Here is a 57,671-nt window from a genome sequence, read left to right as displayed (position 1 = left end):
GATCCTCGTCGTGACGGAGGGCGGCCTCGCGGCCGTCACCGCCGACTGGGGCATCGACGACGTGCTCCTGGACACCGCGGGACCGGCGGAGGTCGAGGCGCGACTGCGGCTGGCCATGGGCCGCCAGCAGATCGTCAACGACGACTCCCCGATGGAGATCCGCAACGGCGACCTCTCGGTCGACGAGGCGACGTACAGCGCCAAGCTCAAGGGCCGGGTCCTCGACCTGACCTTCAAGGAGTTCGAGCTCCTCAAGTACCTCGCGCAGCACCCGGGCCGTGTCTTCACGCGCGCCCAGCTGCTCCAGGAGGTCTGGGGCTACGACTACTTCGGCGGTACGCGGACGGTCGACGTCCACGTACGACGGCTGCGCGCGAAGCTCGGACCCGAGCACGAGTCTCTGATCGGTACCGTCCGGAACGTCGGTTATCGATTCGTTACACCTGAGAAGGTGGACCGCGCGGCGGACGAGGCGAGGGCCAGGGCGGCCCAGCCAAAGCCGGAGGATGCGGACGAGACGGCGCACCTGGACGCCGTCGAGACGGTCGAGGCGGCGGCGGAGACGCAGTAGGCGACCCCGAGGGCGTGCCGGGCGACCACGGGGGCGCGGTCAGCCTCCGTACGCCCTGCCCACGGGCGGGTCCATCCGCGTAGACTCCGCGCGTGGCCAAGGTGACGAGGGACGATGTAGCGCGACTGGCGGGTACGTCCACCGCCGTTGTCAGCTATGTCATCAACAACGGACCGAGGCCGGTTGCCCCGGCCACGCGCGAGCGCGTTCTCGCCGCGATCAAGGAACTGGGGTACCGGCCCGACCGGGTCGCCCAGGCCATGGCGTCGCGGCGGACCGAGCTCATAGGCCTGATCGTGCCGGACGCGCGCCAGCCCTTCTTCGGGGAGATGGCGCACGCGGTCGAGCAGGCCGCCGCCGAGCGCGGGAAAATGGTGCTCGTCGGCAACTCCGACTACATCGCCGAGCGCGAGGTCCACTACCTGCGCGCCTTCCTCGGCATGCGGGTCTCCGGGCTGATCCTCGTCAGCCACGCGCTCAATGACAACGCTGCCGCGGAGATCGACGCGTGGGACGCCCGCGTGGTGCTGCTCCACGAGCGCCCCGAGGCCATCGACGACGTCGCCGTCGTCACGGACGACGTCGGCGGCGCCCAGCTCGCCACCCGCCACCTCCTCGAACACGGCTACGAATATGTGGCCTGTCTCGGCGGCATCGCGGAGACCCCGACCGTCGGCGACCCGGTCTCCGACCACGTCGAGGGCTGGCGGCGCGCGATGCAGGAGGCCGGGATCTCCACCGAGGGGCGCCTCTTCGAAGCGCCGTACAACCGCTACGACGCCTATCAGGTCGGCCTCCAGCTGCTCGGCGGTCCCGACCGTCCGCCCGCCATATTCTGCTCCACCGACGACCAGGCGATCGGCGTGCTGCGCGCCGCGCGTGAGCTGCGCATCGACGTTCCGGGGCAGCTGGCCGTGGCCGGCTTCGACGACGTCAAGGAAGCCGCGCTGACGGATCCGCCGATGACGACGATCGCCTCCGACCGGTCGGCGATGGCGCGGGCCGCGGTGGATCTCGTACTGGATGACGGGTTGCGGGTCGCGGGGTCGCGGCGCGAGCGGTTGAAGGTGTTTCCGTCGCGGTTGGTCGTCCGGCGTTCTTGTGGGTGCGAGTAGCTCCGCTGGTGGGGCGGGTTTTGCGGGTCGTTTTCAGAGTGCAGGTGAGTGGGGGCTGGTCGCGCAGTTCCCCGCGCCCCTAAAAACCTAAAAACAAGGGCGCGCCGGCCCCGCAGGTTGCGGGGCCGGCGCGCTTTTTGTGGTCGCTCAGAACAGCAGGTTGTACTGGTTGAAGCCGCTGCCCAGGCCGATCCGTGAGCCGAAGAGGCTGCTGGAGGCCTTGTTGGTGCCGGGGTACAGCCAGAGCTTGCCGGCGGAGTCGCGGGTGATGACGTCCGCGATGCCGTCGCCCGTGACGTCGCCGTTGGAGACGTACGAGGTGAAGGTGAAGCCCGTACGCGCCTGGATCCGCGCCGCGAACGGGGTCTTCTCGACCTGCGTGCCCCGGTAGAGGTACAGGACGCCGGAGCTGTTGCGGACCAGCAGGTCGGCCCTGCCGTCGCCGGACAGGTCGCCGTGGCCGAAGATCTTCACGTTCTTCCAGGCCTTGTCGACGACCTTGACCTTGCCGTAGAACTGGCCGTTGCCCTTGCCCGGGTAGAGGTAGACCGAGCCGTCGGCGTCCACCGCGACCAGGTCGGGGCGGGCGTCACCCGTCATGTCGCCGGGGATGGCGTACGACTTGTAGCCGCCCCACACCGTGCTGATCTGCATCCAGTCGTACTCGCCGGAGCTGTGGTTCAGGTAGCTGCGGTACAGCTTGCCGTCGCCCTTGTCGCGCATGATCAGGTCCTGGTAGAAGTCCCGGTCCAGGTCTGACTGCAGCACCCAGCTGGCGTTCTGCCAGCCGCTGCCCTGGTAGGCGCGGGTGGCGAGCGAGGTGCCCTTGCTGTCCTGCTGGAAGAGGCCACCGGACGGCGTGCGCTCCAGCAGGTCGGCCTTGCCGTCGAAGGTCATGTCCGCGTCGTCGATGCGCGGCTGGGCGGCCCAGGTGTACGAGGACACCTTGGTGAACACCGGGTAGGCGCCCTTCGCGGTGCAGCCCGCGACGCCCCACGAGACGATGCCGACGACCTTGCCGCCGACGATGACGGGACCGCCGGAGTCACCGTTGCAGGGGCTCTTGGTGCCCTCGTCGGTGCCGGTCGCCGGGGTGCCCGCGCAGAACATCGCGCCCTCGACGAAGTCGTCCTCGCCGAGGACCGACTGCATCGCGGAGTTGCAGGTGGAGTCGGCGACCAGCGGCAGGGTCACCTTGCGCAGGTTCGCCGACAGGTCGGCGCCGTCGGCGCCGGAGGTCAGGCCCCAGCCGTAGACGGTGGCGGAGTTGCCGGCCTTGTAGGAGGCACTGTCACCGGCGGCCACCAGCCGCTGCCACTGCTGGTCCAGCGGGCGGTCGAGCGTGAGGACCGCGATGTCGTTCTGGACGGTCGTGGAGTTGTAGTGCGGGTGGTTCCACTGGCGGTAGACGCCCGCGACCGTGCCGCTGGTGTCGTCCAGCAGTCCGGTGGCGCCGGCCAGCACCGCGCCGTTCTTCACCCAGTCCAGGCCCGCGACGCAGTGGGCCGCCGTCAGGACCTTGTTCGGGGCGACGAGGGTGCCGCCGCAGAAGTAGCCGACGCCGGCCGTGCTGTCGTAGTAGGAGAGCTGGACCATCCACGGCGCGGAGGAGATCGTCGTCTCGGTGCCGCCGATGATGAAGGGCGTCTTCTTGGGGGTCGTGTCCGGGGTCGCCCGGTCCTTGACGGCCGCGGCGACCCGGCCGCGCAGCTCCTTGTCGGAGACGGTCGGCTTCGCGGGCTGGGACTGGTTCACCTCCGGCAGCGAGGGTCCGTCCGCCGCGGTGGCGGGCTGCGCCGCGAAGGCGCCGGCGCAGGTCAGCGCCAGCGCGAGAGCGGCCGTCGGCAACGCCGTGGCGGGGCGTCTCCAGCGGTCGCGCAGGGCACGTATCACTCAGGGCTCCTGGTGTGGGTGCGTGTGGATTCCATGTAGGAGGCCCGAGAAGGGCGTACGACGCACCGGCCCGATCGACGGCAGCGGTCACTGGCCATGGCCGGCAACCGCCTGCATCGATTCAGGCACACCGCGGAGCCCCCCTCCGGCGCGGAGATCGTAGGCCTCATCCGCCCCAGAACACATGTACTACACAGCAGACAGACAAGTATTCGTCCGTCGCCTTCCGTGACATCACCCCCACGCAACCCGCTGTTTCCCGGATTTCAGCGGGCCCGGGCGCCTTTATATCGGGCATACGAGGTTCTGTCGGGCTTCTCAGCGGCCACTCAGGGAGCTCTCATGATCGGGGGACAAGCTTTTTCCATGACCGAGAGCTTCCGCCGCAGCGGCGAGTACCCCCAGGGCGACGACCACCAGGCGACCGACCCCATGCGGGCGGCGTACCCCCAGCAGCAGCCCGTCTCTTCCTCTCCCGTGAACCCCGAGTGGCCGCCGCCGCCGGCGTACGAGCCGGTCGCTCCGGTCGCCGTCGACCCGGGTACCACCGTGTGGCCGGGCTCCGGTCAGGGTGGCGACGGCGGTGCGGGCGGTCACGGCGCAGGCGGCGCCTACGCCGGTTACCCCGAGCCGGACGCCGTCTCCTCCACCGCGGTACTCCAGGCGCAGCCGGTCCCGGCCGCCCCGGCCTCCGCGCCGAAGAAGCGTGCGAAGGGCACGATCGGCCTGCTCGCCGCCGTGGCGATAGTCGCGGCCGCCATCGGAGGCGGCACCGCGTACGGCATACAGGAGCTGACCGGCAAGGACACCGCGTCGAGCAGCACCAGCACCACCGTGGTGCCCGCCGCCAAGAAGGGCACCGTCGCCGGTGTCGCCCAGGCGGTCAGCCCGAGTATCGTCGAGGTCAGCGCGACCTCGAACGCGGGTTCGTCCACCGGCTCGGGTGTGATCATCTCGTCCAGCGGCGAGATCGTCACCAACAACCACGTCATCTCGGGCGCCTCCGAGATCAAGGTGCAGCTGAGCAGCGGCAAGTCGTACACCGCCAAGGTGGTCGGCACCGACAGCAAGAAAGACCTCGCGCTCATCAAGCTCGAGAACGCGCCCTCCGGCCTGAAGGTCGCCACGCTCGGCAACTCCGACGGTGTCCAGGTCGGTGACGACGTCGTCGCGATCGGCTCCCCCGAAGGACTGACCGGCACCGTCACCAGCGGCATCGTCTCGGCGCTCAACCGTGACGTCACCGTCTCCACGGACGAGAGCCAGGGCCAGCAACAGCAGCAGGGCGGCGGCAGCGGCCAGTGGCCGTTCTCCTTCGGCGGCCAGCAGTTCAACGGCGACACCGGTTCCTCGACGACCACGTACAAGGCCATCCAGACCGACGCGTCCTTGAACCCCGGCAACTCCGGCGGCGCCCTCATCGACATGAACGGCAACATCGTCGGCATCAACTCCGCGATGTACTCGGCCGCCGACTCCTCGTCCAGCTCGTCGAGCGCGGGCAGCGTCGGCCTCGGTTTCGCCATCCCGATCAACACCGTCAAGTCGGACCTCGCCAGCCTGCGGGCCGGCGGTTCCGACAGCTGAGTCCTTCTCGGCCAAGTCCTTCTCGGAGGTTGAAATGATCACTCGCGTCTCCCACAGCATCGAAGGCACCGACCCCGCCGGCCTCGACCTGGCCCTCTCCGTCGCCCGTGAACTGCACCGGCCGGTGCCCCGGGCTCCAGAGGTGACGGTCCCGCAGCCGCAGATGATGGGCCTGCACCTCTCCGCCGATCACCCGCACCGCCGCAAGGTCCCGCTGAGCCGCCTGAGCCGCCTGAGCCAGCTGAGCGCGCTGGGGGTCTGAGCGACGAGCGCTCCGCGTTGCCGGAGCGGGCCGAGGAGGCTGAACGGGTCGAGAAGGCTGAACGGGTCGAACTGGCCGAACGGGCCGAACGGGCTGCAAGCCTGAGCCGACGAACCGATCCGGCCGATCCCGACCGATACCTGCTGATCCCCGCCGATCCTCGTCGATCCCCGCCGATCCCGACCCATCCCGACCGATCCCCGCCGATCTCCGCTGATCCTTTCTGCCCCGGCCGGAACGTGCGAGGCTGAAAGCGTCCGGCCCCGTCCCACCGCACCCCTAGGAACCCACGCCCATGAGCCCCGCCGAAGGCGACCGTGAAACCCAGCGCATCCTGATCGTCGACGACGAGCCGGCCGTGCGCGAAGCACTTCAGCGCAGCCTCGCCTTCGAGGGATACGACACCCAGGTCGCGGTCGACGGAGCGGACGCGCTGGAGAAGGCGACCGCGTACCAGCCCGACCTGGTCGTCCTGGACATCCAGATGCCCCGGATGGACGGCCTGACGGCCGCCCGCCGGATGCGCGGGGCGGGCACGACGACCCCCATCCTGATGCTGACGGCCCGCGACACCGTGGGCGACCGCGTGACCGGCCTCGACGCGGGCGCGGACGACTACCTGGTCAAGCCGTTCGAGCTGGACGAGCTGTTCGCCCGGGTCCGGGCACTGCTGCGACGCAGTTCCTACGCGACCGCGACGGTCGGCACCCCGGACGACGACGCGCTGACCTTCGGCGACCTGCGGATGGACCTCGCGACGCGCGAGGTCACGCGCGGGGGCCGGGCCGTCGAACTGACCCGCACCGAGTTCACCCTGCTGGAGATGTTCCTGGCCCACCCGCGCCAGGTCCTCACCCGCGAACAGATCCTCAAGGCGGTCTGGGGCTTCGACTTCGAGCCCTCCTCCAACTCCCTCGACGTCTACGTCATGTACCTGCGCCGCAAGACCGAGGCGGGCGGCGAGCCGCGCCTCGTGCACACGGTGCGGGGCGTGGGGTACGTCCTGCGGTCGGGCGGCGCCGAGTGATGAGGGTTCTGCGCCGGTTCCGGTCACTGCCGATCCGGGCGCGCCTGGCGCTTCTGGTGGCGGCGGCAGTGGCGTTCGCGGTGGCGGCGGTTTCGGTGACGTGCTGGTTCATCGTGGAGAGGAAACTGTACGAACAGGTCGACGACTCTCTCGGGTCTCAGCGAAAGTCCCTGCCGTACCCCGTGGTCGAGAGCGCCCTCAACAACTGCGGCCGGGCCCCGAAGGCCAGCAGCAATGACTACCGCGGACAGTCCGATTCGTACGCTCAGGTGGTCCAGGCAGACGGCACCATCTGCGCCTTCGAAGGCTCTCGGGGCATAGTGAAGGTTGCCGACAGCGACAAAGACCTGGCCAAGAACGCGAAGGTCGGCGCCGTCACGATCCGGAACGGCACCGACAGCGACGGCAACGACGTACGAGTGATGACGACGGCGCTCATCGTCAACGGTGTTCCCAACACAATGCCCAGCACCCGCGTGTTGTACGAGAAAGCCGCCTTTGTCGTCGCCGTACCTCTGAAGAGCACCGAGGCCACCCTCAACGACCTTTCTCTCGTCCTCCTCCTCGTCTCGGGCATCGGAGTCGTCGGCGCCGGAGCCGCCGGCCTGGCGGTCGCCCGCGCGGGCCTGCGTCCGGTCGACAAGCTCACCGAGGCCGTGGAGCACGTGGCGCGCACGGAGGACCTCTCCATCCGTATCCCCGTCGAGGACGACAGCGAGGACGAGGTCGCCCGTCTCTCCCGCTCGTTCAACTCGATGACGTCCGCACTGGCCAACTCCCGCGAGCTGCAACAGCAGCTGATCGCCGACGCGGGCCACGAGCTCCGTACGCCGCTCACGTCGCTGCGTACGAACATAGAACTCCTCACCCGCAGCGAGGAGACGGGCCGCCCGATCCCCCCGGCGGACCGCAAGGCACTGCTGTCGTCGGTGAAGGCGCAGATGACCGAGCTGGCGGCGCTGATCGGCGACCTGCAGACGCTGTCGCGTTCGGACGCGGGCCAGTCGGGCGACCGCATCCAGGTGGTCGACCTCCAGGAAACGGTCGAGGCGGCCCTCCATCGCGCCCGCCTGCGCGGCCCCGAGCTGACGATCACGGCGGACCTCCAGCCCTGGTTCGTACGGGCGGAGCCGTCCGCGCTGGAGCGGGCGATCGTGAACATCCTCGACAACGCGGTGAAGTTCAGCCCCGACGGCGAGGCCATCGACGTCATCCTCAAGGCCGGCGAACTGACCGTCCGCGACCACGGCCCCGGCATCCCCTCCGAGGAACTCCCGCACGTCTTCGACCGCTTCTGGCGCTCCCCGTCCGCCCGCGCACTGCCGGGCTCGGGCCTGGGCCTGTCGATCGTGGCCAGGACCGTGCAGCAGTCCGGCGGCGAGGTGTCCCTGCAACCGGCGCAGGGCGGCGGAACGGTGGCGACGCTACGACTGCCGGGCGCGCCCACGCCGCCCCCCGAGGCTCCATAGGGCCACCGCCTCCACAGGCTCCGTAGGCCCACCGACAGCGCCGGGCACGCGCGCCCCCGTCCCTCACCGGACAGGGGCGCGTTCGCGTTGCTTCACCGCGGCAACCTTTCCTCCCCGGGCGGCGACTGCCTCGTGACGGACCCCCTCCACAGCACTCGAACGGGACCACCACGTGACTGAGATCCGCAAGGCGCGCCACCGCAGACGCAGAACCGCCCTCGTCGTCGGTGTGCCGCTGGCCCTGGCCGCCGCCGGAGCGATGGCGTACGGCACGGTGTTCGGACTCTTCGGCGACGACGCCCAGCCGAAGGCGTCGGCCGCGACGAACAGCCCTGCCTGGGCCACCGAGGCCGCCGACGGTTTCGCCTCCGTCCACGCCATGGGGCAGAACGGGACCTACGGCGGGCGCGACGGCAAGACCGTCACCGTAAGAACCCTCGCCGACCTGGAGAAGTACGCGACCGCGGCCGACCCGTACGTCATCGTCGTCGCCTCGGCGATCACGATGGACCCGGTCGGCAAGGAGATCAAGGTCGCCAGCGACAAGACGATCATCGGCTCGGGTACCGCCGGGCAGATCGTCGGCGGTGGCTTCTTCCTCGGTCAGGGCGTGCACAACGTCATCATCCGGAACCTGACCATCCGCGACGCGTACCAGGGCATCTGGAACGACAAGGAGCACGACTTCGACGGCGTCCAGATGGACGGCGCCCACCATGTGTGGATCGACCACAACGACATCCGGCACATGGCCGACGGGCTCATCGACAGCCGCAAGGACACCACGTACCTGACGGTCTCGTACAACAGGCTGAGCAACGAGAACAAGGCCTTCGGCATCGGCTGGACCGCCGACACCACCGCGGACATCACGATCCACCACAACTGGATCCGCGAGACCGAGCAGCGCAACCCGTCCACGGACAACGTCGCCCACGCCCACCTCTACAACAACTACCTGGAGGACGACGCGGGCACCGCCATCACGTCCTCGTACGGCAACTACGCGCGCGGCAGGACCAACATGGTCCTGGAGAACAGCTACTTCCAGGGCATGAACAACCCGGTCATCCGGGACAGCACCGCGACCCTCGTGCAGCGCGGCAACGTCTTCTCCGGCACCACCGGCCGCAACGAGAGCGGCGGCAGCGGTACGCCGTTCGACCCGAAGACGTACTACAAGTACACGCTGGACAAGGCCACCGACGTACCGGCGCTCCTCAAGTCGCAGGCGGGGCCGCGGACTTCGCTCGGCACCACATCCACCACGTCCGCCACGCCGACCAGCACCCCGACCGTCACCGGCAAGGTCATCACCGTCGCCCAGGACGGCTCCGGGCAGTACAGGACCGTGCAGGCCGCCGTCGACGCCGTACCCGTGAACAACACCGCGCGCGTCACGATCTCCGTCAAGCCGGGCACGTACCGCGAGACGGTGAAGGTCCCCTCGAACAAACCGCACATCACCCTCCGGGGCTCGGGCGGCAGCCGCAGGGACACGGTGATCACCTTCGGCAACGCGGCCGGTACGAAGAAGGCCGACGGCTCCACGTACGGGACCACCGGCAGCGCCACCGTCGCCGTCGAGGGCGACGACTTCCAGGCCCGCAACCTCACCATCGCCAACGACTTCGACGAGGCGAAGAACCAGAGCGTGCTCGGGCACCAGGCCGTGGCCCTGCGCACCGGTGCCGACAAGGTCGTGCTCGACGGTGTCATCGTCAGCGGCGACCAGGACACCCTGGAGATGGAGACCCCCGGCGCGGACAAGCTCGGCCGGGTCTACATCACCAACTCCTACATCACCGGCAACGTCGACTTCGTCTTCGGCCGCGCCACCGCCGTGATCAACAAGTCGGTCATCAACCTGAAGAAGCGCTGGGACGGCTCGTCCGCCGGTTTCGTCACCGCGCCCAGCACGCAGGCGAACCGCAAGGGCTTCCTGATCACCCACTCCACGGTGACCGGCGATGTCGCCGCGGGCTCCTTCTCCCTCGGCCGCAACTGGCACGCGGGCGGCGACGCCACCCTCAGGCCGCAGACGACCGTCCGCGACTCCACGCTCAGCGCCGCGATCCGGTCGAACCCGTGGTCCGACATGGGCGGCTTCTCCTGGAAGAACGACCGCTTCGCCGAGTACAGGAACACCGGCGCCGGCGCGGGCGCCGCGAGCACCGAGCGACCGCAGCTGACGGACGCGCAGGCCGCGGGCCAGTCGATCGCCGACTGGCTCGGCGACTGGACGCCCACCGCCTCCTGACGTCCACCGCGACCTCGTGACGTCGATCGCCGCTTCTTGACGTCCATCGCTGCTTCATGACTCCCCGGGAGGCCGGGGGGCCTCCTGGGGAAGGCCGGGTCTTTCCGGCCGGGGAGGCTGGGCGCGGACACCGCCCAGCCTCCCCACACCCCTCTCCAAGCCCTCCCACAGCACCCCGTTACACGTTGGGGGGATGGCGCGGAAGATCCTGCTGGCCGATGACGACGAGGCCGTACGTGAGGGGCTCGACCGGCTGCTCAGGTTCGAGGGCTACGAGACCGTCCTCACCGGGGACGGCCGCGAGGCCCTCGAACTGGTGGCCGGGGTGGACGAGCGGCCCGACCTGGTGCTGATGGACGTCACCATGCCCGGCCTCGACGGGCTGGCCGCGACGCGCCGGATCAGAGCCTCCGGCTCCACCGTCCCCATCCTCATGATCACCGGCCGGGACGCGGTCGGCGACCGTATCGTCGCCCTCGACAACGGCGCCGACGACTACCTCATGAAGCCCTTCGCCACCGAGGAACTCCTCGCCCGGGTCAGGGCCCTGCTGCGCCGCAGCCCGCAGCCGAAACAGTGCGCCCCCCGTCTCGACGACCGGCTCGCCTTCGCGGACCTCGCCATGGACCGGCCCACCCGCACCGTCACCCGCTCCGACCGTCCCCTCGACCTGACCAGGACCGAGTACGCCCTGCTGGAGTATCTGCTCCGGCATCCCGCCAAGGTCCTCAGCCGCGCCCAGATCCTCAAGGAGGTCTGGGGCTTCGACTTCGAGCCGACGTCGAACACGCTGGACGTGTACGTGATGTACCTGCGCCGGAAACTGGAGAGCCGCGGCGAACCGCGGCTCATCCAGACCGTGCGGGGGCTCGGCTACACGCTCCGCGCCGCCAAGTAGTCGAGTTCCGGCGTCGCGAGCCGGGCGTACGCCCCGCCCCACGCCATCAGCTCGTCGTGCGTGCCCGCCTCCACCAGCCGACCGCCGTCCACCACCAGGATCCGGTCGGCGTCGGGGGCGAGGCTCAGATCGTGCGTGATCATGATGGTCGTACGGCCCGCCATCAGCCGCCGCAGCGGCTGCACCACCCGGCGTGCGGCGATCGAGTCGAGCCCGGCGGTCGGCTCGTCGAGGACCAGGACGGGCGCGGCGCGCAGCATCGCGCGGGCGATCGCGATCCGCTGGAGCTGGCCGCCGGACAGGGTGGCCGTGCCGGGCGCGATCTCGGTGTCGTACCCGTCGGGCAGCGCGCTGATGAAGTCGTGCGCGACCGCGTCCGTCGCCGCCCGCTCGATGTCCGCCTGGGACGCGCCCGGCCTGCCGCACTCGATGTTCTCGCGGATCGTGCCGTGCAGGATCAGCGTCTCCTGGGGCAGCAGCGCCACGTTCTCGCGCAGGAACTCCAGGGACATGTCGGGCAGCGGGACGCCGTCCAGGCAGACCACGCCGGCCGTGGGGTCGTAGAAGCGGGTGAGGAGTTTGGAGAGCGTCGACTTTCCGGCGCCGCTCGGGCCGGTGACGATGACGAGTTCGCCGGGTCCCGCGGTGAAGGTCACGTCGTGCAGGGACTCGCGGTCGGCGCCGGGGTAGCGGAACGACGCGCCGTGGAAGCTGACCCAGCCGTGCACGGGCCAGTCCCGGACGGGCTCGGCGGGTTCGGTGACGGCGGGTTCGGTGTCCAGGATCTCCTGGATGCGTTCCGCGCCGGCGGTGGCGGCGGTGAGGGTGAGACCGAGCTGCCCCAGATTGCGGATCGGCGGGTACAGGTACCCGAGGAACGCGGCGAAGGCGAGCAGCTGGCCCAGCGACATGCGCCCCTTCGAGATCTCCCAGGCGCCGAGGCCGATCACCGCGAGCACGCACAGCGTCTCGACGACCTCGACGAACTGCTCGTACATCTCGCTCGCCCGTGCCCCGCGCACCGACGCCCGCATCCAGGCCCGGGCCTCGCGGTCGAGCCGCTTCTCCTCGGCGCGGCGGCGGTTGTAGGCCTGGGTGAGGACCACGTTGCCGAGGGACTCCTCGACGACCGAGGTGATCGCGCCGTCGGCGGCCCGCTCCTCCTGGGAGGCGGTCTTGATGCGGCCGGCGAACCGGCGGGCGGCGACGAGGAAGAGGGGGGCGAGGAGGAAGGTGACGAGGGCGAGGTCCCAGCGCAGCCAGAGCGCGGCGGTGGCGTAGAAGACGGCGGAGAAGGCGGCGGAGACCGTCCCGACGACACCCGACACGACCATCTGCTCGATGGCCTCGACGTCACCGGTGAGCCGTTCGACCAGGTCGCCCTGGCGGTGCTTCTGGAAGAAGTCGGGCGGCAGGTCCTGGACGTGCCGGAAGACACTCGCGCGCAGGCGCAGGACGAATCTCTCCGCGGTCCATACGGCGAGCGAGTTGCCGAGGTAGCCGACGATCGCGCCGATCACGGCGACGCCCAGCCAGGCTCCGGCCGGCTCCCAGAACGCGGAGAGCGAACCGGCCTTCAGGGCGTGGTCCGTGAGTTGTGCGAAGAGCAGGATCGAGGCCGTCTCGGCGAGCGCGGCCACGACCACGCAGCCGATGATCAGCAGTAGCCATTTGCGGTCGCCGCGCGTCAGCGGCCAGAAGCGTGCGAATGCCTCCCGTACTTCCCGCATATCAAATCAACTTCCCTTTCCGGTCCGGAACATGGCCGAGGCGGGGCCACCGGAAACCGATAATTCCCGGGGACCCCGCCTCGCGCGGGCTGCTACTGGCCCTGACGGCTGACCGGGCGCTTCTTCGGAGCGACGGCCTTCTTCGCCACCGGGGCCGGCTTGGCGGGCCGGCGCTTCGCGACCGGGGCGGCCTTGTGGTGCTTCTTGACGGGGGCGATCTTGTGGAAGCTCATGGGTTTCCCTCTCGTGGCTTTGACTGATCCGCTGGTCGCGGGTGGATCTGTTGATCGGGGGTGGATCTTGCTTACTTGTTGCCGACAGGACGGCGCTCGGGCTTCTGCGCCACCGGGGCCGGCTTGACGGGCCGGCGCTTCGCGGGCTTCTTCGGGGCCGGAGCGGGCTTGTGGTGCTTCTTGACCGGGGCGATCTTGTGGAAGCTCATGGGTGTCTCCTTGTTCCCTGCGGGTGAATTCCCTTTGTCGTTTGCGCTGTTCGCTTTCGACATGGAAAACACTACGGGACCCCGGACCCCGAAATCGCCAATTCGACTGAGACCTCAATGAATTACGGCTGAAACAAATTTTCAGATGGACCGTGGAACCAATCCACTACTCACACAGAATTTAGGTCAAAAAAAGCGGGGCCGGTACGCATCCGCGTACCGGCCCCGCCCGTTCCCTAGGGGACTACCGCACGACCGTGATCCGGTCCGCCGTCGGCACCGGGTACGGCGCCGTGGCCGAGGAGTTGGCCGTCAGGTAGGACTCGAAGGCCGCCAGGTCGTCGCCGCCGACCCGGACGTCTCCGCCCTTGCCGAGCTCGGCGAAGCCGTCGCCGCCGCCCGCGAGGAAGGAGTTCATCGCGACGCGGTAGGTGGCGGCGGGGTCGATCGCCGCGCCGTTGAGCTTGACCGAGTCGCCGACCACCCGCGCCGCGCCCGTCTTCGTCAGGTCCAGCGTGTAGGTCAGACCCTTGGAGATCTGCAGGATCTTCGGCGCGGCCTCGTTGGCCCCGCTGACCTGCTGCTGGAGTGCCGTGATCACCTGAGCGCCGGTGAGGTTCACCAGGTTGACGGTGTTGGCGAACGGCTGGACCGTGTACGCCTCCCCGTACGTCACCACCCCGTCGCCCTCACTGCCGCTCGCCGCATAGGTGAGCCCGGCGCGGATGCCGCCCGGGTTCATCACCGCGAGGTCGGCCTCGGGGTCGACGGACTTGGCGTACGCGAGCTGCGCGTCGGCGATCATGTCGCCGAGCGGGGACTCGTTGCCGGTGTTGCCGATCTCGCCCGCGATGTAACCGATGGGACGCGAGGCGATCGGGGCGGAGAGCGTCTTCCACTTGCTGATCAGGGACGTCATGTCGGCGGCCTTCGCCACGTCACGGGTGACCACGTGGTTCGCCGACTTCACCGCCGTACGCGCGATGTCGCCGGTCCAGCGGTCGTACGTCAGCGTCGTGTCCGTGTAGAGGCGGCCGAAGGACGAGGCCGACGTCACCATGCGCGGGTTGCCCGCCGGGTCCGGGACGGTGCACGCGTACGCCTGGTGGGTGTGGCCGGTGACCAGGGCGTCCACGGCCGGCGTGACGTTCTTGGCGATGTCGACGATCGGCCCGGAGATGCCGTCACCGGGGCCGGGGCTGTCGCAGTCGTAGTTGTACGCCGTCGACGCGGGCGCGCCGCCCTCGTGGATCAGCGCGACGATCGACTTCACGCCCTGGCGCTGGAGCACCTTGGCGTACTTGTTGATCGTCTCGACCTCGTCGCCGAACTTCAGTCCCTTGACGCCGTCGGCCGACACGATGTTCGGGGTGCCTTCCAGCGTCACGCCGATGAAGCCGACCTTGACGCCGTTCTTCTTCCACACCCAGTAGGGCTTGAGAATCGGCTTGCCGGTCTTCTCGTCGGTGACGTTCGCCGCGAGGTACGGGAAGTCGGCGCCCTGGAACTTCGCCTTCTTGTCGTAGCAGCCGTCCGTGGGGTGGCAGCCGCCGTTCTGCAGGCGGGCCAGCTCCTTGGCGCCCTCGTCGAACTCGTGGTTGCCGACGCTCGTCACATCCAGGTCGAGCTTGTTCAGCGCGTCGATCGTCGGCTCGTCGTGGAAGAGCCCGGAGATCAGCGGGGAGGCGCCGACCATGTCTCCGGCGGCGGCCGTGATGGAGTACTTGTTGCCCTTGCGGGCCTCGCGCAGATGGGTGGCGAGGTACTCGACACCGCCCGCGTCGATCGACTTCGTCGTGCCGTCCGCCTCGAGCTCCGTGACCCGGCCGGACGACCCGGCCGGCGGCTCCAGGTTGCCGTGCAGGTCGTTGAAGGACAGCAGCTGTACGTCCTGGTAGCGGCCGCTGCCGGGGTGGTGGTGCGGGGTCGACCTGTCCTGCCCTGCGCTCGCGGGCATCGCGGCGGCCAGGGCGCCGACGGTGGCCAGCCCAGCGGCGGCGGCGAGGATGCGATGGGTACGTCTGTGCCGGGGCGTCGGCAGCATGGGTTCCCCCCTGTGGAAACGGCTGTGGTTTTACGCGCACTTTAGAATCAACGCGCGTAGCGCAACAGGGGGTTAGGGGTTACAGACTGGTTGCCATCGCCTCACCACCACCTGACGGAAGCCCCTCCTCACCCCGCCACGAGCCACATCGACTCCGCGCAACTCCTTGTCCGCAAAACACCGCGCCGTACCCTCGTATCCATGACCAGCGACGACACCGCGCCCCACGCCCTCACCCGCTCCATCGAGACCCACACCGCGCTCTCCCCGGCCCAGGCCGAGGACGTGCTCCGGCTGCTCGCGGAGGCCGCCCGGGCCGACGGGCAGCAGGCGGTCTCCGAGCAGGGCCGGCTCCAGCTGAAGGGCGGCGCCCGCGAGGGCGTGCGCCATCTGCTGCTGAAGCTCGGCGACGAGCTGATCGGGTACGCGCAGTTGGAGGACACCGACCCGGTGGAGGCCCCGGCCGCCGAACTGGTCGTGCACCCGGCGCACCGCGGCCACGGGCACGGTCGGGCCCTGGGCTCGGCCCTGCTCGCCGAGTCCGGCAAGCGGCTGCGCGTGTGGGCGCACGGCGGTCACTCCGCCGCCCGGCATCTCGCCCAGGTCCTCGGCCTCACCCTCTTCCGCGAACTGCGCCAGCTGCGGCGGCCGTTGACCGACCTCGACCTGCCCGAACCGAAGCTCGCGGACGGCGTGAACGTCCGCACCTTCGTGCCCGGCCAGGACGACGCGGCCTGGCTCGCCGTGAACGCCGAGGCCTTCGCCCACCACCCCGAGCAGGGCTCCCTCACCCAGCGCGACCTGGACGACCGCAAGGCGGAGGTGTGGTTCGACCCGTCCGGGTTCTTCCTCGCCTTCCGCGGCGACGAACTCGTCGGCTTCCACTGGACGAAGGTCCACGCCGAGGAGGGCCTCGGTGAGGTGTACGTCCTCGGAGTCCGCCCGGGTGCCCAGGGCGGCGGCCTCGGCAAGGCCCTCACCACGATCGGGCTCCGCCACCTCGCCCGGCAGGGCCTGCCCACCGCCATGCTCTACGTCGACGCCGACAACAAGGCGGCCCTGACCGTGTACGAGCGGCTCGGCTTCCGCACGCACGAGACGGACCTGATGTACCGCAGCGAGTCCTGACCGTCGGTCCGGTGTCCTTACCGGTCCGGTGTCTGTCGGTCCGCGGTGTCCTTGCCGGTCCGGTGTTCCCGCCTGTCCGGTGTCCCTGCCCGTCCGTGTGTCCCTGCCCGTCCGTGCCCGCGTCTTCGTGTCACCGGTGAGCGAAGGCGGCGGGTCGCCACCTCCGTAGGGGTTCCGCGCAGGACCACGCCCCGGCCAGCGCCGCCGCGACCAGGACCACCGCCCATGTCTGATGGGCGCCTTCCCAGCGCGCGGCGGACGGAGCGGGGAAGAGCGTCCACCGCTCGGGGAGCAGCAGGGATGCCAGCACCGCCATGGCCAGTAGTCCGACGCACACCGCGCCTCCCGGCTCGGCCCGGTTGGTGAACCGCACCATGACCGCCGCGGCCGCCGGCGCGAGCAACGCCGTGGCGGCGGCCTCCAAGGTCACGGCGCCCAGCGGCGGCCGGGCCTGCTCCGGTATGAGGAACAGCACGGCCGTCCACCAGAGCACGGCCGACGGGGCGACGAGCGCCACCCGCAGGCCGACCCGCACCGGACGCCGGGTCGGCACCGCCGCGGTGATGTGCCGGGCCGGATCGTCCAGCAGGAAGGCCAGGCCCAGAGCGAAGGTGAGCGCGGCGGCCCGCAGGAGGTTGAGGCCGGCCCACGAGTCGAGCCGGAGGGAGAACAGCCGCGGAGTCCCGGCGAACAGCAGCCCCAGGACGGCACTGGTCACCAGCGCCCGCCGGGGGAGGGTGCGCCAGAGGGGACGGAGGAGGGCGCGGGCCACGGTGTACGGGCGCCCCCGGGACGGGATACCGCCCGCGGCCACCCCACTTCCCACCGTTCCCGCAGTTCCCACCGTTCCCGCAGTTCCCACCGTTCCCGCAGTTCCCACCGTTCCGGCAGTTCCCGCCCTTCCGGCAGTTCCCGCCCTTCCCGCAGTTCCCGCCCTTCCCGCAGTTCCCGCCCTTCCCGCAGTTCCGCCGCTTCCAGCGCTTCCGGCACTCTCCGCACCTCCGGCCGTACCCGCGTCGTCGAGCACCGTCACTCCCCGCATGTCTTGACGCTCAGCGCGCCCGGGCCGGTCGGCGCCGGCACTCCCAGCAGCTGAGCCACCTGGGCCGTCGTCGTCTTGGGGGACGTGAGCTCCGCCCAGTGGGCCTTCACCTTGGGGATGACGCTGTAGCGGGGCTTCTGCAGCAGCTCCTTGATCACTTCTGTCTGCGCGGCGTTCATGGAGATCGGGTTCGTGGGCGCGAGGGCGAGCCCTCCGCCGGTGATGGAGTCGTCGATGCGGACATGGCGCAGCATGGTCAGCGGGTGGGACTCCGAGCCCAGCGCCAGCCACATGATGATCACCGCGCGGGCGTCGCACACGTCGCCGCCGGACGTCTCGTCCCCCGTCACCAGAACCGAGGCCACCCCCACGGCGAACTCCGGGATCCGGTTGCCGCCCCAGCGCGTGCCGACGGTCACGACCCCCGGTGCTTTGGCCGGCTCCAGCGCGGCGTCGCCCTCCAAGCCGGAGCGGGCGTCGACCCGCTGGCGCACCGTCAGCCGCTCGGCCGAGGCCGGGCCGCCCGCGAGGGACTGGACGCGCTGGACCACCTCGGCCCAGTCGGCGGTCTGGCCGGTCCACTCGGGGTAGGCGCAGTACGTCGACCTTTCGTGCGTGACGCAGGTCTGCACCTTCTCCGGGGTGGCGGACGCCTTCGCGCGGGCCGCGATCAGCGCGGCCGAGTCACCCGGGGCCTGCCCCGCGATGCCCTGGGTCATGGCGGCGAGGGCGAGGACCGTGATCGCCTTGATCCTGGGCGAACGACCGCCGTTGATCAGCAGCGCGAGGCACAGCAGCAGCACGATGAGCCCGACCAGATACAGCACGTGCCAGGCGGCCGGGCGGCCCAGCAGGTCGGAGGGGAACGGGTGGGCGCCTTCCTCGGTGACCACCGGTGCCAGCCATCGCACCCAGTGCGTGCCCTGTGTGCTCGCGGCCACGAGGGTCGTGAGGACGTACATACCGATGACGAAGGGCGGGACGGCGAACGTGAAGGGGATCGACCGTGCGACCAGGACGCCGAGGGCTCCGGCGAGGAGTATCGACAGGGGGCCCACGAGCAGTTCGGCGAGCGAGCCGTGGCCGAGCGCGCCGGGCTTCAGGGCCGCCCAGCTGAACTCGAATCCCACGACCAGCGCGGTGAACACCGCGAACGGCACGGCCGACAGGGCGTGGGCCAGCGAGCGCCGCCACGGCTCCATGACCAGCACGTCGAAGTGCCGGTCGGTGCCGTGCCTGCGGGAGCGGAGCACGGCGCGGTTGATGCTGACGAACAGCACGAGGGCGAGGAGCAGGGGGGCGGTCTGGGTGGACCGGTCGACATCGTGGAGGACCGGATAGTCGTCCATGCCCTCCCGGCCGTTGAACATCCCCCAGCCGGTGTAGGCGACGTACAGGAGGAGGAAGACGAGCACCGGGATCTGCATCAGCAGTTCGCGGGCCTCGAAGCGGGCGAGGGCGATGACGGCCCGCGTCCTGTTCGGGTGCGGGTCCTGGGCAGGCGGCTCCACCCCCGTGGGGGCCGCCTCCTCCACGACCGTGCGGGTCACCAGCTCGCTCATGCCGCCACCTCCGCCGGCTCGCCGTCGAGAGTGAGCAAGTAGCCGTCCTCCAGGGTCGGTTCGAGGAGATCGGCACCCTTGGGCGGGTCGCCGACATTGCGGAAGGAACCCGTGCCCGTACGCCAGCCGGCTCTCGCGCCGGGGTCGCGGGCCGTACTGCTCCACACCCGCCCCGCCGCCCGCGCGGTCAGCTCGGCCGGGGTGCCCTCGAAGCGGACACCGCCGCGGACCATGACGATCACGCGGTGGCAGAGCATCGCGACGTCCTCGGTCTGGTGGGTGGAGAGCAGGACCGTGCGTCCCATGCCCGCCTCGGCGATCATTTCCCTGAACCGCATGCGCTGTTCGGGGTCCAGGCCGACGGTCGGCTCGTCCAGGACGAGGAAGCCGGGGTCGCCGACCAGCGCGGCGGCCAGCCCGACCCGCTGGCGCATACCGCCCGAAAGCCTCTTGATGCGCTTGCCCCGTACGTCGGACAGGTCGACGGCCTCCAGCACGCGCCGCACCTCCCGGTGCCGGGCGGAGCGGTCCGTCAGCTCCTTCAGGATCGCCACATAGTCGACGAACTCGAAGGCCGAGAAGTCCGGGTGGAACGCCGGGGTCTGCGGCAGATAGCCCAGCGCGCGCCGTACGTCCAGGCGGCCAGAGGGTGTGCCGGGGTCGTGCCCGAGCACCGTGAAGGCTCCCCGGTCGGCGGGCACGGCGGTGGCGAGCACCCGCAACAGGGTGGTCTTCCCTGCGCCGTTGGGCCCGAGCAGCCCGGTGACGCCCTCGCTCAGGCGCAGGGAGACGTCGTCGAGGGCGACGGTCCCGCCGTACCGGAGAGTGAGCCCGGAGGCGGAGACGGTGGGGGTCATGCGGCGCTCCTGTCGGAGAAGTCGGTGTGGTCGGCGAAGAAGGCGTGCGAGGGGGAGAAGTCGAATCGGTCCCGTACGAGATAGAGCAGCCCGGCGGCCAGTACCGCGACCGCGCCGGCGACGCCCTGACCGAGTGCCGTGAACGGCGCGAGGGTGCCGCCGTCGGCCTTCGCGTGGGCCACCATCAGCAGCGCGACCCACGCTCCGCCGACCAGGCAGGGCGGCAGGACCGGGCCCCAGCGGGCGGTCAGTGCGAGCCCCGTCCCGGTGAGGGCGAGGGCGGGCAGCAGCCAGGCCAGCGCGCGCAGCCCGTACGCGGGGAGTGCGAGGGTCGCGAGGCCGTTCAGAACGAGGCCGGTGGTGAGCACGGCCACCGTGCGGATCATCAGCAGCCGGAATCCGTGGAGGGGTGCCACCACGGCCATCTCGTACGTCGGGTCGAGCACCGGTCCGTAGGACAGCGCGACCCCGGCGAGCGGGAGCAGGGGGGCGAGGGCGAGGAACAGCGTGGGCGAGGCCGCCCGTCCGGCGTCGGTCGCCACCACGGCCATGAGGAGCACGAGGGCGACCGCGGCCAGCCAGGAACGGCGCAGCACGGGCGTGGCCGCCAGCAGCCGTGCCGTGTGGTCGGCGACGCCGATCCGCACCAGCAGCGACTCGAGCAGCCGTGGTCGTGGCGCGTCCAGCTCGGCGTCGAGCCGCTCCCATCCGGCGTCCAGGACGACCGGATCGCTCACGGTGGCGAGCGCCTCCCGGCAGGGCGCGCACGCCACGAGGTGGGTGTCGACGGACCAGAGCCGGGGGGGCGCCAACTCGCCCCGCGCATAGGCCCGGAGGTCCTCGGCGTCCGCGTGCCACCGCCCGTCCGGGGAACCGTCGGCGCCGGACGCAGTCCGATCGGCGTCACCCGCGCCCGCACCGGACGCGCTCCGACCGGCGGCCGCGTCCTCGTCCCACCCGCTCATGTTCTCTCCACCCCCGCCCATGTCCCGGCGGTCTCCGCCGATGGCCTCGTCATCTCCGCCGCTCATGCCAGCTCCTCCCGCAGCTGCTTGCGCGCCCGCAGGGCCCGCGTCTTGACCGTGCCGGGTGGAATGCCGAGCAGGACGGCCGCTTCCCGGGTCGTGAGTCCGTCGATCACCGTGGCCTGGAGGACCGCGCGCAGCTCGGGCGAGAGCCGTATCAACGCGCCGGCGAGGTCGCCGTGTTCGACCCCGGCCAGGACGCGTTCCTCGGCGGAGGCCTCGTGCCGGTGGCGGAAGCGGGCCAGTGTCTGGCGCAACCGGCCGCGCGCGCCGTCGCCGCGCAGCGTGTCGATCAGCCGCCGCGAGCCGATGCGCCACAGCCAGCCCGCCGCGTCACCCTCCTCCCGGTAACTCGCGGTGCCGCGCCAGATGGCGAGGAAGGTCTCCTGCACGACGTCGTCGACGACCCCGGCATCGGCGCACCGGCCGCGCAGCCGCGCGGTCAGCCACGGCGCATACCGCCGGTACAGCTCCTCGAAGGCGCGACGGTCCGTGTCCGCCGCGATGGCCCGCAGCAGCTCCCCGTCGCTTCTCGTTTCCCTCACATCCCCTCATCGGACGAGCCCCGCCGATCGGTTCACGCATCCGGCATCGAATTCTCCGGGCTCGTCTCCGCGTGTTCCGGCTTGACTCCGGACACCCTCATCCACCACCCTTTCACTACTCAATTAGTGAAAGGGTGGTTGTCCGAGTGGTCGAGTACCGCATCGACCGGCGCAGCGGTGTCGCCACCTACGTCCAGATCGTCCAGCAGACCAAGCAGGCCCTGCGCCTGGGCCTGCTGGAACCGGGCGACAAGCTCCCCACGGCCCGCGAGGTCGTGGAGGCCACGGCGATCAATCCGAACACCGTCCTGAAGGCATACCGCGAGCTGGAGCGCGAGGGCCTGGTCGAGGCCAGACGCGGCCTCGGCACCTTCGTGAAGCGCTCGCTGGGCGCCGCCCCCGCCGACTCGCCCCTGCGTGCCGAGCTCGACGACTGGGCGGCCAGGGCCCGCGAGGCCGGGCTCGATCACGACGACGTGGCGGCGCTCTTCACCGCCGTACTGGAAAAGTTCAGCAAGGGAGACAAGGAATGAGCGACACCGCCATGGAGGCGGCCGGGCTCGGCAAGCGGTTCGGGCGGCGCGGGGGCTGGGCACTGCACGAGTGCTCCTTCCGGCTCCCCACGGGACGCGTCTGCGCCGTCGTCGGACCCAACGGCGCGGGCAAGTCGACCCTGCTGGCCCACGCCGCCGGACTGCTCGCCCCCACCGAGGGCTCCCTGACCGTGCTCGGCAGCCACCCGGCCGCCGCCCGCGAACGCATCGCGTACGTCGCCCAGAACAAGCCGCTGTACCCGCAGCTCACGGTGGCCCAGACGCTGCGCCTGGGCCACGAGCTCAACCCCGCCCGCTGGGACGCCTCGGTCGCCGAGCGGATCGCGTACGAGAGCGGCGGGCTGGACCCGAAGGCCAAGGTCCGTACGCTCTCCGGCGGTCAGCGCACCCGCGTGGCGCTCGCCCTCGCGCTCGGCAAGCGGCCCGAACTCCTGCTCCTGGACGAGCCGATGGCCGACCTCGACCCGCTCGCCCGCCACGAGCTGATGGGCACGCTGATGGCCGAGGCCGCCCAGTACGGCACGACGGTCGTGATGTCCTCGCACGTCGTCGCCGAGCTGGAGGGCTCCTGCGACTACCTGCTGCTGATAGGCGGCGGCCAGGTGCGACTGGCCGGCGACTTGGACGACCTGCTGGCCGCGCACACCCTGACCACCGGGCCGGTCCGTGACCTCGCTCCGCACACCGTGGTCGAATCCCGCACCACGGGGCGCCAGTTGACCGCCCTGATCCGCCCTCAGGGCCCGTTCTCCGGCGGACTCGACGCCCGCGCCACCACGCCCTCCCTGGAGGAACTGGTCCTCGCGCACCTGCGCAACCCCGAGGCCCCCGCGCTGATCCTCGCCTCCGCCCGCACCGCCGCCCAGGAGTCCGCCGCATGACCACACTGACCGCCCCCGGCACCACGGCGACGCCCACGCGCCGCCCGTCCGCCGCACGCGGCCTGGTGCGCACGGTGCTGCTGCTGCACCGCCCGGCGCTCTACCTCTGGGCCGGTCTGTTCGTCGCGCTCGCGGCCCTGTTGCTGTGGCTGTACGGCCCGGGGACGGACGCGGCCGCCGCGGCATGGCGGGAGTACGACCGCTGCACGAAGGCCACCTGCGCCTACGACCAGGACGCGATCCTCAGGTACAAGTCGTACTCCCTGTACGCCTCCCTCGCGCTGACCTTCCTGCCGTTCCTCGTCGCGGCCTGGGCGGGCGCCTCGCTGATCGGCCGCGAGATGGAGACCGGCACCGCGCAGCTCGCGTGGACCCAGTCGGTCTCCCCGGCCCGCTGGCTGGCGGTGAAACTGGCCGTGCCGGCCGCGCTCGTCACCGTCGGCACCAGCGTGCTGGTGGTGCTGCACCGGCGGATGTGGGTGCGCGGCCAGGGCCGGATCGACACCGCCAAGGAATGGACCGACTCCTTCGTCTTCCACGCCAACGGCCCGACCACCGTCGCCCTCGCCCTGTCCGGCCTTGCCGTCGGCGCGCTCGCCGGCATCAGACTGCGCGGTTCCCTGAGCGCACTCGTCATGTCGGTGGTAGGGACGGTCGGCGTCCGGGCCGCCCTCGGCCTCGCCCTGCCGTACCTGTGGCCGGCCGTGCGGACGGTCACCAGCCTGACCCACGACCGCCCCACCAGCCTCGGAATCACCGTCCACACCGGTCTCCTCACCTCGACCGGGGCCCGGCTGCCCGACCCGCAGTGCGGCAGCAGCCACAGCACCGAGTGCAGCGCGCTGTACCACCGGCTCGACGCCGTCAGCTTCTACACCGACTCCCACCCCCAGTCCCACTACTGGCCCCTCCAGCTGATGGCGACCGGCCTGGTACTCGCCCTCACCACGCTCGTTCTCCTCGTCACCTTCCACCTGCTCAAGCGCGACACCGGCAGCGCCCCGCTCACGAAGGGAGCCGCCCTGTGAGCACCGCGGGTGCCGTCGGCGGCCTGCCGTGGACCGTCGCACGCCTGCACCGCACCGCGCTGATCGTCTGGGGCTCGTTCGTCGTCGCCGTCGTCGCATTCCTGGTGTGGGCGATGGGGGTCACGGCCGACGCCGCCCGGGCGGAGGCCCTCCGCTGTCTCCACTCCGACAGCTGCGACGTCACGGCCACGCTCGAGTACAGCGCGACCCTCCGATACACCGCCACCGTTCTCAGCCACTGCTTCTACGCCGTCGCCGCCTGGGCGGGCGCGGCACTGATCGCCCGTGAGCTGGAGTCCGGCACCGCGTGGCTCGCCTGGACCCAGTCGGTGTCCCCCGCGCGCTGGCTGGCAGCCAAGCTCGCCGTGCCCGCACTGCTGATCACGCTCAGCGGCACGGTGCTCGTGGCGGCGTACCGCTGGAGCTGGTCGAACAGACCGGCCCGGGTCATCGGCGACTGGCCCGCCACCGCCGTCTTCGTCGCCCGCGGCCCGGCGATGGTGGCGTACGCCCTGTGCGCCCTGGCCATGGGCGCACTCGCCGGTCTGACGCTACGGCGCTCGCTGCCCGCTCTGAGCGTCTCGTTCGCCGTGATGCTGGTGCTCAGCCAGTGCCTGGACCGGTACCGCGCGGACCTGTGGCCCACGATCACCCGTACCGGCGCCGCAGCCTACGACCAGTCCGCTCCCGTCTGGCAGCTGGAGTCCGGGGTGCTCGTCCACGGGAAACGAGTCCCGGACCCCGGGTACGGGAACTGCGAGGGCACGGCCGCGGAAGCCAAGCGGTGCCTGACCGAGCACGGTGTCACGGGCCGGTACTCCGTCTACCACCCCGACTCCCACTTCTGGCCCCTCCAGCTGGTGGAAACCGGCATCGTCCTCGCCGTGACCGCCGCGGCCACCGCCGCCGCCTTCCGGCTGCTGCGCCGCCGCACCGCATAGTTCCCCCCATGCCCGGGTGCCTCGTACGCCCCCCGTGGGGAGCGGCTCCCGGGCATGTAGACGTCCGGGAGCCGCTCCCCGATATCCCGCACGTCATGTCGCCGTAACCATCGATTCAGACGGGCTTGCGACGCTCAGCCAATGAAGCCCGCCGTGCCAGAGCCGTCGCCTCCGCCGGAGCACGAGACCTCTCCGACGACGGGGAGCGAGGCGGTACCGGGGTCGCGGAACGGGAACATCCGCCTCACCCCGCTGCCGCTCGCGCTCTCCGACGCGCCGGTCTCGCTCCCGGCGCGGAAGAATGGGTCCATGAACCAGCCCAGCGCCCAGGCACCGGTGCAGCACCCGCAGCCCTCCGTCGGCTCCATCGCCGCGCACCGCCCGCACACCGTGGCGGCGAACGTCTCCGACCTCGAGCCCGACATCGACGCCGACCTCGACGCCTACGAGGACCTGGTGCAGGACGGCATCATGTTGCCGCAGGGCCGGTTCCTCGACCGCGAGCGCAGCTGGCTCGCGTTCAACGAGCGGGTGCTGGAGCTCGCCGAGGACCCGAGCACGCCCCTGCTCGAACGGGCGAACTTCCTGGCGATCTTCGCCAGCAACCTGGACGAGTTCTTCATGGTCCGAGTGGCCGGACTGAAGCGCCGCATCGCGACCGGCGTGGCCACCAAGTCCGCCTCCGGCCTGCAGCCCCGCGAGGTCCTGGAGATGATCTGGGCCCGCTCGCGCGAGCTCATGGCCCGGCACGCGGCCTGCTACCAGGAGGACGTCGCCCCCGCACTCGCGGAGGAGGGCATCCATCTGGTCCGCTGGAGCGAACTGACGGAGAAGGAGCAGGCCCGCCTCTTCACCCTCTTCCGGCACCAGATCTTCCCGGTCCTGACCCCGCTGGCGGTCGACCCCGCGCACCCCTTCCCGTACATCTCGGGTCTGTCCCTGAACCTCGCGGTCGTCGTACGGAACCCGGTCAGCGGCCACCGGCACTTCGCGCGCGTCAAGGTCCCGCCGCTGCTCTCCCGCTTCCTGGAGGCCTCCCCCAACCGCTACGTCCCCATCGAGGACGTGATCGCGGCACACCTGGAGGAGCTCTTCCCGGGCATGGAGGTCCTGGAGCACCACACCTTCCGGCTGACCAGGAACGAGGACCTGGAGGTCGAGGAGGACGACGCCGAGAACCTGCTCCAGGCGCTGGAGAAGGAGCTCATGCGGCGCCGCTTCGGGCCGCCGGTGCGCCTGGAGGTCGAGGAGTCCATCGACCGGTACGTCCTCGATCTCCTCGTACGGGAACTGAAGATCTCCGAGGCCGAGGTGTACCCGCTGCCGGGTCCCCTGGACCTCACCGGCCTCTTCGGCATCGGCGCCCTCGACCGGCCCGAGCTGAAGTACCCGAAGTTCATCGCGGGAACGCACCGCGACCTGGCCGAGGTCGAGTCGGCGTCCGCGCCCGACATCTTCGCCGCCCTGCGCGAGCGTGACGTCCTGCTGCACCACCCGTACGACTCCTTCTCCACCTCCGTGCAGGCCTTCCTGGAGCAGGCGGCGGCCGACCCGGACGTGCTGGCCATCAAGCAGACGCTGTACCGGACCTCGGGCGACTCGCCGATCGTCGACGCGCTGATAGACGCCGCCGAGTCCGGCAAGCAGGTCCTCGTCCTCGTCGAGATCAAGGCGCGCTTCGACGAACAGGCCAACATCAAGTGGGCCCGCAAGCTCGAGGAGTCGGGCTGCCATGTCGTGTACGGGCTCGTCGGGCTGAAGACCCACTGCAAGCTGTCGCTGGTCGTCCGGCAGGAGGGGGAGACGCTGCGGCGCTACTCCCACGTCGGCACCGGCAACTACCACCCGAAGACCGCCCGGCTGTACGAGGACCTCGGCCTGCTCACCGCCGACCCGCAGGTCGGCGCGGACCTGTCGGACCTCTTCAACCGACTCTCCGGCTACTCGCGCCGCGAGACCTACCGCCGACTGCTCGTCGCCCCCAAGTCCCTGCGCGACGGCCTGATCGCGCGGATCAACAAGGAAGTCCAGCACCACAAGGCCGGACGCCCCGCCCACGTCCGCATCAAGGTCAACTCGATGGTGGACGAGGCGCTCATCGACGCGCTGTACCGCGCGTCCCAGGCCGGAGTGCCCGTCGACGTGTGGGTGCGTGGCATCTGCGCGGTCCGGCCGGGCGTCACGGGCCTGTCCGAAAACATACGCGTACGGTCCGTGCTCGGCCGCTTCCTCGAACACTCCCGTGTCTTCGGCTTCGGCAACGGCGGCGAGCCGGAGGTCTGGATCGGCAGCGCGGACATGATGCACCGCAACCTGGACCGGCGGATCGAGGCCCTGGTCAGGATCACCGACCCGGCACACCGGGCAGCCCTCAACCGGCTGTTCGAGACCGGGATGTCCGACACCACCGCCTCCTGGCACCTGGGCCCGGACGGCGAGTGGACCCGGCACTCGACCGACGCGGATGGCCAACCCCTGCGGAACGTCCAGGAGATGCTCATAGACGCCCGGAGGCGCCGGCGTGGCACAGCAACACCTTGAACCCCCCACCGACTCCCCGGCCGGGCCCATGTCAGGAGACGCCCTCGCGGGCTACCTGAGGGCCCAGGCCACGGAGTTCCTCCGCTCCCTGCGACAGCACCGGGAGAACGGCACCGACGCGGGTACCACCGCCCGGGCCAAGCCGAGAACGGAGTCGCGCGCCGAGTCGCGAGACGTGTCACGAGCGGGGGAGAACGGCTCCGGGGAATCGGTCGACGCGGCGCGCGCCCTGCGCCGCTCGGCCCGCCGCATCAGCGGCACCCTGCACACCTTCCGACCGCTGCTCGACGCGGAGTGGTCGGAGGGCATGCGGCCCGAACTGGCGTGGCTCTCGGGCACCCTGGCCCGTGAACACGCCTACGCGGCCCGCCTGGAACGGCTGATCGGCGCGCTGAACCGGCTCTCCGGCGCGGCCGGCTTCCCGGCACAGGCCGCGCAGGACACCGGGGCGCCGGCCAAAGGCAGTCTGACCGTCGGCGCCGCGAAGGCGGGCGCACTGCTCGACCGTCAGCTGACGCTGGCCCGCACCCGGGCCCACTCGGCCGCGCTGCAGGCGCTCGGCTCCTCCCGCTTCCACGCCGTCGCGGACAGCGTCGCCGTGCTCGCCAGCGAGGTGCCGCTCACCCCGGCGGCCACCACGGCCGACCTGCGCCCGCTGGCCGCCGCCGCGTCCGACCGGCTGACCGACGCGGTCGCCGCGCTGCCGCTGGTCACCGCGGGCCACCCGTACAACGCCGAGGCCCTCGTGCACGGCCTCTCCGCGGACACCGCGCCCCATCCCCAGGACGCGCCCTGGCACCAGGTCCGGCTGCTGCTGCGCCTGCACCGCTACGCGTGCGAGGTCCTCTACGGGGAGGACGCCCCCATCGACGTACGACTGCTCCGCGCGGGTCAGGCCCTCAACCGGCACCGGGACGCGGCGGAGGCGGCCGCGGCCGCCGCGTCGGCGGCCCGCACCCCGCGCATCGCCCCGGCCACCGCGTACGCGCTCGGCGTGCTCCACGCCGACCAGCGGCACGAGGTGGAGGCGGCACGGTTCGCGTTCCAGCAGAACTGGCAGAAGGAAACCGTGCGCACCCCGTGAGGGAGGCCAGATGACCGAGGACACCTTCAAGGCCGTACGGGCGGCGGGCTGCGTCCTGTGGCGCCGCTCGCCACTCGGCGGTGAGCTGGAGATATGTCTCGTCCACCGGCCGAAGTACGACGACTGGTCGCATCCGAAGGGCAAGCTCAAGCGCGGCGAGGAACCGCTCCCGGGGGCGCTGCGGGAGGTCCAGGAGGAGACGGGGTACACCGCCGCGCCCGGCGCCGCCCTGCCCACCGTCCGTTATCCCGTCGCCGGCCGCCCCAAAGAGGTCCGCTACTGGGCTGCCGAGGCGACGGACGGCCACTTCACTCCGAACGACGAGGTCGACCGCGTCCTGTGGCTCTCCCCCGCCGCGGCCCGCGACCGTCTGACCCAGCCCCGGGACGCCGATCTGGTCGACGCCCTGCTGAGTGTGCTGCACCTCACCTAGCCGAACCTTTCGGCCATATGCGTACACACCCGGTCACATGCAGTAACAACGATCGGGATCCCACCGTGTCCTCGACGTAAGCGTTCCGTGACCTCACCGCACCGCCCACAGGGGTTCACCCTCCGTTCACTTACGGCCATCGGCGCCTTCACCTGATCTGCCTAATTTCGGCCTTACCCGGTGCGGAACGCCTCCTGCGTGTGGCCTCCGCATCACACAGACCTCGCACGCCGCCAACCAGACGGCGGCTCCTGGAAGGAACACCCCAACAGTGAAGCTTCAGCGCAAGAACCGGCTTCGCGCCCTTTCGCTCGGTGCTGTCGCCGTCTCCGGCGCCCTGGCCCTCACGGCGTGCGGCTCCGACGACACCGGCAGCAAGAGCGGCGCCACGGGCGGCGCGACGACGGGCTCCGCCAGCTCGATCAAGTGTGACAACGCCAAGGGCCAGCTGCTCGCCGACGGCTCGTCCGCGCAGAAGAACGCGATCGACGCCTGGGTCAAGGAGTTCAGCGCCGCCTGCTCCGGCGTGCAGATCAACTACAAGGGCGGCGGCTCCGGCGCCGGCGTCACCGCGTTCACCCAGGGCCAGGTCGCCTTCGCCGGCTCCGACTCCGCGCTGAAGCCCGAAGAGGTCACCGCCTCCAAGAAGATGTGCACCGGTGGCGGCCAGGGCATCGACCTCCCGATGGTCGGCGGCCCGATCGCGGTCGGCTTCAACGTCCCGGGCGTCGACAAGCTGGTCCTGAACGCCTCGACGGTCGCCAAGATCTTCGACAGCAAGATCAGCAAGTGGAACGACCCGGCGATCGCGAAGCTGAACCCGGGCGTCAACCTGCCCGACCTCAAGATCCAGGCGTTCCACCGCTCGGACGAGTCCGGCACCACGGACAACTTCACCAAGTACCTGATCGCCGCGGCCCCCGCCGACTGGAAGTACTCCGGCGGCAAGGCCTGGCAGGCGAAGGGCGGCCAGTCCGCTCCGCAGTCCTCCGGTGTCGCCCAGCAGGTGAAGCAGACCGCCGGCGCCATCGGCTACATGGAGCTGTCGTTCGCCAAGGACGGCATCAAGGCGGCCAGCATCGACACGGGCGCCAGCGCCCCGGTCGACGCCACCGTCGAGAACGCCACCAAGGCCATCGCGGACGCCACGGTCATCGGCACGGGCAAGGACCTCTCGCTCAAGCTGAACCGCGCCACCAAGGCCGACGGCGCCTACCCGATCACCCTGGTCACGTACGAGATCGTCTGCGACAAGGGCAACAAGTCGGACACGCTGGCCGCCACGAAGGCGTTCCTGACCTACATTGCGAGCGAGGACGGCCAGAAGGTCCTCTCCTCCATCGACTACGCGCCGATCCCGGCCGACATCATCGCCAAGGTCCGCACCACCATCGCGGGCCTGAGCTGACCTAAGTGTGCGGCCCGGCCCCGGTTCGGGACCGGGCCGCACCGTCCGGTGCACCGCCGCCAGGAGCCGCACACCAAGTACGGCTCTGCAGACCGGAGATCCCGATGGACATATCGACACAGAACACAGACGAAGCGCCTCCCCCCACCCCCCAGCCTTCCGTGGCCGCGCAGAAGCACGCGAGCCGCGGCGCCACCCGACCCGGTGACCGGATCTTCCTCGGTCTCTCCCGCGGGTCGGGCATCTTCCTGCTGGTGATCATGGCCGCCATCGCGGTCTTCCTCACCTATCGCGCCTCGCTCGCGATCAGCAAGGACCACGGCAACTTCCTCACCACCTTCGAGTGGAACACCAACACCATCCCGCCGGTCTTCGGCATCGCCGTCCTGGCCTTCGGCACGGTGGTCTCCTCGATCATCGCCATGGCCCTGGCGGTCCCCGTCGCGGTCGCCATCGCGCTGTTCATCACGCACTACGCACCGCGCAGGCTGAGCGGCCCGGTCGCCTACGTGATCGACCTGCTCGCCGCCGTGCCGTCCATCGTCTACGGCCTGTGGGGCGCCCTCGTCCTGGTGCCGCACATGAACGGCCTCTTCGGCTGGCTGGACAAGTACCTCGGCTGGACCGGCATCTTCAGCTGGCAGGGCGGCGCGCCCCGCTCGATGCTCACCGTCAGCATCCTGCTCGCGATCATGATCCTGCCGATCATCACCAACGTGAGCCGCGAGGTCTTCCGCCAGGTCCCGCAGATGCACGAGGAGGCCGCGCTGGCCCTCGGCGCCACGCGCTGGGAGGTCATCCGCATGTCGGTGCTGCCCTTCGGCCGCTCCGGCGTCATCTCCGCGTCGATGCTGGGCCTCGGCCGCGCGCTCGGTGAGACCATGGCCGTCGCCACGGTCCTCTCGCCGACCTTCGACATCAACGCCAGCCTGCTCGACCCGGGCGGCGGCACCTTCGCACAGAACATCGCCAGCAAGTTCGGCGAGGCGACCGCGGACGGCCGTGACGCGCTGATCGCGTCCGGTCTGGTCCTCTTCGTCATCACCCTGCTGGTCAATGGCGCGGCCCGGGTCATCATCGCCCGTCGCGCGGAGTACTCGGGGGCCAACGCATGAGCCACTCAGCACCCGCCATGGACAAGCGCCCCAGCACCCTGCGCGGCGCGACCCTGCCGAAGTGGTCCCCGTGGGCGATCGCCGTCGGCGCCGTCGTGCTCGCCGTGGTCATCGGCCTGGTCGGCGGTCTCGACAGCAAGGTCCAGTGGGGCCTGATCGCCGGAATCCTCTTCGTCCTCGGTACGTACGGCATCGCCGCGCGCGTCGAGGGCCGCCGGCAGGCCAAGGACCGCGTCGCGACCAGCCTCGTCTGGGTCTGCTTCCTCATCGCGGTCGTCCCGCTGGCCTCCCTGATCTGGACCACCGTCAAGCGCGGTGTGAAGGTCTTCGACGTCTACTTCCTGACCCACTCGATGGGCGTGGTCGCGGACTCCGAGCCCGGCGGCGGCATCTACCACGCCATCATCGGCACGCTGGAGCAGGTCGGTCTCGCCACCCTGATCGCGGCGCCGATCGGTGTACTGACCGCGGTCTACCTGGTGGAGTACGGGCGCGGGAAGCTCTCCACGGCCATCACCTTCTTCGTCGACGTGATGACGGGCATCCCCTCGATCGTCGCCGGTCTGTTCATCCTGAGCCTGATGCTCATCATGGACCTGCAGCCCTTCGGCTTCGCCGGTTCGCTGGCCCTGGCCATCCTGATGATGCCCGTCGTGGTCCGCTCCACCGAGGAGATGCTCAAGCTCGTACCGAACGAGCTGCGCGAAGCCTCCCTGGCGCTCGGCGTGCCCAAGTGGCGCACGATCCTCAAGGTGGTCCTGCCGACCTCGATCGGTGGCATCACGACCGGTGTCATGCTCGCCGTCGCGCGCATCACGGGCGAGACCGCCCCGGTGCTGCTGCTGGTGTGGGGCACGAACTTCATCAACACCAACCCGTTCTCCGGAGCGCAGGCCTCGCTGCCGCTGTACATCTACCAGCAGTACGCGAACAGCGCCGGTTCGAACGCGGCGTACGACCGTGCCTGGGCGGCTGCGCTCGCCCTGATCGCCTTCGTGATGATTCTCAACATGGTGGCCCGCGGCATCGCCCGCTGGAAGGCACCGAAGACAGGTCGCTGACGCGGCCATATCAGCGACCAGCAGCATCCCCCTCGAAAGAAGCAGTGATTGACATGGCCAAGCGAATCGACGTAAGCGGTCTCACCGCCTACTACGGCTCCCACAAGGCGATCGAAGACATCTCGATGACGGTCGAGCCGCGCTCGGTGACGGCGTTCATCGGCCCCTCCGGCTGCGGCAAGTCGACGTTCCTGCGCACGCTCAACCGTATGCACGAGGTCACCCCCGGGGGCCGGGTCGAGGGCAAGGTCCTCCTCGACGACGAGGACCTGTACGGCCACGGCATCGACCCCGTCGCCGTGCGCCGCACGATCGGCATGGTCTTCCAGCGCCCCAACCCCTTCCCCACCATGTCGATCTTCGACAACGTGGCGGCGGGTCTGCGTCTGAACGGCTCGTACAAGAAGTCCGAGCTGAACGACGTCGTCGAGAAGTCCCTCAAGGGCGCGAACCTCTGGAACGAGGTCAAGGACCGCCTCAACAAGCCCGGTTCGGGTCTGTCGGGTGGTCAGCAGCAGCGTCTGTGCATCGCGCGGGCGATCGCGGTGGAGCCGCAGGTCCTCCTCATGGACGAGCCCTGCTCGGCCCTGGACCCGATCTCGACCCTCGCCATCGAGGACCTGATCGGCGAGCTGAAGGAGCGCTTCACGATCGTCATCGTGACGCACAACATGCAGCAGGCCGCGCGCGTCTCCGACCGCACCGCGTTCTTCAACCTGGCCGCGGTGGGCCAGCCGGGACGGCTCATCGAGATCGACGACACGGAGCGCATCTTCTCCAACCCGTCGGTGCAGGCCACGGAGGACTACATCTCCGGCCGCTTCGGCTGAGCCGTTTCCCCCATACCCCTCGCGGTGCTGCATGGCGGTGCCACCGCGAGGACGAGAAGGGCCCGCCCCTGGCTCCCGGGGGCGGGCCCGCTCGTCTTTCGACGAGGACGAGAACCAAGGGCGAGGGCCAAGGGCGAGGGGTCAGTCGGCGTCGGGGAGTCTTCCGGCTGCGGGCCGACGGGGGTTGCTCGCACAGTTCCCCGCGCCCCCAGAAGCCGATTCGTTCGGCTGCGGGCCCGGTGGAGGCTTGGCGCGCAGTTCCCCGCGCCCCCAGAGGCGGGGCTTCGCCCCGAATCCGCCGCCCACCCGGAGACCTTCGACTGTCGGCCGGTGGGGGCTGGCCGCGCAGTTCCCCGCGCCCCTGAAAGCCTCGCCCCTGGCCCGCATCACTCAGCCGGTCCGGCGTTTGAGGACGAGGCCGGGGGCCGATGCACCACCCACCCCCGTCAACCCACCCACCCCGGTCCGCATCACTCAGCCCGTCCGGCGTTTGAGGACGAGGCCGTTCAGGCCGATGCGGGGGTCCAGGGGGCGCAGCGCCCCTGGCGGGGTTGAAGGGGCGGAGCCCCTGGGGATGGGTCGGGTAGGGGCGGCGGGGGCGAGGAGCGTTCGTGCGTTCGGCGTCCTACAGGAACGCCAGGTCCACGACCCAGAAGCTGGCGGCAGCCACCAGCGCCGCCGCCGGCATCGTGATGAACCACCCCAGGACGATGTTCTTGGCGACGCCCCAACGAACCGCGTTCACCCGCTTCGTCGCCCCGACACCCATGATCGCCGAAGTGATGACATGCGTCGTCGAGATCGGTGCCTTGAAGAGAAACGCCGTGGCGAACATGATCGACGCCCCCGTCGTCTCCGCGGCGAACCCCTGCGGCGGATCCAACTCAATGATCTTGCGCCCGAGCGTCCGCATGATGCGCCACCCACCGGCGTACGTCCCCAGCGACAGCATCACCGCACAGACGATCTTCACCCACACCGGAATCGGGTCGTCCGACTTCTGGACGTCGCCGATGACAAGCGCCATCACCACGACACCCATCGTCTTCTGGGCGTCCTGAAGACCGTGCCCGAGCGCCATCCCCGCCGCGGACACCGTCTGCGCGATACGGAACCCCCGCTTGGCCTTGTGCGGATTGGCCCGCCGGAACAGCCACATGATCGCGCACATGACCAGATAGCCGACGATCAGACCGACGACCGGCGACAGGAACATCGGGATGATGACCTTGTCCACGACCCCGGACCACAACACCTTCGTACCGCCCGCGAGCGCGGCCCCCACCAGTCCCCCGAACAACGCGTGCGAGGAGGACGACGGAAGCCCGAAGTACCAGGTGACCAGGTTCCAGACGATCGCCCCGACGAGCGCGGCGAAGAGGATCCCCATCCCCTTCGACCCCTCGGGCGTCGCGATCAGCCCCTTGCTGACGGTGTTCGCCACCCCGCTCCCGAGGAACGCACCGGCGAGGTTCATCACCGCGGCCATGGCGAGCGCGGCCCGCGGGGTCAGCGCCCGCGTGGACACCGACGTGGCGATGGCGTTCGCCGAGTCGTGGAAGCCGTTCGTGTACGTGAATCCGAGCGCGACCAGAATGGTCACGACCAGCGCAAAGGTGTCCACGAAGTTCAGGACTCCTTGACGGCGATGGTCTCCACCGTGTTCGCCACATGTTCGAACGCGTCGGCCGCTTCCTCCAGCACATCCACGATCTGCTTGAGCTTCAAAACCTCGATGGCGTCGTACTTGCCGTTGAAGAGGTGGGCGAGCAGCTTGCGGTGGATCTGGTCGGCCTGGTTCTCCAGCCGGTTGACCTCGATCCAGTACTCGGTGAGGTTGTCCATCGTCCGCAGGTTCGGCATGGCCTCGGCCGTCAGCTCGGCGGCCCGGGCCAGCACCTCGATCTGCTGTTCCACACCCTTGGGGAGCTCCTCGACCTGATACAGCACGACCAGGTCGACGGCCTCCTCCATGAAGTCCATGATGTCGTCGAGGGACGAGGCCAGGTTGTAGATGTCCTCGCGGTCGAACGGCGTGATGAAGGAGGAGTTCAGCTGGTGGAAGATCGCGTGAGTGGCGTCGTCACCGGCGTGTTCGGCGGCCCGCATGCGCTCTGCGATCTCGGCCCGGGCGGAGGCGTCCGCCCCGAGCAGTTCCATCAGGAGTTTCGAGCCCGTGACGATGTTGTCCGCGGAGGCGGAGAACATGTCGTAGAAGCTCGTCTCCCTGGGGGTCAGACGAAAGCGCACTTGGGGTCCTCGGGGTCCTTTTGTTCGGTCAGGCTGATGCTAGGCGCATCATCCGGCCACGGCTAACCGGCCGTCCCCCAGTGTCGCCCATCGGGCACAGTGATCAGCACAGGGTCCGGTCCCGGCATCCGGCAAGGGCCCTATACCCAGCAAAGTTCGTTACCATATACCCGGCAGGGGTATATATACCGGACCATCAGGAGGACGCGATGACGACCACCGAGGCCGGCGCGACGGCGCCCTCCGGCAAGGCCAAATCGGTTCAGGAGGTCCCGGACATTTCGAACATCCAGGCCCCCACCGATACCGAGGAAGTCGAGAGCGACGGAGCCGGGCGCGAGGACGTCGTGAGCGGGGGAGCCGAGACCGAAGGCGTCCAGACCGGAGGCGTCCAGGCCGGAGGCGTCCAGGCCGGAGGCGTCCAGACCGGAGGCGTCCAGGCCGGAGGCGTCGTGACCGACCACGACCGCGGCGTCCACGGCTACCACAAGCAGAAAGCCGAACACCTCAAGCGCCTGCGCCGCATCGAGGGCCAGATCCGGGGTCTGCAGCGGATGGTCGACGAGGACGTCTACTGCATCGACATACTCACCCAGGTCTCCGCCTCCACGAAGGCCCTCCAGTCCTTCGCGCTGCAGCTCCTCGAGGAACACCTGCGCCACTGCGTCGCGGACGCGGCCCTCAAGGGCGGCGAGGAGGTCGACGCGAAGGTCGAGGAGGCCACGAAGGCGATCGGCCGCCTGCTGCGCACATGACAGGAGCTGCGCCCATGACACAAGCACACGGGGACACCGAAGTGCGCACGTGAAGCGGTCCCTACTCCCCCGCGCCGCTCCCCCGGATGCGCTCTTCGGCCACCTTCAGTACCTCGTCGATGCTCTCCAGGCTGAGCCGCTCCTCGTGGGCGGCCGAGGCCGCGATGATCAGGTCGCCGCACAGCTCGATCTCGGCGAGGGCCACGTGGTCCTGAACTGCCGTACCGCCGACCGGAGCCACGTGCATCACCTCTTCCTGCCGTCACCGGCTTCCTAGAGTAGGGAGCGGCCTACACACCGCGCATGGCACGGAAGGGCCATTTCCAGCCCCCAACTCCTCCTCGTCCACGCACCGGCAGCCACGCCGACGGACGGACGTCTACGGCTCCGCGATCTTCCCCGCGAAGATGTCCTCGGGTTCCGGAAGCCGTACGTGGGCCGGGACCCCGAAGTCGTACAGCAAGGTCGTCGAGGCGACCGCGACGGTGCCCTTCTGCCGCCCGTTGATGAAGCTGAACCGGTTCCGGAGCTTGCGGACGCGCCCCTGGTCGTCGAGGTAGGCGTCGAACGGGACTTCGGCGGTGGCGAACCCTTTCGCCGCCGCCGCGAGTGCCTTCCGGTTCCCCCGCGAGGCGCTCCGCGCGGCGATGTCCAGGTCGGCGGTCCCGCGATAGTGCCGCACCGGCGTCCCGGCCACCTCCGTCCTCCCCAGGTACGTCGCCGTCCGCGCCCCCCGCAACAACTCCGCCGCGGCGAACGGGTCGGTGGCGCCGCCGGTCACGAGGTTCCCGTCGGAGAGGGTGGCCGTGTCGACGCGCACCCATTTGTCGGCGGGGACACCGGCGCCGCGGTTCTTCATGAACAGGGCACCCGGGGCGAGGAGTTCGGTGATCGGCCGGTGCTCGACGGCACCGGCGGGATCCTGCGGCAGCAGCACCTTCAACTGCCCCAGCTGCTTCTTGAAGTCGTAGACACCCTGGCCGCGGATGGTGACCCGGGTCCCGCCGGTGGCCATCTCCATCGACGTACGGGTCTTGGCGCTGCCGGCGCGCTCCAGTGTGGCGGCGGCCCGGTGCAGTACCTCGACGGAGGTGATGCCCTCGCGCGCGTCCTCGGCACCGGCCCGGCCGACGGAACATCCGCCGACGCAGACCATGAGCCCCGCCATCGCGACCGCGACGACGCCCGTGCCCGTCCGACTCTGCTGCTGCGCCACCATCGTCCGCCGACCCCCAGCCGGTCCGTCCCGGGCCTCCTGTCGTTCCGGTTAACGACGGGTAGGGACGGCCGTCACGCGGCGGTGATTCATTTGCTTGCCTTGGGTAACGTTGTCGGTGTGGCGCAACCGGAGGAGACCCATCCCGTCCAGGAACACCGAGCGACGACGATCGAGCAGGGTCGCTTCTGTCTGGCGCGCTGCACCTGCGGCTGGCGAGGCCCGGCCCGCCGCGCCCGCAGCCTGGCCCGCACCGACGCCGAGGGCCACTTGGTGAACACACCGCTCGCGTAGCGCCCCGTGGGCGGCGTGACCAACCTCTCGCCCACCCTCAGCCGAAAAGGCCCAGACCAGGTTCAAGATGGGGCGAGATCCGCGCGGGATCACGGTCATGTCCCGGTTCCGTCCCGCGCCCGTCCGCCGCGGAACCCCCAGGACCCGGCACACGTCTCGTCCCACGCACGGGAAGCAACGGGAGGCGCACATGCAACGGCGTACGTTCATAGGTGGCGGCGCGGCCGCACTCGCGGCGGCGGCCACGGCCGCGTGCAACGCCAAGGGCAGCGGGGACAAGGCGGCGGCCACGGACGGGGCCGACACCTCCCTGCGCACGGCCACCACCAGCGCGGGCACGAGCAGCACGGGCAGCGGCATGGCCGCCCACGCCGCCACCAACTGGACGGCCCTCGCCAAGGACCTCGACGGCTCGCTGGTCCGCCCCGGCGACCGCAGCTGGTCGACGGCCCACCAGCTGTACAACACCCGCTTCGACTCCCTGAAGCCCACCGCCGTCGCGTACGTCGCCCACGCGGACGACATCCGTACGACCATGGCCTACGCCCGCGCCCACAACATCCCGCTGTCGATCCGCAACGGCGGCCACTCCTACGCGGGCTGGTCCTCCGGAAACGGCCGGCTGATCCTGGACGTGTCCAAGCTCAACACCATCCGGGCGTCCGCGAACGAGGCGGTGGTCGGCGCCGGATCCAAGCTGATCGACGTCTACCGCGCGCTCGCCGCGAAGGGCGTCACGATCCCGGCCGGTTCCTGCCCGACCGTCGGCGTCTCCGGTCTGACCCTCGGCGGCGGCCACGGCGTGGTGTCACGGGCGTACGGCCTGACCTGCGACAGCCTCACCCAGGCGACGCTGATCACCGCGGACGGCAAGCAGGTCGTGGCGAACGCGAGCGAGAACAAGGACCTCTTCTGGGCCCTGCGCGGCGCCGGCAACGGCAACTTCGGTGTCGTCACCGAGCTGCGCTTCAAGACCCACGCCGCCCCGCAGGCCGTGTCGGCGTACATGACGTGGCCCTGGGCGAAGGCCGCCGCCGTGGTGAAGGCCTGGCAGGAGTGGGGTCCCAGCCAGCCGGACGAGATCTGGTCCTCGCTCCACCTGGAGAACGGCAGCGGCACCCCCACCGTCGCCGTCGCCGCCTTCTCCCTGGGCACCTACGGCGAACTCCAGAACGCCGTGGACCGCCTGGCCACCAAGATCGGCGGCCCCGCGCGCAGCGTCTCGCTCAAGAAGCACTCCTACAAGGAGTCGATGGAGGCGTACGCGGGCTGCTCCTCGTTCCCCACCGAGGCCCAGTGCCATCTGCCGGGCTCGACGCCGGGCCGCTCCCCGCAGGGCGCCCTCGGTCGTGAGACGTACGCGGCCCGCTCGGACTTCTTCGACCGCTCGATCTCCGCGGCCGGCATCCAGACGCTGCTGCACCAGATCTCCTCGGTCCGCGGCGGCGCGGGCAGCATCGCGCTCACCGCACTGGGCGGTGCGGTCAACCGGGTCTCGCCGACCGCGACGGCGTTCGTGCACCGGCGTTCCCGCATGCTCGCCCAGTACATCGCCTCCTGGGGCGCCGGCGCCTCCGGCACCACGGTCCAGTCCTGGCTGACCTCCGCCCACTCGGCGATGGCCGCCCACGCCTCCGGTGCCGCCTACCAGAACTACACGGACCCGACCCTCACCAACTGGCGCAAGGCGTACTACGGCGACGCGGCGACCCGCCTGGCGGCCCTGAAGAAGCAGTACGACCCGAACCGCTTCTTCACCTTCCCCCAGTCACTCTGAACGCCCCGTAGGCAACCGCCACTCAGCGGAGCGCCTACGCGGCGAGGTCCGGCTCCTCGGGGCGCTCCGCCCGCGCCCCGGGAATCAGCGCCTCCTGCCCCGCATGCCCCACGCTCCGCGCCCGGATCAGCCATCCGGCGCGCGTCGAGCGCTCCACGGCCTTCATCACCGGGGTCAGCAGGGCCATGGCGAGCGGGGACAGCAGCAGGGCGACGGCGGTGCCGAGGGCGAAGCCGCCGATGACGTCCGTCGGGTAGTGCACGCCCATGTAGACCCGGCAGAAGCCTTCGAGCAGCGCGATCCCAATCCCGACGAGCCCGAACCTCCGGTTCGCGACGAACAGCCCGACGCCCATCGCCATGGTGAGCGTCGCGTGATCGCTCACGAAGGAGAAGTCGGTCTTGCCGCTGACCAGGACGTCGAGCCCCTGATGGTCGACGAACGGGCGGGGCCGCTCCACGAAGCCCCGTATCGGCACGTTCACCAGTACCGCGATGCCGGCCGCGAGCGGCGCCCAGACGAGCGCGGCCACCGACGGGGCGGCGTTCTCGTCGCCGCGCCGCCGCACGGTCCACCAGCACCACAGCACCAGCAGGACCATGGCGAGCAGCAACCCGTACTCGCCGACGAACTCCATGCCGCGGTCGAACCAGTGCGGCGCGTCCTTGGCGAGGCCGTTGATGTCGTACAGCAGGTCCACGTCGGGGTTCGAACCGGATTCGGCGAGTCCAGCCATGGTGCTGCGGCCCCTTCGTCGTCTTTCCGCGGGCGCAGCCTTTCGTGCGCCGCCCGATCCACCCCCGTGGTCGTAGATCGGCTCTACGTCAACAGGAACGCACATTCCCCTTCAGTACGTTCCACCCTCCACCGAATGATCACGCAGACGTTATCGAAGAGAGATACATCGCCGCAGCTCAGGGGTGGGATCAAACCGTCGTCGGCAACGCTTTCGCGCCATCTTCGGTCACGCGCGTGGCGCCGAAGTAGTCGGGGGTGTCGATGGGGTCGAAGCGGATGACGGCGCCCGTTCGCGGTGCGTCGATCATGTACCCGCCACCCACATAGATACCGACGTGCCGAATGGCCCGCGAGTTGGTGAGGTCGTCGGAGAAGAACACCAGATCGCCCGGAAGCAGTTCCGCGCGCGCGGGGTGCGGTCCGGCGTTGTACTGGTCGTTGGCGACGCGCGGCAGGGTGACTCCGACGCTCTCGTACGCCGCCTTGGTCAGACCCGAGCAGTCGAAGCGTCCGCCCTGGTCAGCGGTTCCGTTGCCGCCCCACAGGTAGGGCGTGCCGAGCTTCTTCTGCGCGTAGTAGATCGCCGCGGCGGCCTGCTGCGAGGGATCCACCCGGCTCACCGGCCGCGCGAAGCTCTTCGCCAGAGTCGTGATCGTCTTCACATAGTTCTGGGTCTCCTTGTACGGCGGCACGCCCCCGTACTTGATGACCGCGTAGGCCCCCGCGTTGTAAGCGGCGAGCATGTTCTCGGTGAGGTTCCCGGGCGCGTCCTTCACATAGGACGCGAGCTTGCAGTCGTAGGAGGCAGCCGACGGAATCGCGTCATTCGGGTCCCATACGTCGCGCTTGCCGTCCCCATTGCCGTCGATTCCGTGCGTGGCCCAGGTGCCGGGGATGAATTGCGCTATGCCCTCCGCCGCCGCCGGACTCTTGGCGTTCGGGTTGAATCCGCTCTCCTGATACAGCTGTGCGGCGAGCAGCGCCGGATTGATCGCGCCGCACAGATTGCCCCACTTCTGTACGAGCGTCTGGTACGCGGCCGGCACGGCGCCCTTGGCGAGCCCGACCGATCCGCCGCCGACCCCGTTGGCGAGGTTCCCGGCCACCATGTAGACGCCGACGACCAGCGCCGACATGAAGGCGAGCCCCACCCCGGCGACGGCGGTCACCACGACCCACGTCTTACGCACCGTCAACCGCCCCTCGCCGCACGGGAGTCCGCCGGACGTCAGTCTAGAGGCGACCCCTGTGCGAGGAAACGATCACACACGACAAGAAACGGGGGCGCGAAGTGCGCCCCGAACCACTCCCGTACGCCCCGACCCCGCCCCGCACACTCCGAACCCGCCCCGCACGCCCCTAACCCGCCTTGCGCGCCACCTTGTACAACTTCGCGGCCTCTTTCCCGAGGACGACGCTGAACGAGACGTCGTCGGTGTCCCCGCCCGCCTCGTGGCCGCCGATGACCCCGACGACCTCCCCGTCGCCGTTCACCCAGGGGCTGCCGCTGGTGCCGCCGGCGAAGGCGGGGCACTCGATGCGCTGCTGGGAGCGGCTGTGGGCGGTCGGTTTGTTCGTACAGGTGACCGGCGCGTCGAGGGTGCTGGGGTAGCCGGTGACGGTGACGGCGGTGGCCCCGGTCTCCCGCCCCGTGGCGAGGGCGTTCCCGCCGACGACGTCCTCGATGCCCTTCGCGCCCTGTTTGGCGACCTCGACGAAGGCGACGTCACTGTCCTCGTCCTGACCGCCGGTCCAGGCGTCACCGACGTAGGTCTTCTTGACGTCCCAGATCCCGTACGGCGCCTTGCCGTCCCGATATCCCGGGACAAACCGCAACTTTCCGCCCCCATCAAGACAGTGTGCGGCGGTCACCAGAAGGTTCCGCCCCTCGCTGTGCACGACAGAGGCCGTGCAGAAGTGTCCGCTCAGGCCGTCACCTGCGTTGAACAAGGCGCCCACACGGGCGCTCGCCTTGTTCGTGTCGGCCTGCACGGTCACGCCGAACGGCCCGGGGCCGTCATCGGCGGACGCCACGGACGCGGACGTGACGGCCAGCATCACGACCACGACGAACAAAGCGTTCCGCCGGTTGCCAGGGGGACGAGTGGTGCGCTTCATCGGTTCACACTCTGGCCCACGGAATTAAGAAAAATCCTGGAACCACACTGAGAATCTCCTATGAGTCACCGGTGGGAGCCAACGGAGTCACGAGGCAGGTCCACCGTACGGCCCATCCCCGGCCCTCGCACGCACACTCGACCCTCCGAACTGCCCACAGGCTGTGGACGAACGCGCCGAACGGTAAACGCATTCACCGGCTGGCAGGGATCGGGTTCACTATCATTCGTGCGGGCGACCGGCGACAGCCAGGAGACGGAGGAGCCAGTGAGGAGCAACCCGACGGGTCGCCAACTCCGCTTCGGCGCGGAGCTGCGCAAACTCCGGGAGCGCGCGGGCCTGACCGCCACCGGGGCCGGTCGGCTCATGGGCATCAAGCAGACCCAGGTCAGCAACATGGAGGCCGGGCGCGTCGGCGTGAGCGCCGAACGGGTGCGCGCGCTCGCCCGCCACTACGGCTGCTCGGACCAGGCCCTCGTCGACGCGCTCAGCGCCATGACCACCGAGCGCTCGCGCGGCTGGTGGGAGGAGTACCGCGAGATCCTGCCCGCCGCTCTGCTGGACCTCGCCGAGGTGGAGCACTACGCCGGGCGGCTGCGTACCGCGGTCACCATGCACATCCCGGGCCTGCTCCAGACCACCGATCACGCCCGTGAGCTGTTGCGGCACGGCGTGCCCGAGCTCTCACCACCGGAGATCGAGCACCGGGTGTCGTTCCGCGTCAAGCGCCAGACCGTCCTCTTCGCAGACGCCCCGACCGCTCTGGTGGCGACCGTCCACGAGGCGGCCCTGCGCATGCGGTTCGGCGGGCGCACCGTGGCCACGTCCCAGTTGCGGCACCTGCTGGACATGAGCGAACGGGACCACATCACCCTCAGGGTGCTCCCGTTCGCCACCGGATCCTTCCCTGGTTCCGGCCAGTCGGTCTTCTACTCCAGCGGACCGGTCACCCCACTCGACACCGTGCGCCTCGACCAGTCCCACGGCCCGGTGTTCCTCGACGCCGAAGCGCAGTTGCGGATGTACCGCACCCTCCTCGACCGGATGGAGTCGGTGTCCCTCTCCCCCGAGGACTCGCGAGACTTCATCCACAAGCTGATCCACGACCTGTGAAAAGTACCGAGATGCTCACCGCCACCCCCGCCGCCTTCCACGCCCACCTCCTCACTCCTAAGGAAGCCCCCCGTGGCTGACGTCCCCCCGGACCTCGACTGGGTCCGCGCCGCCCCGGACGACGCGACCGGCCCCGGCCCCTGGATCGAACTCGCCTTCGGCGCCGGCGACCTGGTCCACATCCGCGAAACCAGCGACCCCGCCAACATCGTCACTACCACTCGGAAGAAGTGGGACGCCTTCGTCCTGGGCGTACAGGCGGGCGAGTTCGACCACTTCGTGGAAGGACTGGAGGACGAGAGATCTTAGGGACCACGACCACACGCCGCACCCTGCTCACCGCGGCCACCACCGCCGCCGCCACCCTCGCGCTCGGCGCGGGACCGGCGTACGCGGAGGATCCCCGACACCGGGACACCCGCGCCGGACTGCGAGAGCTGGAGGCGCGACACGGGGCGAGGATCGGCGCGTTCGCGTACAACCTGAGGACGAAGGCCACCGTGCGCCACCGCGCGGCGGAACGCTTCCCCCTCTGCTCGGTGTTCAAGACGCTCGCGGCGGCGGCCGTGCTGCGGGACCTGGACCGGCACGGGGAGACACTCGCCCGGCGCATCCACTACACGGCGGCCGACCTGGCCGGGTACTCACCGAAGACGGGTGAGCCGGAACATCTGGCGGGCGGCATGACCGTCGGGGAGCTGTGCGACGCGGCGATCCGCTACAGCGACAACACGGCGGCCAACCTGCTGCTCCGCGAGCTGGGCGGCCCCACGGCGATCACGCGATTCTGTCGCTCGCTGGGGGACCCGAAGACCCGCCTGGACCGCTGGGAGCCGGAGCTGAACACGGCGGAGCCCTGGCGAGTGGAGGACACGACCACCCCGGCTGCCATCGCAGGCACCTACGCCCGGCTCGTCCTCGGCGACGCGCTCCACTACCGCGACCGTGACCGCCTGACGACGTGGCTGCTCGGCAACACCACCAGCGGCGACCGTTTCCGCGCGGGCCTGCCCGAGGACTGGACGATCGCCGACAAGACCGGCACCGGCGACTACGGCACCAGCAACGACGTGGGCATCGCCTGGACCCCGGACGGTGCCCCCGTGGCCCTCGCCGTCCTCAGCACCAAACCCGCGCAGAACGCCGCCCCCGACAGCCCCCTCGTCGCCGCCGCGGCCTCGGTCCTGGCCGCGGCCATGGGCTGACGCGCGCCCCCAAGACAGCCGGCGACCCCGTCGCCACTCGGCCGGCGCCGCCCCCGTGTACGCCGCGTTCGTGCGATCCGCGGCCCCACGGGCGGCGGCTTCCGGTCACCACCCGCGCCTCGCCCGATGCACAGCCGATCCGCGAAGCGAGTCAAGCCGACGTCAACTTCCAGCCATCGAGGGGCCATTGAGGGGTAACCCGATCACCCGGGTTCGGTATGGCGGAAGTCAGAATTCCAGATCACTCTTGTTTGTCGCGTACTCAACAAGCGAGTGTCTACGCGGGTCACACGGCCCGGCCGCCGGGGACACCGCACCGACGGCAACAGCACCCGCACCGCCCCTGTCAACCTCTCTCAGGAGCTGTACGTTGCGTACTACACCCCCCATATCCCCCACGTCCCCCACACCCGGCAACAGATCGGCCGCACGCACCAACTGGCGCCGCTTGGGCTCCGCGGCCGCCGCCACCGCCGCCCTCCTGGTGGCCGGTTTCGGCACCGCCGTCGACGCGAGCGCGGCGGTCGGCACGACCGCGACGAAGACCGTCGTGAGCAAGAGCACCGCCGCCAAGGCCGGTTCCACCAAGGTCACCTGGACCCGTTCCTGCGCCGAGCCCAAGAAGAAGGGGGAGATGGCCTGTAACGCGCTGCGCGTGACCGGCGGCACGACCGCCTTCATGAAGGCCAACGCCCACGCGAACGCCGTCACCCCCAAGGCCGCCGCCGACTCCCCCACCGGCTACGGTCCCAGCGACCTCCAGGACGCGTACGGCCTGACCGACGCGGCCGCCTCCAACGGCTCGGGCGAGACCATCGCGATCGTCGACGCCTACGACGACCCGAACGCGGCCTCCGACCTCGCCGCGTACCGCTCGTACTACGGCCTGTCGGCCTGCACCGTCGCCAACGGCTGCTTCAAGAAGGTCAGCCAGACGGGCTCCACGACCTCCCTGCCCACCGCCGACAGCGGCTGGGCCGGTGAGATCTCGCTCGACCTCGACATGGCCAGCGCCGTCTGCCCCAACTGCAACATCACGCTGGTCGAGGCGAAGTCCTCCTCCATGGCCAACCTCGGCACCGCGGTGAACGAGGCGGTCAAGCTCGGCGCGAAGTACGTCTCCAACAGCTACGGCGGCTCGGAGTCCTCCTCCGACACCTCCTACGACAGCTCGTACTTCAACCACCCGGGCGTCGCCATCACGGTCAGCGCGGGCGACGAGGGCTACGGCGCCGAGTACCCGGCCGCCTCCAAGTACGTGACCTCCGTCGGCGGCACCGCCCTCTCCTCGAGCTCCAACAGCCGCGGCTGGACCGAGAAGGTGTGGAACACCAGCAGCACCGAGGGCACCGGCTCGGGCTGCTCCGCCTACGACGCGAAGCCGACCTGGCAGACCGACACCTCCTGCTCGAAGCGCATGATCGCGGACGTCTCGGCCGTCGCCGACCCGGCCACCGGCGTCTCGGTCTACGACACCTACGGCGACGGCACCGGCTGGGTCACCTACGGCGGCACCAGCGCCTCCTCGCCGATCATCGCGGCCGTGTACGCCCTGGCCGGCACCCCGTCCAGCGGCTCGTACCCGGCGAAGTTCCCGTACGGCTCGGCCGGCACGTCCGCGCTCAACGACGTGACGTCGGGCAGCAACGGCTCCTGCTCCACGAGCTACTTCTGCACCGCCAGGTCGGGCTACGACGGCCCGACCGGCTGGGGCACCCCGGAGGGAGTCTCGGCCTTCACCGGCTGATCGCATCGCCCTCCGCACGGCACGGAGCCGCTGGGTGACGGATTAAGTGGGGATCCACCGGCGGCACCCGAGACGGGCCGCGGCAGCCTGCCGCGGCCCGTTCGCCATCACGTCCACCCGTTCGGAAACTTTGGTAAATCCCTTGACCTGCCTGTGAGTTGAGTCAAGTGGCGCTCAGCCGCAGTCCATCGAGCGGCCATCGAGGAGTAACGCGGCGGCCTCGTTCAGTAATGCGGAAGTCAGGATTCCAGACGGCTCTTGTTGTCACGTACTCAACAAGAGGATGGTCATCGGCGGGCCGCTCGGCCCTCCGCCGGGGACACCGCACCGGCGGCGCACCCGCACTGCCCCTGTCAAACACTCTCAGGAGGCTGTCCGTTGCGTACCTCGAATCCCCAAGAGCCCGCCAGACCCGCCGTACGCGGCAGGTGGCGCCGTATCGGAGCGGCCGCCGTCGGCACCGCGGCTCTCGTCCTCGCCGGCTTCGGCGCCGCGGGCCCCGCGAACGCCGCCCCGGCCGCCAAGGCCACCTCCGCGACGGCCTCCACCTCCTCCAAGGTGACGTGGAGCCCGGCCTGTTCCACCCCCGCGAAGGGCCAGATGGCCTGCAAGGCGCTGCGGGTCACCGGCGGCACGACCGCCTTCCAGAAGGCCAACGCCCACGCGGACGCCGTCACCCCGAAGGCCGCCGACGCCGCCACCCCGTCCGGGTACGGGCCGAGCAACCTCCAGAGCGCCTACGGCCTGAGCTCCGCCGCCGCCTCCAACGGCTCGGGCGAGACCATCGCGATCGTCGACGCGTACAACGACCCGAACGCCGAGGCGGACCTCGCCAAGTACCGCTCGTACTACGGCCTGTCGGCCTGCACCACGGCCAACGGCTGCTTCAAGAAGGTCAGCCAGACCGGCTCGACGACCTCCCTGCCCTCCAGTGACGCCGGCTGGTCCGAGGAGATCTCCCTCGACGTCGACATGGCCAGCGCCATCTGCCCGAACTGCAACATCCTGCTCGTCGAGGCCACCTCCGCCACCATGGCCAACCTCGGCAAGGCGGTGAACGAGGCCGTCACCCTGGGCGCGAAGTACGTCTCCAACAGCTACGGCGGCTCGGAGTCCTCCTCCGACACCTCCTACGACACCTCGTACTTCAACCACCCCGGCGTCGCCATCACCGTCTCCGCGGGTGACTCCGGCTACGGCGCCGAGTACCCGGCCGCCTCCAAGTACGTGACCTCCGTCGGCGGCACCGCCCTGTCCACCAGCTCCAACAGCCGCGGCTGGACCGAGAGCGTCTGGGAGACCAGCAGCACCGAGGGCACCGGCTCCGGCTGCTCCTCGTACGACGCGAAGCCGACCTGGCAGACGGACACGGGCTGCTCGAAGCGGACCATCGCCGATGTCTCGGCCGTCGCCGACCCGGCCACCGGCGTCTCGGTCTACGACTCCTACGGGGTCACGGCCGGCTGGTACACCTTCGGTGGCACGAGCGCGTCCTCGCCGATCATCGCCGGTGTGTACGCCCTCGGCGGCACCCCCTCCAGCAGCTCCTACCCGGCGTCCTTCCCCTACGCGTCGGCCGGCACCTCGGCCCTCAACGACGTCACCTCGGGCAGCAACGGCAGCTGCGGCTCCAGCTATCTGTGCACCGCGAAGTCGGGCTACGACGGCCCGACCGGCTGGGGCACCCCGGAGGGAGTCTCGGCCTTCACCGGCTGACCCGCCGGAGACACGGAAAACCCCCGAAAGCACGGGAAAGCGGGGGGAACTGCCGGGGAGGACGTGGGGATCCTCCGGCAGTGCGGGGAACGGGCCGCGGCAACCAGCCGCGGCCCGTTTCCGTGCGCCACGGCGACGGGGATAGCCTTCGGGGCAGCGGCCGTGCGTCCACATCGGGCGGACGCGCGACCCGGAGAACATCGGCTCGACAACCCGTCAGAAACACGACGGGCACGCAGGGATGCTGCGAGGAGCGGTGGGGCGACCGCCCCGCACTCGTCGTAGAAGGGGTTAACGACGGAACCACACCACAGGTTCCGGTTCGACTTCATTGCCCGGCGTGACCAGCCGTGATACACAGAGTGACCATACGACTCTTTGCATACCGTCGCACGCCTCCCGAAAGGGGCCCGCGTACGCCGGTGACAAGGGATTCGTACGAAAACCGCCAATCAATGACGCCAAGTCGACATACGACAGCGGCATTGTCGGCGAGAATGGGCCCGACCTCTGCGCACAGTGGCAGGGGGTGCAGAACTACCCACTAGGGGCGGTGACTTACATGCTTTTCGCAGCCGACAAGGGCGACATCACCACAATCATCGGCGGAATCGCCCCGGACTGGGGTCCCTTCGGCAGCCTGGGCAACGAGGCCAAGACGATGATCCAGGTCGTGATGGCCGTCGCCATCCTGCTCTGCCTCGGGATCGCGATCTGGGGAGCGGCGAAGCAACGCATCGGAGCGACGGCGCTCCGCGACACGTTCAGCGCCGAACAGGGCAAGGGTCTGATCATCGCGGGCCTCACCGGAGTCTTCATCATCGGCTCCCTCGGCACGCTCTTCACCATCGTGTACGGCATGGCCGTCTAGCTTCGGCCGGGCACCCGGCTCCTCACCTCATCTCCTCCCTCCCTGTCCGACCCACCCGTCCGTCGTGCCCACCGGCTGAGGTTGCGTTTCCCTGATGTCGAGTCACCACACCGCGTCCGCGCGGGAACCAGCACGGCTACCGTCGTACTACGCGGTTCAGGAAGAGGTTGAGGGGGCGTACGCGACATGAGTCTCGGTGACGAACCCGGATACGGGGACGGCTCCCGCGGCGACGACGGGGGATACGGGGGGACGGGCCAGACCCGGACCCGCCTCCCCGACCGCCCCGGAGACGTCTACGGCGGCGCCCGCCGCGGCCGCTCCTCCTCGCGGAGCCTGGTGACGGTGGTCGGCGTCGTCGTCCTCCTCATCGCGGCCATCGCCTTCGCGAACCGTGGAGGAGACGATTCCTCTTCCTCCTCCGGAACCGGCAACGGAGGCGGCAACGCCACCAAGACCTCCCCCACGGCCCCCTCGGGCCAACGCCCGGTGGACACGAACACCGGGGGCATCCCCACGGGGTTCGCGCACAGCGAGCAGGGCGCGCAGAGCGCGGCGGCCAACTACGCGGTGGCGCTGGGGTCGACGAGCATGTTCCAGAAGACCGGTCGGCACAACCTGGTCGACACCCTCTACACCTCCGCCGCGGCCGGCCGCCTCCAGGGCCCGCTGGACGACGCCTACTCGACAGGCTTCCTCAACAAGCTGGGCCTCGACGCGGCCGGCAACGCGCCCCAGGGCAGCACCTTCGTCTCCCGCACGATCCCCGTCGGCAGCAAGGTCGAGCAGTACAGCGCCACCGACGCCAAGGTGTCGGTCTGGTACCTGGGACTCATCGGAATGTCCGCGCAGAACTCGACCGACCCCGTCACCTCGACCTGGAAGACGTGGACCTTCGAGCTCCAGTGGTCCGGCGGGGACTGGAAGATCGTCACCGACTCGCAGAAGGACGGCCCCGCCCCGGTCCCCGGCGACGACAAGGCCGCCACCTCCGACGAGATCAGCAAGGTCATCGAGGAGTACGGAGGGTTCACTTATGCCCGGTAGCCCACGCCGTGTACTCAAGCTCACCGGCGCCGTCACGGCCGTACAGACCGCGGTCGTTCTGCTGGCGTCCCACGCCTACGCGGCTCCACCGAGCCCGACGCCGAACTCGAGCCCCAGTCCCAGTGCGAGCGCCAGCGCCTCGACCGACTCGTGCAGGCTCATCTTCGGCGAGGCCAAGAAGTACTGCGAAAAGGGCAACACCAGCGGCGGTACCACCGACCCCGGTACCACCTCCACGCTCGACCCCCTCTCCTCGCTGGCCAAGGGCTGCGCCGAAGCCGCGTCCTGGACCATCGACAAGCTCTCCGCGGCGGTCAAGGACACGGCGAACGTCGACTTCACGAACCAGAAGTTCCTCCAGCAGTACGCCGTGGTCTTCGCCGCGTCCACCATCCTCACCCTCCTCCTGTGGCTGCTGGCCGTGGCGAAGCGGGCGGTGCGAGGCGTCCCCCTCGGCACCGCGATCTCCGAGGCGATCGGCTTCCTCTGGCTCACGGTGCTGGCGTCGGCGTTCACCCCGCTGATCCTCTACACCGTCGTCTCGGCGAGCGACGGCGTCACCGACGTCCTCGCCAAGACCACCGGCAACCAGACCGACACCTTCTTCGGCACCTTCTCCGGTGCCCTCGCCAAGGGCGAGAACATCGGCGGCGGCCCGATCATGCTGATCGTCGTCTCCCTGGTGTCGATCCTGGCCGCAGGCGTCCTGTGGCTGGAGCTCGTCATCCGCGCCGCCCTGCTGTACGTCGGCGCCCTGCTCGGCACCGTCGTCTACGCCGGGCTCGTCGACAAGAACCTGTGGGGCCACGTCCGCCGCTGGGCCGGCATCATGATCGCCGTCATCCTGGTGAAACCGGTCATCGTGATCGTGCTGGGCCTCGCCGGCGCGCTGTCGACCAACGGCGGCCCGGACTCCTTCTCCGCCGTCGTCTCCGGCCTCGCGATCATCCTGCTCGCCATCTTCGCCAGCGCGATGATCTACCGCTTCGTGCCCGGCTTCGGCGACGAGATCGCAAGCGGCCGCAACAACCGCATCATGCAGGGCGCCGAAGGCAAGGCCGCGGCCGTGATCAGCTCCCCCGCCACCCTGGTCGCCCAGGGCATCAAGACCCACAGCACCCGCGCCGACAACAACGGCGGAGGCGGCGCAGGCGGCGGCAACAGCCAGCCGCGCCCCGCGAACCCCGTCTCCGGAGGCGTGTCCGCCCACAGCACCCGTACGCCGAACGGAGGCGGCGGATCTGTCCCCTCCGCCGCACCCCCACCACGTACCGGCAACACCCGCAACAGCAGCAGTACCAACCGCACGGGAGGTGAAGGGCGTTGACGACCGATTCCCACGTGTCCCATCCGGTCACGCCCCGCCGTACATATCTGATCGGCCGCGCCCGGCCGAACGCGATCGTCGGCCGGAACCGCGAGTCCGGCGAGATCGCGCTCATCATCGCGGGCGCGTTCCTCGGCATGATGTGCGGCTTGCTCGTCCCCGTCCTGTCCCTGCGGATCGTGCTGCTGATGGGCTTCCCGCTGGTGGCCATCGCCGCGGTGTACGTCCCGTACAAGCGCCGCACGTTCTACAAGTGGTTCGAGATCAACCGCAGTTACAAGCGCAACCTGCGCAGCGGCACGGCGTACCGCAGCAGCGTCCAGGAGGCCGGTACGCGTCTGGACGGCAAGGAGGTCGAGATCGGGCCGCCGCCCGGCATCGGCCGGATCTCCTGGCTCGCGGCCCCCTTCGGCCCCGACGAGATCGCCGTACTCCTGCACGCCGACCGCCGCACCGTCACCGCCGCGATCGAGATCGAGGGCCCGGGCGTCGGCCTGCGCGACAGCGAGGACCAAGAGGCCCTCGTCGACCGCTTCGGCACACTGCTCAAGCACGTGGCGAACGGCGACGGCTTCGTCACCCGCCTCCAGATGCTCGCCCGCACCCTCCCCGCCGACCCGGACGCCCACGCCAAGGACGTCGCCCAGCGCGGGGACGAGAAGGCACCGGCCTGGCTCCAGCAGTCCTACGACCAGCTCCAGTCCATGGTGTCCACGAGCAGCGAGCAGCACCGCGCCTACCTCGTCGCGTGCATGCACTACAACCGTGAACTCGCCGCCGAGGCCCAGGCCATGGCGCGCGCCGCCCGCCCCCAGGGCGGCAAGAAGCTGGACCGCGACGCCGGGCTCGCCGTCGTCATGGCACGCGAGCTGACCGACATCTGCTCGCGCCTCCAGGAAGCCGACATCCGCGTACGCCAGCCGCTCGGTCAGGGGCGACTGGCCTCCCTCGTGCACTCCATGTACGACCCCGACCACCCGATCGACCACATCCAGGCGATGACGAAACGTAATGCCTGGCCCGCCGAGCTCGACGCCATGGAGCCCACCTACCTCCAGGCGAAGACCCGCGAGTCCTCCACCCGCGCCCCCTGGTGCCACGCCACGGCCTGGGTGAAGGAATGGCCGATGACCCCGGTCGGCGTGAACTTCCTGGCCCCGCTCCTGGTCCACACCCCGGACGTCATCCGCACCGTCGCCGTCACGATGGACCTCGAACCCACCGAGGTCGCCATCGAGCGCATGCTGACGGAGAAGACGAACGACGACGCCGAGGCCAGCCGCCAGCTGAAGATGAACCGCACGGTCGACCCCCGCGACATCGCCTCCCACAACCGCCTGGACCAGCGCGGCGAGGACCTCGCGAGCGGCGCCGCCGGCGTCAACCTCGTCGGCTACATCACCGTCAGCTCCCGCTCTCCCGAGGCCCTCGCCCGCGACAAGCGCACCATCCGCGCCTCCGCCGGAAAGTCGTATCTGAAGCTGGAGTGGTGCGACCGCGAGCACCACCGGGCCTTCGTCAACACACTGCCGTTCGCCACCGGAATCCGCAGGTAGGAGCTGATGTTCTGATGCGGGATCCGCTGTCCGCCGCGACGGACGCCTTCACGGGCTTCCTCTTCGGCAAGGTCGAGACGACCCGCCTGCCCGTGCGCACCTCCACGGGCCAGGCCCAGGCGGTCTACCTGCCGACCGCCGCACCCGGTCTCGGCGACTCGGGCGTCATCATCGGACGCGAGGTGTACTCCGGGAAGGGCTACATCTACGACCCCTTCCAGCTGTACGGCCAGCAGCTCCCCGCGCCCCACTGGCTGGTGCTCGGTGAGTCCGGCAACGGCAAGTCGGCGCTCGAGAAGACCTACGTCCTGCGCCAGCTGCGCTTCCGCGACCGCCAGGTCGTCGTGCTCGACGCACAGGGCGAGGACGGCGTCGGCGAATGGAACCTCATCGCGGAAGAGCTGGGAATAACTCCCATCCGCCTGGACCCGACAGCGGCCCTGGACATGGGCATCCGCCTCAACCCGCTCGACCCGGCGATCACGACGACGGGCCAGCTGGCCCTGCTGCGCACGATCATCGAGGTCGCGATGGGCCACGGCCTCGACGAGCGCTCCGGCTTCGCCCTCAAGGTCGCACACGCCTATGTCAACGAGACGATCCTCGATCGCCAGCCCGTCCTGATGGACATCGTCGAGCAACTACGGCACCCCGAGCCGGAGTCGGCCGAGGCGATGAACGTCGCCATAGACGACGTACGGGCGTGGGGCCTGGACGTCGCCCTGGTCCTCGACCGCCTGGTCGACGGTGACCTCAGGGGCATGTTCGACGGCCCCACGACGGTGGGCATCGACCTCGACGCCCCGCTCATCGTCTTCGACCTGTCCCACATCGACCGCAACTCCATCGCCATGCCGATCCTGATGGCGATCGTCGGCGTGTGGCTGGAACACACCTGGATCCGCCCCGACCGCAAGAAGCGCATCTTCCTGGTGGAGGAGGCGTGGCACATCATCAACAGCCCCTTCGTGGCCCAGCTCTTCCAGCGCCTGCTGAAGTTCGGCCGACGCCTGGGTCTGTCCTTCGTGGCGGTCGTCCACCACCTGTCCGACGTGGTGGACGGCGCGGCGGCCAAGGAGGCGGCCGCGATCCTGAAGATGGCGTCCACCCGGACGATCTACGCCCAGAAAGCGGACGAGGCACGGGCGACGGGCCGGGTGATCGGCCTGCCCCGGTGGGCCGTCGAGATCATCCCGACCCTGACGCCCGGTATCGCCGTCTGGGACGTCAACGGCAACGTCCAGGTGGTCAAACACCTCATCACCGAGACCGAACGCCCCCTCGTCTTCACCGACCGCGCCATGACCGAGTCCTCCGCCGACCACCTCGCCGACGACGCGCTGCGCGCCGCCGAACTCGAGGCCGAGGAACGCGCCGCGGCCTTCGTGGAGCAGCACCTCGCCGATCTCGACGGTTCGTCCGAGTCCACGGTGGCGTGAGATGAGCCGGGACGGGCGGGACCGCCGCAAGGCGGAGAGCGAGGGCGGCATCCCGGACGGCCTGCTGGTCGGGGTGCTCGCCTTCCTTCTCGGCATGACCTTCCTGATCTGGTCGGCCACCGGCCTCGCCGGCTGGTTCGCCCACGGCGCCTGGCCGAACGCGGTCACCTTCGCCCGTACGCCGCTGGCCCTGCGGCACCTCATCGGGCACCCGCACGACGTGACGGGCGCCTGGCCGGACACCCCCGCGGACCAGCTCTCGGGGTACGGGCTCTTCTGGGGCCTGTTCATCGGCCAGCTGATGGTGCTGGTCGTGATGACCATCTTCGTGATGGGGACGTGGGCACGATGGCGGGCGGTCCGGGCGAGACGGAAGGCGGGGGTGTACGCGAGACCGGCCCCGACGCCGGTGCCGATCCCCGCCCCGGTACCAGAACCAACCCCGGCGCAGCTTGAGGTTCCGGTGCAGCGCCCAGCGCCGGAACCGACGGAGCTGCTACCCGCAGAGGCGGAACCACAGCAGCCCGCGTCGGCCACCTTGGCAGCGGACAGTAAACGGGTGGGTGAGTGGGAAAGAAATCGCACCGCCGCCGCGCTCATCCTCGCCCCACCGGAAACCCGCCACACCACCGCGACCCAAGCCGTACGAGACGCGGACGGCCCCGCCCTGGTGGTCACCTCCAACCCCGCCATCTGGTCGGAAACCAAGGACGCCAGAGCCAAACTCGGCCCCGTCCTCCTCTACGACCCCTCCCACCTCTGCGACACCCCGGCCCGCCTCCACTGGTCCCCCTCCACCGGCTGCGAGGACAAGACGACGGCCGCGTCGAGAGCCATCGCCCTCCTCGGCCCCGTACGCCCCACCGCCAAGGTCGACCAGGCCATGGCAGACGTCGCCGAAACGCTCCTGCGCAGCTATCTGCACGCCGCCGCGGTGGAGGGCAAGGCCTTCCGCCACGTCCACCGCTGGGCCCAGGGCACCCAGGTACAGGACGCCGTACGTGCCCTCCGCACGAACCCCAAGGCCGCGTCCGGCGCGGCGGGCGAACTCGAGGCCGCCCTCACCTCACACCCGGAACGCCGCGACATAGCGCAGGAGTTGACGGCCCGCGCCCTGTCCGCCCTCTTCACGGTCAACGTCCGCGAATCCTGCACCCCGAACCGAAGTGACGCCCTCGTGCTGGATTCCTTCGTCAACGAAGGGGGCACGCTCTATGTGGTCGGTGAACCCATCGAGGACCCCAAGGCGAACCCCGGCGCGATGCCGCTCCTGACGGCCCTCGCCTCAAGCGTGGTCGAGCGCGGCCGGCGCATGGCCGAACGGTCATCCTCCGGTCGCCTCGACCCACCACTTACGCTCGTCCTGGACGACGTCGCCGCGGTGGCCCCGCTCCCCCAACTCCCGGAGCTGCTCGCCACCGGAGCCGACCAGGGCCTGCCCACCCTGGCCCTCCTCCGCTCCCAGGAACAGGCCAGGGCCCGCTGGCCCCAGCACGAACTCCCGGTCTGACGACACCTACGGCCTGGCGATCACAAACTCCAGATCCCGGGTCCCCTCGTTCCCCTGGGATGCCACGGATCCCCCGGTCGGCACGAACCCCGCCTTGCGGTAGAAGGCCTCGGCGCGCCCGTTCTTCTCGTGCACGAACAGCCGTACACGCTCAAGCCCGCGCTCCCAGGCCCAGGCGAGAGCGCCGTCGACGAGCGCGTCCGTCACACCGCTCCCCCGGTACTCGGCCCGCACGAAGACACCCACCAGATGCCCCTGGTCCTGGTCGATCACGGCATCGAAGAAGTCCCGCTGCCCGGCCTTCTCGAACAGCATGACCACGGAACCCGCCCACACCCCGTCCGGCCCGACCGCGACGAACTGCCGCGCCCCGTCCCCCTCGGCGGCCCCCGCCGCCCGCTCCTGCCAGAACGAGTCGGGCCGGGCCGCCGCCTGCTCGTACGTCTCCAGGAACGCGAGATGTGCCACCGGGTCCCGCAGGGCGGCAAGCCGCAACTCCTTGGCCGCGGGCCACTCGTCGGCCCTTATGGAACGAATCACATGGTTCATGGAACCCACCGTAGCCTTCGCGTTCGACATCGCTCATCTGAATTCCACCCTGCCGATCCCCGCCGTCCGGGACCCCGTCATGCTCTTCCCTGTACTCACATTGATCCCAGGGGAGAAAGCCGCATGACCAAGGTCCAACTAGAGGAACTCCGCGAGGTCATCCACCCCGCGGGCAAGCTGGAGAGCAGGGCGGAACACTGGGCCGGCCGCCTTTACATGCGATCGCTCTCCCTGCGGGTGACCCGGCTGATGCTGGGCACCCGCGTATCGCCGAACCAGATCACGACGGTCATGGTCTTCGCGGGCGTACTCTCCGGAGTCGCGCTGGTCGTCCCCGGCCTGGGCGGCGCCGTACTGTCCGTCCTCTTCATGCAGTTGTATCTGCTCCTGGACTGCGTGGACGGCGAAGTGGCCCGCTGGCGACGCCAGTTCAGCCCGCTCGGCGTCTACCTGGACCGCCTCGGCGCCTACCTCGCCGATGCCGCGGTCATGGTCGGCATGGGCATCCGCGCCGCCGAACTCGGCCTGAACCTCTACCTGGTGGCCGGCCTCGCGGCCGCGATCGGCGTGCTGCTCCTGAAGTCGTCCTCCGACCTCGTCCACGTGGCCCGCTCCGACAGCGGCATGCAGAAGGCCACCGACCAGTCCGTCGTCCCGCGCTCCAGCGGCCTCGCCCGGGTCCGCCGCCTCACCTCGGCCGTCGGCCTCCACCGCCTGGTCAACGGCATCGAGTGCACCATCCTGCTGCTCGTGACGGCGATCGTCGACCTGGCGCTCGGTGACCTGACTGCGACGAAGATCGCGACCGTGGCCGTGACGGCGATCGTCTGGCTGCTGGTCCCCGCGCACATCGTCTCGATCGTCGCGTCGTCCCGCCTGAAGTAACCGAGTCGCCTGCAGGAACCGAGTGAGGGCATGCGGGGCTGTTGTCCGGCCCCGCATGCACCCCCCACCTCCGCAGCCAGACACCAAAGTGAACGCAAAAAAGCCCCAACTTCGGGTACCTACCCGAAGTTGGGGCTCTTTTCAAAATTTGTTCGGCGGCGTCCTACTCTCCCACAGGGTCCCCCCTGCAGTACCATCGGCGCTGTGAGGCTTAGCTTCCGGGTT

The 57,671-nt window shown here is 70.0% G+C and carries 53 protein-coding genes and 1 rRNA gene (1 of these 54 running past the window's edge); 35 read left to right on the top strand and 19 right to left on the bottom strand.

Annotation, left to right across the window (positions count from 1 at the left end; translation table 11 throughout):
* Together KVT44_RS47995 and KVT44_RS47990 are read left to right on the top strand one after the other, a co-directional pair.
* Positions 1 to 571, top strand: the 3' portion of a protein-coding gene (locus tag KVT44_RS47995) for a response regulator transcription factor (protein WP_190170877.1). Its footprint begins 221 nt before the window's first position; only the last 571 of its 792 coding nucleotides appear in the window; the start codon falls outside the window, past its left edge; the stop codon is at positions 569 to 571.
* Between the two features lie 92 nt (positions 572 to 663).
* A complete protein-coding gene (locus tag KVT44_RS47990; protein ID WP_067371501.1) occupies positions 664 to 1,686 on the top strand; it encodes a LacI family DNA-binding transcriptional regulator in 1,023 nt (340 codons plus the stop codon).
* A gap of 147 nt (positions 1,687 to 1,833) precedes the next feature.
* On the opposite strand, the gene KVT44_RS47985 is transcribed toward KVT44_RS47990, so the two are convergent.
* Entirely contained in the window at positions 1,834 to 3,579 is a 1,746-nt protein-coding gene (locus KVT44_RS47985; protein ID WP_217574668.1) for a trypsin-like serine protease, read from the bottom strand.
* Between the two features lie 366 nt (positions 3,580 to 3,945).
* Here KVT44_RS47985 and KVT44_RS47980 point away from each other — a divergent pair, with 366 nt between their 5' ends.
* The 6 genes from KVT44_RS47980 (at position 3,946) to KVT44_RS47955 (ending at position 11,082) form a co-directional block, all read left to right on the top strand.
* Positions 3,946 to 5,166 carry a S1C family serine protease gene (locus tag KVT44_RS47980; protein WP_217574666.1) on the top strand — a complete coding sequence of 407 codons (1,221 nt, stop codon included), beginning with the start codon at positions 3,946 to 3,948 and terminating at the stop codon, positions 5,164 to 5,166.
* Positions 5,167 to 5,200: 34 nt separating this feature from the next.
* A complete protein-coding gene (locus KVT44_RS47975; protein WP_099921892.1) occupies positions 5,201 to 5,428 on the top strand; it encodes a hypothetical protein in 228 nt (75 codons plus the stop codon).
* A 295-nt stretch (positions 5,429 to 5,723) separates the two neighbouring features.
* Positions 5,724 to 6,455 (top strand): response regulator transcription factor, encoded by a 732-nt coding sequence (locus KVT44_RS47970; protein ID WP_054232381.1) that lies wholly within the window; start codon positions 5,724 to 5,726, stop codon positions 6,453 to 6,455.
* Positions 6,452 to 7,924 carry a cell wall metabolism sensor histidine kinase WalK gene (locus KVT44_RS47965; protein ID WP_217574664.1) on the top strand — a complete coding sequence of 491 codons (1,473 nt, stop codon included), beginning with the start codon at positions 6,452 to 6,454 and terminating at the stop codon, positions 7,922 to 7,924. Before KVT44_RS47970 ends, KVT44_RS47965 begins: the two co-directional genes overlap by 4 nt.
* A gap of 172 nt (positions 7,925 to 8,096) precedes the next feature.
* Entirely contained in the window at positions 8,097 to 10,184 is a 2,088-nt protein-coding gene (locus KVT44_RS47960; protein WP_308314321.1) for a pectinesterase family protein, read from the top strand.
* Between the two features lie 193 nt (positions 10,185 to 10,377).
* Positions 10,378 to 11,082 (top strand): response regulator transcription factor, encoded by a 705-nt coding sequence (locus KVT44_RS47955; protein ID WP_217574662.1) that lies wholly within the window; start codon positions 10,378 to 10,380, stop codon positions 11,080 to 11,082.
* On the opposite strand, the gene KVT44_RS47950 is transcribed toward KVT44_RS47955, so the two are convergent.
* From KVT44_RS47950 to KVT44_RS47935, 4 genes are all read right to left on the bottom strand, one after another.
* Positions 11,058 to 12,812 carry an ABC transporter ATP-binding protein gene (locus KVT44_RS47950; RefSeq protein ID WP_217574660.1) on the bottom strand — a complete coding sequence of 585 codons (1,755 nt, stop codon included), beginning with the start codon at positions 12,810 to 12,812 and terminating at the stop codon, positions 11,058 to 11,060. The genes KVT44_RS47955 and KVT44_RS47950 overlap by 25 nt on opposite strands.
* A gap of 92 nt (positions 12,813 to 12,904) precedes the next feature.
* Complete coding sequence (locus KVT44_RS47945; protein ID WP_167552124.1) at positions 12,905 to 13,045, bottom strand: hypothetical protein; 141 nt, start codon at positions 13,043 to 13,045, stop codon at positions 12,905 to 12,907.
* A 71-nt stretch (positions 13,046 to 13,116) separates the two neighbouring features.
* Positions 13,117 to 13,254, bottom strand: a complete 138-nt coding sequence (locus KVT44_RS47940) for a hypothetical protein (RefSeq protein WP_190170884.1) — start codon at positions 13,252 to 13,254, stop codon at positions 13,117 to 13,119.
* 244 nt (positions 13,255 to 13,498) lie between these two features.
* Entirely contained in the window at positions 13,499 to 15,298 is a 1,800-nt protein-coding gene (locus tag KVT44_RS47935; protein WP_217574658.1) for a bifunctional UDP-sugar hydrolase/5'-nucleotidase, read from the bottom strand.
* 201 nt (positions 15,299 to 15,499) lie between these two features.
* Between KVT44_RS47935 and mshD the strand changes: the two genes are divergently transcribed.
* Positions 15,500 to 16,426 carry a mycothiol synthase gene (gene mshD, locus KVT44_RS47930; RefSeq protein ID WP_099921885.1) on the top strand — a complete coding sequence of 309 codons (927 nt, stop codon included), beginning with the start codon at positions 15,500 to 15,502 and terminating at the stop codon, positions 16,424 to 16,426.
* Between the two features lie 130 nt (positions 16,427 to 16,556).
* On the opposite strand, the gene KVT44_RS47925 is transcribed toward mshD, so the two are convergent.
* From KVT44_RS47925 to KVT44_RS47905, 5 genes are all read right to left on the bottom strand, one after another.
* Complete coding sequence (locus KVT44_RS47925; RefSeq protein WP_308314320.1) at positions 16,557 to 17,252, bottom strand: ABC transporter; 696 nt, start codon at positions 17,250 to 17,252, stop codon at positions 16,557 to 16,559.
* A gap of 203 nt (positions 17,253 to 17,455) precedes the next feature.
* Positions 17,456 to 19,030, bottom strand: a complete 1,575-nt coding sequence (locus KVT44_RS47920) for an ABC transporter permease (RefSeq protein WP_217574656.1) — start codon at positions 19,028 to 19,030, stop codon at positions 17,456 to 17,458.
* Positions 19,027 to 19,887 (bottom strand): ABC transporter ATP-binding protein, encoded by an 861-nt coding sequence (locus KVT44_RS47915; protein ID WP_099921883.1) that lies wholly within the window; start codon positions 19,885 to 19,887, stop codon positions 19,027 to 19,029. Before KVT44_RS47915 ends, KVT44_RS47920 begins: the two co-directional genes overlap by 4 nt.
* Positions 19,884 to 20,918, bottom strand: coding sequence for a zf-HC2 domain-containing protein (locus tag KVT44_RS47910; RefSeq protein ID WP_229889087.1), 1,035 nt, complete (start codon positions 20,916 to 20,918; stop codon positions 19,884 to 19,886). Before KVT44_RS47910 ends, KVT44_RS47915 begins: the two co-directional genes overlap by 4 nt.
* Positions 20,915 to 21,457, bottom strand: coding sequence for an RNA polymerase sigma factor (locus KVT44_RS47905; RefSeq protein ID WP_060895010.1), 543 nt, complete (start codon positions 21,455 to 21,457; stop codon positions 20,915 to 20,917). Before KVT44_RS47905 ends, KVT44_RS47910 begins: the two co-directional genes overlap by 4 nt.
* 146 nt (positions 21,458 to 21,603) lie before the next feature.
* Between KVT44_RS47905 and KVT44_RS47900 the strand changes: the two genes are divergently transcribed.
* The 11 genes from KVT44_RS47900 (at position 21,604) to pstB (ending at position 33,333) form a co-directional block, all read left to right on the top strand.
* On the top strand, positions 21,604 to 21,990 hold the full coding sequence (locus tag KVT44_RS47900) for a GntR family transcriptional regulator (RefSeq protein ID WP_099921882.1): 387 nt from the start codon (positions 21,604 to 21,606) through the stop codon (positions 21,988 to 21,990).
* Complete coding sequence (locus tag KVT44_RS47895; RefSeq protein WP_217574654.1) at positions 21,987 to 22,892, top strand: ABC transporter ATP-binding protein; 906 nt, start codon at positions 21,987 to 21,989, stop codon at positions 22,890 to 22,892. Before KVT44_RS47900 ends, KVT44_RS47895 begins: the two co-directional genes overlap by 4 nt.
* A complete protein-coding gene (locus KVT44_RS47890) occupies positions 22,889 to 23,920 on the top strand; it encodes an ABC transporter permease (protein ID WP_217574652.1) in 1,032 nt (343 codons plus the stop codon). The genes KVT44_RS47895 and KVT44_RS47890 overlap by 4 nt, the downstream gene beginning before the upstream one ends.
* Positions 23,917 to 24,861, top strand: a complete 945-nt coding sequence (locus KVT44_RS47885) for a hypothetical protein (protein ID WP_217574650.1) — start codon at positions 23,917 to 23,919, stop codon at positions 24,859 to 24,861. Before KVT44_RS47890 ends, KVT44_RS47885 begins: the two co-directional genes overlap by 4 nt.
* Positions 24,862 to 25,170: 309 nt before the next feature.
* Entirely contained in the window at positions 25,171 to 27,402 is a 2,232-nt protein-coding gene (locus KVT44_RS47880; protein ID WP_180292941.1) for an RNA degradosome polyphosphate kinase, read from the top strand.
* Positions 27,383 to 28,486 (top strand): CHAD domain-containing protein, encoded by a 1,104-nt coding sequence (locus KVT44_RS47875; RefSeq protein ID WP_217574648.1) that lies wholly within the window; start codon positions 27,383 to 27,385, stop codon positions 28,484 to 28,486. Before KVT44_RS47880 ends, KVT44_RS47875 begins: the two co-directional genes overlap by 20 nt.
* A gap of 10 nt (positions 28,487 to 28,496) precedes the next feature.
* On the top strand, positions 28,497 to 28,919 hold the full coding sequence (locus tag KVT44_RS47870; protein ID WP_099921878.1) for an NUDIX hydrolase: 423 nt from the start codon (positions 28,497 to 28,499) through the stop codon (positions 28,917 to 28,919).
* A gap of 271 nt (positions 28,920 to 29,190) precedes the next feature.
* Positions 29,191 to 30,327 carry a phosphate ABC transporter substrate-binding protein PstS gene (pstS, locus tag KVT44_RS47865; protein ID WP_190170890.1) on the top strand — a complete coding sequence of 379 codons (1,137 nt, stop codon included), beginning with the start codon at positions 29,191 to 29,193 and terminating at the stop codon, positions 30,325 to 30,327.
* A gap of 104 nt (positions 30,328 to 30,431) precedes the next feature.
* Positions 30,432 to 31,442, top strand: a complete 1,011-nt coding sequence (gene pstC / locus KVT44_RS47860) for a phosphate ABC transporter permease subunit PstC (protein WP_190170891.1) — start codon at positions 30,432 to 30,434, stop codon at positions 31,440 to 31,442.
* Complete coding sequence (gene pstA / locus KVT44_RS47855) at positions 31,439 to 32,503, top strand: phosphate ABC transporter permease PstA (RefSeq protein WP_217574646.1); 1,065 nt, start codon at positions 31,439 to 31,441, stop codon at positions 32,501 to 32,503. Before pstC ends, pstA begins: the two co-directional genes overlap by 4 nt.
* Positions 32,504 to 32,556: 53 nt before the next feature.
* Entirely contained in the window at positions 32,557 to 33,333 is a 777-nt protein-coding gene (gene pstB, locus KVT44_RS47850; protein WP_054232362.1) for a phosphate ABC transporter ATP-binding protein PstB, read from the top strand.
* 625 nt (positions 33,334 to 33,958) lie between these two features.
* Here the strand turns inward: pstB and KVT44_RS47845 are convergent.
* Positions 33,959 to 34,957, bottom strand: coding sequence for an inorganic phosphate transporter (locus KVT44_RS47845; RefSeq protein WP_067371449.1), 999 nt, complete (start codon positions 34,955 to 34,957; stop codon positions 33,959 to 33,961).
* Between the two features lie 5 nt (positions 34,958 to 34,962).
* The gene (locus KVT44_RS47840) at positions 34,963 to 35,583 is read right to left on the bottom strand and encodes a DUF47 domain-containing protein (protein WP_054232360.1); all 621 of its coding nucleotides are present in this window, start codon (positions 35,581 to 35,583) and stop codon (positions 34,963 to 34,965) included.
* 452 nt (positions 35,584 to 36,035) lie between these two features.
* On the opposite strand from KVT44_RS47840, the gene KVT44_RS47835 reads away from it, so the two are divergent.
* Positions 36,036 to 36,338 (top strand): metal-sensitive transcriptional regulator, encoded by a 303-nt coding sequence (locus KVT44_RS47835; protein ID WP_177324022.1) that lies wholly within the window; start codon positions 36,036 to 36,038, stop codon positions 36,336 to 36,338.
* A 61-nt stretch (positions 36,339 to 36,399) separates the two neighbouring features.
* Here KVT44_RS47835 and KVT44_RS47830 read toward each other — a convergent pair whose 3' ends face one another.
* Positions 36,400 to 36,585 carry a hypothetical protein gene (locus tag KVT44_RS47830; RefSeq protein ID WP_217574644.1) on the bottom strand — a complete coding sequence of 62 codons (186 nt, stop codon included), beginning with the start codon at positions 36,583 to 36,585 and terminating at the stop codon, positions 36,400 to 36,402.
* A gap of 132 nt (positions 36,586 to 36,717) precedes the next feature.
* Entirely contained in the window at positions 36,718 to 37,557 is an 840-nt protein-coding gene (locus KVT44_RS47825) for a hypothetical protein (RefSeq protein WP_099921875.1), read from the bottom strand.
* Positions 37,558 to 37,674: 117 nt separating this feature from the next.
* Between KVT44_RS47825 and KVT44_RS47820 the strand changes: the two genes are divergently transcribed.
* Both KVT44_RS47820 and KVT44_RS47815 read left to right on the top strand, forming a co-directional pair.
* Positions 37,675 to 37,848 (top strand): hypothetical protein, encoded by a 174-nt coding sequence (locus tag KVT44_RS47820; RefSeq protein WP_180292939.1) that lies wholly within the window; start codon positions 37,675 to 37,677, stop codon positions 37,846 to 37,848.
* Positions 37,849 to 38,038: 190 nt separating this feature from the next.
* Entirely contained in the window at positions 38,039 to 39,625 is a 1,587-nt protein-coding gene (locus KVT44_RS47815; RefSeq protein WP_217574642.1) for an FAD-binding oxidoreductase, read from the top strand.
* 34 nt (positions 39,626 to 39,659) lie between these two features.
* On the opposite strand, the gene KVT44_RS47810 is transcribed toward KVT44_RS47815, so the two are convergent.
* The 3 genes from KVT44_RS47810 to KVT44_RS47800 all read right to left on the bottom strand — a co-directional run bounded on the left by KVT44_RS47810 (position 39,660) and on the right by KVT44_RS47800 (position 42,481).
* The gene (locus tag KVT44_RS47810; protein WP_217574640.1) at positions 39,660 to 40,361 is read right to left on the bottom strand and encodes a phosphatase PAP2 family protein; all 702 of its coding nucleotides are present in this window, start codon (positions 40,359 to 40,361) and stop codon (positions 39,660 to 39,662) included.
* Positions 40,362 to 40,551: 190 nt separating this feature from the next.
* A complete protein-coding gene (locus KVT44_RS47805; RefSeq protein WP_302832204.1) occupies positions 40,552 to 41,559 on the bottom strand; it encodes a bifunctional lytic transglycosylase/C40 family peptidase in 1,008 nt (335 codons plus the stop codon).
* A 163-nt stretch (positions 41,560 to 41,722) separates the two neighbouring features.
* A complete protein-coding gene (locus KVT44_RS47800; RefSeq protein ID WP_190170892.1) occupies positions 41,723 to 42,481 on the bottom strand; it encodes a serine protease in 759 nt (252 codons plus the stop codon).
* A gap of 267 nt (positions 42,482 to 42,748) precedes the next feature.
* On the opposite strand from KVT44_RS47800, the gene KVT44_RS47795 reads away from it, so the two are divergent.
* The 11 genes from KVT44_RS47795 to KVT44_RS47745 all read left to right on the top strand — a co-directional run bounded on the left by KVT44_RS47795 (position 42,749) and on the right by KVT44_RS47745 (position 56,012).
* Positions 42,749 to 43,594: a helix-turn-helix transcriptional regulator gene (locus tag KVT44_RS47795; RefSeq protein WP_308314319.1), complete on the top strand. Its 846-nt coding sequence runs from the start codon at positions 42,749 to 42,751 to the stop codon at positions 43,592 to 43,594.
* Positions 43,595 to 43,666: 72 nt separating this feature from the next.
* Positions 43,667 to 43,903, top strand: coding sequence for a DUF397 domain-containing protein (locus KVT44_RS47790; protein WP_217574636.1), 237 nt, complete (start codon positions 43,667 to 43,669; stop codon positions 43,901 to 43,903).
* Positions 43,897 to 44,799, top strand: coding sequence for a class A beta-lactamase (bla, locus tag KVT44_RS47785; protein WP_217574680.1), 903 nt, complete (start codon positions 43,897 to 43,899; stop codon positions 44,797 to 44,799). The genes KVT44_RS47790 and bla overlap by 7 nt, the downstream gene beginning before the upstream one ends.
* Before the next feature lie 388 nt (positions 44,800 to 45,187).
* Positions 45,188 to 46,546: a S53 family peptidase gene (locus tag KVT44_RS47780; RefSeq protein WP_217574678.1), complete on the top strand. Its 1,359-nt coding sequence runs from the start codon at positions 45,188 to 45,190 to the stop codon at positions 46,544 to 46,546.
* A 378-nt stretch (positions 46,547 to 46,924) separates the two neighbouring features.
* Positions 46,925 to 48,262, top strand: coding sequence for a S53 family peptidase (locus KVT44_RS47775; protein ID WP_217574635.1), 1,338 nt, complete (start codon positions 46,925 to 46,927; stop codon positions 48,260 to 48,262).
* A gap of 562 nt (positions 48,263 to 48,824) precedes the next feature.
* Positions 48,825 to 49,133, top strand: a complete 309-nt coding sequence (locus tag KVT44_RS47770) for a hypothetical protein (protein WP_054232206.1) — start codon at positions 48,825 to 48,827, stop codon at positions 49,131 to 49,133.
* Positions 49,134 to 49,319: 186 nt separating this feature from the next.
* A complete protein-coding gene (locus KVT44_RS47765; protein ID WP_217574633.1) occupies positions 49,320 to 50,180 on the top strand; it encodes a hypothetical protein in 861 nt (286 codons plus the stop codon).
* Entirely contained in the window at positions 50,170 to 51,507 is a 1,338-nt protein-coding gene (locus KVT44_RS47760; RefSeq protein ID WP_217574630.1) for a hypothetical protein, read from the top strand. Before KVT44_RS47765 ends, KVT44_RS47760 begins: the two co-directional genes overlap by 11 nt.
* A gap of 14 nt (positions 51,508 to 51,521) precedes the next feature.
* The gene (locus tag KVT44_RS47755; protein WP_099925555.1) at positions 51,522 to 53,063 is read left to right on the top strand and encodes an SCO6880 family protein; all 1,542 of its coding nucleotides are present in this window, start codon (positions 51,522 to 51,524) and stop codon (positions 53,061 to 53,063) included.
* Positions 53,064 to 53,077: 14 nt separating this feature from the next.
* Entirely contained in the window at positions 53,078 to 54,502 is a 1,425-nt protein-coding gene (locus KVT44_RS47750) for an ATP-binding protein (protein ID WP_054232202.1), read from the top strand.
* A gap of 1 nt (position 54,503) precedes the next feature.
* Entirely contained in the window at positions 54,504 to 56,012 is a 1,509-nt protein-coding gene (locus tag KVT44_RS47745; protein WP_217574628.1) for a type VI secretion protein, read from the top strand.
* A gap of 6 nt (positions 56,013 to 56,018) precedes the next feature.
* Here KVT44_RS47745 and KVT44_RS47740 read toward each other — a convergent pair whose 3' ends face one another.
* Entirely contained in the window at positions 56,019 to 56,561 is a 543-nt protein-coding gene (locus KVT44_RS47740) for a GNAT family N-acetyltransferase (protein ID WP_217574626.1), read from the bottom strand.
* A 123-nt stretch (positions 56,562 to 56,684) separates the two neighbouring features.
* Here KVT44_RS47740 and KVT44_RS47735 point away from each other — a divergent pair, with 123 nt between their 5' ends.
* Positions 56,685 to 57,446: a CDP-alcohol phosphatidyltransferase family protein gene (locus tag KVT44_RS47735; protein WP_054232199.1), complete on the top strand. Its 762-nt coding sequence runs from the start codon at positions 56,685 to 56,687 to the stop codon at positions 57,444 to 57,446.
* Positions 57,447 to 57,596: 150 nt separating this feature from the next.
* On the opposite strand, the gene rrf is transcribed toward KVT44_RS47735, so the two are convergent.
* A 5S ribosomal RNA gene (rrf, locus tag KVT44_RS47730) occupies positions 57,597 to 57,671 on the bottom strand; the annotation flags it as partial.

This window comes from Streptomyces sp. GbtcB7 (genome assembly GCF_019091445.1).
Taxonomy (GTDB): Bacteria; Actinomycetota; Actinomycetes; order Streptomycetales; family Streptomycetaceae; genus Streptomyces; species Streptomyces mirabilis.
Note: the sequence above shows the minus strand (reverse complement) of the source record. Positions and strands in the feature narration are given on the sequence as shown.

Bases quoted from the DNA above. Each gene is read 5' to 3' on its own strand.
- pstA (WP_217574646.1), top strand. From the start codon at position 31,439: ATGAGCCACTCAGCACCCGCCATGGACAAGCGCCCCAGCACCCTGCGC.
- KVT44_RS47980 (WP_217574666.1), top strand. From the start codon at position 3,946: ATGACCGAGAGCTTCCGCCGCAGCGGCGAGTACCCCCAGGGCGACGAC.
- KVT44_RS47870 (WP_099921878.1), top strand. From the start codon at position 28,497: ATGACCGAGGACACCTTCAAGGCCGTACGGGCGGCGGGCTGCGTCCTG.
- KVT44_RS47915 (WP_099921883.1), bottom strand. From the start codon at position 19,887: ATGACCCCCACCGTCTCCGCCTCCGGGCTCACTCTCCGGTACGGCGGG.
- KVT44_RS47880 (WP_180292941.1), top strand. From the start codon at position 25,171: ATGAACCAGCCCAGCGCCCAGGCACCGGTGCAGCACCCGCAGCCCTCC.
- KVT44_RS47745 (WP_217574628.1), top strand. From the start codon at position 54,504: ATGAGCCGGGACGGGCGGGACCGCCGCAAGGCGGAGAGCGAGGGCGGC.
- KVT44_RS47810 (WP_217574640.1), bottom strand. From the start codon at position 40,361: ATGGCTGGACTCGCCGAATCCGGTTCGAACCCCGACGTGGACCTGCTG.
- pstC (WP_190170891.1), top strand. From the start codon at position 30,432: ATGGACATATCGACACAGAACACAGACGAAGCGCCTCCCCCCACCCCC.
- KVT44_RS47975 (WP_099921892.1), top strand. From the start codon at position 5,201: ATGATCACTCGCGTCTCCCACAGCATCGAAGGCACCGACCCCGCCGGC.
- KVT44_RS47815 (WP_217574642.1), top strand. From the start codon at position 38,039: ATGCAACGGCGTACGTTCATAGGTGGCGGCGCGGCCGCACTCGCGGCG.
- KVT44_RS47920 (WP_217574656.1), bottom strand. From the start codon at position 19,030: ATGAGCGAGCTGGTGACCCGCACGGTCGTGGAGGAGGCGGCCCCCACG.
- KVT44_RS47830 (WP_217574644.1), bottom strand. From the start codon at position 36,585: ATGCACGTGGCTCCGGTCGGCGGTACGGCAGTTCAGGACCACGTGGCC.
- KVT44_RS47940 (WP_190170884.1), bottom strand. From the start codon at position 13,254: ATGAGCTTCCACAAGATCGCCCCGGTCAAGAAGCACCACAAGCCCGCT.
- KVT44_RS47955 (WP_217574662.1), top strand. From the start codon at position 10,378: ATGGCGCGGAAGATCCTGCTGGCCGATGACGACGAGGCCGTACGTGAG.
- KVT44_RS47800 (WP_190170892.1), bottom strand. From the start codon at position 42,481: ATGAAGCGCACCACTCGTCCCCCTGGCAACCGGCGGAACGCTTTGTTC.
- KVT44_RS47765 (WP_217574633.1), top strand. From the start codon at position 49,320: ATGAGTCTCGGTGACGAACCCGGATACGGGGACGGCTCCCGCGGCGAC.
- pstB (WP_054232362.1), top strand. From the start codon at position 32,557: ATGGCCAAGCGAATCGACGTAAGCGGTCTCACCGCCTACTACGGCTCC.
- KVT44_RS47950 (WP_217574660.1), bottom strand. From the start codon at position 12,812: ATGCGGGAAGTACGGGAGGCATTCGCACGCTTCTGGCCGCTGACGCGC.
- KVT44_RS47825 (WP_099921875.1), bottom strand. From the start codon at position 37,557: ATGGTGGCGCAGCAGCAGAGTCGGACGGGCACGGGCGTCGTCGCGGTC.
- KVT44_RS47750 (WP_054232202.1), top strand. From the start codon at position 53,078: ATGCGGGATCCGCTGTCCGCCGCGACGGACGCCTTCACGGGCTTCCTC.
- KVT44_RS47970 (WP_054232381.1), top strand. From the start codon at position 5,724: ATGAGCCCCGCCGAAGGCGACCGTGAAACCCAGCGCATCCTGATCGTC.
- KVT44_RS47760 (WP_217574630.1), top strand. From the start codon at position 50,170: ATGCCCGGTAGCCCACGCCGTGTACTCAAGCTCACCGGCGCCGTCACG.
- KVT44_RS47945 (WP_167552124.1), bottom strand. From the start codon at position 13,045: ATGAGCTTCCACAAGATCGCCCCCGTCAAGAAGCACCACAAGGCCGCC.
- KVT44_RS47935 (WP_217574658.1), bottom strand. From the start codon at position 15,298: ATGCTGCCGACGCCCCGGCACAGACGTACCCATCGCATCCTCGCCGCC.
- KVT44_RS47770 (WP_054232206.1), top strand. From the start codon at position 48,825: ATGCTTTTCGCAGCCGACAAGGGCGACATCACCACAATCATCGGCGGA.
- KVT44_RS47895 (WP_217574654.1), top strand. From the start codon at position 21,987: ATGAGCGACACCGCCATGGAGGCGGCCGGGCTCGGCAAGCGGTTCGGG.
- KVT44_RS47740 (WP_217574626.1), bottom strand. From the start codon at position 56,561: ATGAACCATGTGATTCGTTCCATAAGGGCCGACGAGTGGCCCGCGGCC.
- mshD (WP_099921885.1), top strand. From the start codon at position 15,500: ATGACCAGCGACGACACCGCGCCCCACGCCCTCACCCGCTCCATCGAG.
- KVT44_RS47735 (WP_054232199.1), top strand. From the start codon at position 56,685: ATGACCAAGGTCCAACTAGAGGAACTCCGCGAGGTCATCCACCCCGCG.
- KVT44_RS47890 (WP_217574652.1), top strand. From the start codon at position 22,889: ATGACCACACTGACCGCCCCCGGCACCACGGCGACGCCCACGCGCCGC.
- KVT44_RS47910 (WP_229889087.1), bottom strand. From the start codon at position 20,918: ATGAGCGGCGGAGATGACGAGGCCATCGGCGGAGACCGCCGGGACATG.